The following is a 53386-nucleotide window of genomic DNA, read 5'->3' as shown; positions in this document are numbered from 1 at the left end:
CCGGCGCCGACGGTCGGCGCTCCGTCGCTCCTTCGTCGCTCCGTCGCTTCTCCCTTTCGGCACCGGCGCGGCCCTTCGGCTCGGGGCGGGTTCGGCGGGGGGCTGGGCTTACTACGGGCGGGACGGGGTTGGGGCCTCGGGGCAAGGTTCCGGCTCGGGGTGGGGGCGGGGGGCTTGCCCCTCGGGGGGTTCTGGTCCGGGGTCGGCCCCTGCTGTCCGCCGGTGGGCAGCAGGGGCCGTTCGGCTCCGGGGCGACCCTGGCCCTCGGGGCCGTATAGCGTGGTCGGGCAGCGACGAAAGGACCTCCCACCACCATGACCCGCGTCATCGCCGGGGCGGCCGGCGGCCGCCGGCTGGCCGTACCGCCCGGCCGGGGCACCCGACCGACCTCCGACAAGGCCCGCGAGGCGATGTTCTCCACCCTGGAGGCGTTGCGCGGCACCCTGCACGGGGCCCGGATGCTGGACCTGTTCGGCGGATCGGGCGCGGTCGGCCTGGAGGCGCTGTCCCGCGGCGCCGAGCACGTCCTGCTGGTCGAGGCCGACGGCCAGGCGGCCCGGGTGATCCGGGAGAACGTCCGGACGGTCGCTCTGCCGGGCGCGGTGGTGGCGGCCTCCCGGGCCGAGAAGGTGATCGCCGGCCCGCCCCCGGAGACCCCGTACGACCTGGTCTTCCTCGACCCGCCGTACGTCGTCACCGACGACGAGGTGCGCGAGATGCTGATCACACTCCTGGCCGGGGGCTGGCTCGCGGCCGACGCACTCGTCACCGTGGAGCGCAGCACGCGAGGCGGCGAGTTCGGCTGGCCCGAGGGCTTCGACGTGCTGCGCTCCCGCCGCTACGGCGAGGGCACGCTCTGGTACGGTCGCGCCGCCGCCGAGGCCCGCCCACACTCGTAGCGGGCCGAGGCCCGCAGGACCCGTCACCCCACGAGGGAGCATCCACGCCATGCGCCGCGCCGTCTGCCCCGGATCGTTCGACCCGATCACCAACGGTCATCTCGACATCATCGAGCGGGCCTCGAAGCTGTACGACGTGGTTCATGTCGCGGTCGCGATCAATCGGAACAAGCAGGGCATGTTCACCATCGAGGAGCGGATCGCGCTGATCGAGGAGACCACCGCCAAGTACGGGAACATCGTGGTCGAGTCGCACCTCGGCCTGCTGGTGGACTTCTGCCGGGAGCGCGGCATCCCGGCGATCGTCAAGGGCCTGCGTGCCGTCAGCGACTTCGACTACGAGCTGCAGATGGCCCAGATGAACCACGGGCTGACCGGCGTCGAGACGCTCTTCCTGCCGACCTCGCCGACGTACAGCTTCCTGTCGTCCACGCTGGTCAAGGAGGTCGCCTCGTACGGGGGCGACGTCTCGCACCTGTTGCCGGAGACGGTGCACCGCCGGCTGGTCGAGCGGATCGAGCAGCGGAAGGCCCAGTAGCGGTCCGGCCGGCGCCCGGCCGGTCCGTTTCTGCCGATTCGTCACCACTTGTCCCCGGCCCGGTCCGGCGGGCCGGTCCGGGCGTTGTGACCTCGCCCCGCAGTGGCCGTAAAGTCTGTCTTCCTGCCCTGCGGTGAGGTCCACCGCGCCGGGCCTGCCTCCGCCGGACCGTCGGCGGCACACGGAAAGACGAAGCCCCGTGGACGTGCAGAACAAGGTCGACAAGATCGTCGCGGCCGTCGAGAACGCCCGCTCGATGCCGATGTCGGCCTCCTGCGTGGTGAACCGAGCCGAGCTGGTCGGGCTGCTCCAGGACCTCAGGGCTGCGCTGCCCGCCGAGCTGGCCCAGGCCCAGTCGGTGATGGCCGACCACGAGCAGGTGGTCGCCGGCGCCGAGGCCGAGGCCGAGCGGATCATCCAGGGCGCACACGCCGAGCGCGGCTCGCTGATCTCCGACACCGAGGTGGTCCGGCGGGCCCAGGCCGAGGCGGACCGCATCCTCGCGGAGGCGCGGGCCGAGGTCGAGACCAAGCGCGCCGAGGCCGACGACTACGTGGACAGCAAGCTCGCCAACTTCGAGGTCGTGCTGACCAAGACGCTCGGCGCGGTCGGCCGTGGCCGGACCAAGCTGCGCGGCGACTCCAGCGTCTTCGAGACCGCGTACGAGGGCGAGGGCGACGGCGAGGAGTTCCGGCCGCAGCCGCGGATCACCCCGAGCCCCGAGGTCGACGAGTACGTCGATGTGAAGCTCGCCACCCTGGAGAACGTCCTCAGCGCCACCCTGGAGGCGGTCGGCAAGGGCCGCGACAAGCTGCTCGGCAAGGCCCCGATCGACGAGCTGGGCGCCTACCTGGCCGCCGCCGACCAGGCCCAGCAGGCCAAGAACCGCGCCGAGGCGGTCGCGGCGGGCTTCGCCGCCGACCCCGACGGCGAGGAGGTGCCGTGGTACCGCGAGGAGGTGCCGCAGCAGCAGACCTGGCCGGAGCAGACGCCGGCCGCGGCCGGCTGGCAGGCCCCGGGCACGGACCAGTACGCCGCCGCGCAGCAGCCCGGCGGGCAGTACGCCGAGGTGTACGGCGGCGGCTTCGACCCGGCGGGCCAGGGCGATCCGTACGGCGGCCAGTACGGGTACGGGCAGGAGCAGCCGCAGGCGTACCCGGTCGCGCAGGAGCAGGGCGGCTACGGCTATCCGCAGTCGCAGCAGGGCTACCCGGCGCAGCAGTACGACGCCTGGGGGCAGCCCCGCCCGGAGGCCGGGGGAGGCTACCCGCAGCCGCCCGCCAACCCGCCGGCCGTCCCGCAGCAGCAGCAACAGCAGTCGGGGCTGGACGAGACCAGCTTCTTCGACACCAGCATGATCGACATGACCAGGCTCCGGGAGCTCGGCGGCCGCTGAGGCCTCCCACCGGCCGGGACCGAAGTTGGGCCTGGCGGGAGACTCCGGTAGTCTGACCACTCCGGCCTCTCCGTGTCGGGCCGTCGGTCTGCCCACGCATCGTCCGGTGAGCAGCGCCGAACATCAGTTTTCTCAGGAAGTCAGGACACCTTGAACCGCCTCGACCACCGCGACCCCCTCGTGTTCGACACGCACGAGCTCGGCCGTCGCCCGGGCTCGCTGCGCAAGGTGTCCCGCACCCTGGAGGCCCCCGAGGGCCTCGGCATCATCGATGTGATCGGCGTCCCGGAGAAGAGCGAGCTGCGGCTGGAGCTCCGCCTGGAGTCGGTGGTCGAGGGTGTGCTGGTGACCGGCACCGCCGAGGCCCTGATCGAGGGCGAATGCGTACGGTGCCTCGAACCCGTCGAGGACGACATCGACGTGGACTTCCAGGAGCTGTACTACTACCCGGAGTCCGACGAGCGCCACCGCGCCCGGACCGCCGGTGCCGAGGACCTCGACGAGGACTCGGAAGAAGAGACTTACCGTCTGGAGGGCGACTTCTTCGACCTCCGGCCGGTGCTGCGTGACGCGGTGGTGCTCGCACTGCCGCTGCAGCCGGTGTGCCAGGAAGACTGCCTGGGCCTGTGTTCCGAGTGCGGAGCGCGCCTGAGCGACGACCCGACGCACCACCACGACGCCGCCGACCCCAGGTGGGCGGCTCTGCAGGGACTCTCCGCCGCCCCCGGCGACGAGGGTGACGGAATCAAGAACAGCGACACCCGTGAGGGTGCCGCCGAGAACCAGGAGAAGTAGCCGTGGCTGTTCCGAAGCGGAAGATGTCGCGCAGCAACACGCGCCACCGCCGTTCCAACTGGAAGGCCGTCGTTCCGGCCCTCGTGGCGTGCGACAGCTGCCACGAGCCGAAGCTCGGCCACATCGCGTGCCCGAGCTGCGGCACGTACAACCGTCGCCAGGTCCTCTCGGTCTGATCGGCGGGTGTACGGATCGATGTCGGACGGTAACTCTTCCCGCAAGGCGACCATCGCCCCGAAGGCTTCTTCGGGCGGCGGAAAGGCCGGCGGGCCGGCTTCGACCGAATACGACGTCCTGGAAGGGCGCCTCGGGTACACGCTCGAGCGCGCCCTTCTGGTGCGTGCCCTGACCCACCGCTCGTACGCGTACGAGAACGGCGGGCTGCCCACCAACGAGCGCCTGGAGTTCCTCGGCGACTCGGTGCTGGGCCTGGTGGTGACCGACACCCTCTACCGCGTCCACCCGGACGTCCCGGAGGGCACGCTCGCCAAGCTGCGCGCCGCGGTGGTCAACTCCCGCGCGCTCGCGGACGTCGGCCGGGGCCTGGAGCTCGGGACCTTCATCCGCCTCGGCAAGGGTGAGGAGGGCACCGGCGGCCGCGACAAGTCGTCGATCCTCGCCGACACCGTCGAGGCCGTGATCGGCGCCGTCTACCTGGACCAGGGCCTGGACGCGGCCACCGTGTTCGTCCACCGCCTGTTCGACCCGCTGATCGAGGAGTCCTCTCAGCTGGGCGCCGGCCTGGACTGGAAGACCAGCCTCCAGGAGCTCACCGCCTCGGTGGGCATCGGGGTGCCGGAGTACGTGGTCGAGGAGTCCGGTCCGGACCACGAGAAGACCTTCACCGCCGCGGCCCGGGTGGCCGGCGAGGACTTCGGCAGCGGCGTCGGCCGCTCGAAGAAGGAAGCCGAGCAGAAGGCCGCGGAGAGCGCCTGGCGGGCGATCAAGGAGAAGTACGCCGACCGCCTGCCCGCCGGCACCTGAGGACGCAGTAGCCTTCCTCCTGCAGATCACCGTCGCAGGAGGCTTGTTGCCGTGCCCGAACTCCCCGAGGTCGAGGTCGTCCGCCGAGGTCTGGCGAACTGGGTCGCCGGGCGGACCGTCGCCGGTGTCGACGTGCTGCACCCGCGCGCGGTGCGCCGTCAGCCGGCCGGCGCGGCCGACTTCACCGCGCGGCTGACCGGCACCACGCTCGGCGCCGCGCAGCGCCGCGGCAAGTACCTCTGGGTGCCGCTCTCCGGCGCGGCCGGTGGGCCGTCGGCCGGGGGGTTCTCGCTGATCGGCCACCTCGGCATGAGCGGCCAACTGCTCGTCCAGGACCCGTCGGTGCCCGACGAGAAGCATCTGCGGGTGCGCCTGCGGTTCACCGACGGCGGGCGCGAGCTGCGCTTCGTCGACCAGCGGACCTTCGGCGGGCTGGCCGTGGAGGAGGCCGAGGAGGGCGACCCGGAGGCCACCCCGCTCTCCATCGCGCACATCGCCCGGGACCCGCTCGATCCGCGCTTCGACGACGCCGCCTTCGTGGCCGCGCTGCGGGCCAGGCGCACCACCGTCAAGCGGGCGCTGCTGGACCAGACCCTGATCAGCGGGGTCGGCAACATCTACGCGGACGAGGCGCTCTGGCGCTCCAGGCTGCACTACGACCGCCCGACCGGCTCGCTCACCCGCCCGCAGGCCGCCGTCCTGCTGGCCCACGCGCGGGACGTGATGACGGCCGCCCTGGCCGTCGGCGGCACCAGCTTCGACAGCCTCTACGTCAACGTGAACGGCGAGAGCGGCTACTTCTCCCGCGACCTCGACGCCTACGGCCGCGAGGACGAGCCCTGCCGTCGCTGCGGCACCCCGATCCGCCGCGCCGCCTGGATGAACCGCTCCAGCTACTTCTGCCCCCGCTGCCAGCGCGTCCCCCGGGCGCGCAACGGGGGCTGAGAGCCGCTACCGCTTGCTGAGTTCGGGCTGCGGGTGGTCCGACTCGGCCTGGCCGTGGGTGTCCTGGCCGAAGTAGGCGACGCCGACCGCCGAGACCACGGCGAGCACGAAGCCGGCCACCCCGAGCCAGGCCAGGCCGTCCTTGGAGGAGTCACCGAGCCAGATCACGCCGACCGCCCCGGGCAGCACCGTCTCACCGACCACCAGCGCGGCGGTCGCGCCGTTCACCGAGCCGATCTGCAGTGCCACGGTGTGCACGTACATGCCGCCGATGCCGCCGACCAGGATCGCGTACAGGGCCGGGTCGGAGAGCAACTCGCCGAGTTGGAACGGCTGGACGCCGTTGAGGATCCGCACGCCGACGCCGAGCGCGCCGAAGCCGAGCCCGGAGAGCAGACCGGCGACGATCGCGCCGTTGGCGCCCATCCGCCGCACCAGCAGCCCGCCGCCGACCAGCAGCACGGTGGTGATCAGCAGCAGCCACCAGTGGAAGGACATCTCAGCGTGGTGGCCGCCCTCCGGCCCGGCGGAGACGGCCAGCAGTACCAGCGCCGAGCAGAGCACGCCGATCGACGCCCACTCCAACTGCTTGAGCCGGATGCCGAGCAGCTTGATGCTCAGCACCGCGGTGATCACCAGGTTGGCGCTGATGATGGTCTGGGAGAGGAAGAGCGGCAACAGGCGGGCGGCCAGCGCGCCGAGCCCGAAGCCGATGAAGTCGAGGACCGTGCCCAGGATGAACTCCCAGGTGACGGCGGCCTTCGCGGTGGAGGCGAGGCTGGGCCCGCCGTGTGCGGTGACCCCGGCGGAGCTGTCCCCGGCGGCGGCCTCCTCCCGGGCGGAGCGGCGTGATCCGACGGCCTGCAGGACCGAACCGGTGCCGTAACAGGCGGAGGCCGCCACGGCGGTGACGAGGCCGATGAACACCCAGTTGCTCCGATCGGGAGAAGCGGTACGAGAAGGCGAGGGGACCCAGGTCCGGCCCCCACTATGCCTGGTTGCGGGGTACGGTCCGATCGCCCCTGCGACTGCCGTGTGCCCCCCGGGACGGACGACCGGGCCGGCGGCGGGGTTCCCGTCGGGGCCGGCCTCAGGGGCGGCCGGGGGGAACATCATCCCCGAGGAGGGGAGCGACCCCGGCGGTCGGTGGGGTGCACCGGGTCGCCGGTACGCGGAGGGGATGTCCTGCCGATGCGTGAGGAGGGGTAGCGTCGATGACATGAGAACCCTTGCTCGACGACGTTCCCGGAGCGCCGGGCCGGCGGCCCTGGTGGCGGTGCTGCTCGGGCTGCTGCTCCTGCTGGCCCCGGCGGCCTCTGCGGCCGGCGGGCTGGACGACGCGGCCGCCACGCTCAAGCAGGGCCAGGTGTACGTCGACCCGGCGATGACCGGCCGGTTCAGCCAGAGCCAGGCCGACGCCCTGACCGAGAAGATCCGCAAGACCGACAAGCCGATCTTCATCGCGGTGGTTCCGGCCGCCGACCCGTACGGCGCGAACACGGTGTTCCCGGACCTGCGCACCAAGGTCGGCATCACCGGTGTCTACGGCATCTGGCGCGGTGACCAGTTCCAGGCCCGCTCCGACAAGGGCGCGCTGCCGACCGCGAGCGCCGAGCGGATCGCGGGCGCCGCCGTGCGCTCGCACCCGGGCGACATCGACGCGACCCTGAACGACTTCGTCGACACCGCCGCACCCCAGGTCAAGGGTCACGGGGTGAACAGCGGCGCCGGCGGCGTCTCCACGGCGGCGGTCATCGTCCCGCTGGCCCTGCTGGCGCTGGCCGGTACCGGCGTCTTCCTTCTCTTCCGCCGCTCGAAGAAGCGCAAGGAGGAGCAGCGCCGGGCCGAACTGGAGCAGCTGCGCCGGGTGGTGGACGAGGACATCACCGCCTTCGGTGAGGAGCTGGACCGGCTCGACTTCAACCCGGGCGCCCCGGACGCCGACGACGTCCAGCGCGCCGACTACGCCCACGCCCTCGACTCCTACGAGCGGGCCAAGCGCAGCATGGACGAGGCCAAGGGGCCGGGGGACGTCAAGCCGGTCACCGAGGCGCTGGAGGACGGCCGGTTCGCCCTGGCCACCCTGGACGCCCGGCGCGAGCAGCGGCCGCTGCCGGAGCGGCGTCCGCCGTGCTTCTTCGACCCGCGGCACGGTCCGTCGGTGCAGGACGCCGACTGGGCCCCGGCCGGCGGTGCGGCGCGCACCGTCCCGGTCTGCCGGGCGGACGCCGACCGGCTGGCCACCGGCCAGGACCCGGAGATCCGGACCGTGCCGACCGAGCACGGCCCGCAGCCGTACTGGAACGCCGGCCCGGCGTACGGCCCCTGGGCGGGCGGGTACTTCGGCGGCTTCGGCGGCGGCGGACTGCTGCCCGGCCTGCTGGTCGGCACCATGCTCGGCTCGATGATGAGCTCCCCGGCCTACGGGGCGCCGCTCGACGGCTCCGGGTACGACGGCGGCTCCGGGTACGACGGTGGCGACTACTCCGGCGGCGACTTCAACTCCGGTGACTTCGGTGGCGGCTTCGACGGCGGCGGCGGCGGGGGCGACTTCGGGGGCGGCGGCGACTTCGGCGGCGGCTTCTGATCCCGTCGCCGGCCGCTGATCCCGTCGTCGCGACCACCCGGGCCCGCGGCCCCGCCGGAGGACGGCGGGGCCGCGGGCCCGGTCGTACCGGTCGGGGGGTCCCGATCGGGTTTGAGAACGCAACCCTGTGTGGCAGGCTGGCTGTGTGACCTCCCACACGCCTTCGGCCCCGCCCGCGCTCCCCGGCCGGCCCTGCTCGATCGCCGCCGCGCTCCACGTGGTCGGCGAGAAGTGGGCTCTCCTCGCCGTCCGCGAGCTGTTCTACGGCAACCACCGCTTCGACCGGATCGCCCGCAACACCGGCGCCCCGCGGGACCGGCTCACCGCCCGGCTGCGCGCGCTGGAGGAGGCCGGCGTGGTCGAGCGGCGCGCGTACAGCGAGCGGCCGCCGCGCTACGAGTACCACCTGACCGAGGCCGGCCGCGATCTCGCCCCGCTCACCCAGGCGCTGCTCGGCTGGGGCGACCGCTGGCTGCTCCCGGAGCCGCCGGTGAGCCTCGAACACACCCCCGAGGGGCACGAGCCGCACCCGTACGACCCGGCCTGGGTCTGCCGCACCTGCGGCGAGCAGGGCCGGCGCGCGGACCTCCGGATGGAGATCCACAGCCCGGGCTGGACCACGGCCGGCCCCACGGCGCCGTAGCGCGGGCCGTGACCCGGCCGGATAGGGTCGGAGCCATGCACGGTCGCGACGCACACAGTGACGAACCGGTCCGGGTGACCGCCTGGGTGCGGGGCAAGGTCCAGCAGGTCGGCTTCCGCTGGTGGACCAGGGCGCGGGCGTTGGAGATCGGCCTGACCGGTTACGCGAGCAACCTCGGCGACGGCCGGGTCCAGGTGGTGGCCGAGGGGCTCGCCGCCGACTGCGAGGAGCTGCTTGCCCTGCTGCGCGGCCCGGACACGCCCGGTGGCGTCACCGGTGTGACCGAGATCTGGACGGCCGTCGGTACCGGCTACCCGGGCTTCGAGATCCGCTGAGCGGGGTGCCGAAGGCCGTGGCGGGCCCGCCGGAGGACGTTCCCGTGAAATGATCGGCGGCCGTCGGTGTCATACGGTTGCCATCTGGGCAGACTCGTGGTTGACTCCGCATCGAACGATGATCCACGAGCACATGGTGGACCGGCCCGACATCACCTGGTGTGACCACACCGCCAGGCAGGTGACAGGGGCGCGGTAGCGTGCGGTGATCGTGTTGACCCTTTCCGTCTTTGGTGAGACGCTGGAAGCCCGCGCACACGACCGCGTTTACCCGGTAGGCGCACACCTTCGTGGGCCCAGCTCACGGTGGTTGTGCCGTAGTGCCCAGCCAGCACTGCCGGTGGCGCGCCGCGCGTGCGTCCCCCTTCCCCCTAGACCTGTACCGTTCCGGTTCGGTCACTCAGCGTGGAGGACCATTCATCATGGCAAAGGCGCTTCTCGGGTACGTCGGCGGCCCCGACCCGCGAATGCTCTCCGAGATGCGACGGCTTCAGCAGCGCGTCCAGGACCTGGAGTCCGAGCTCCTTCGGATGCAGGCTGAGAACGACGCGCTCACCGCTGTCGCTGACGAGCACTCGCTGCTCAACAGCATCGACCTGGATCAGCGGGAGCCGGCTCTCACCTGAGTCCCGCCCGGTCCTCGCAGATCGACGCCGTTGTGCACTGAGCCGCCCCGATAAGGGACGCAGCTTGCAAGGGACGCCCTGTGTGGCGTCCCTTCGTCGTGTCCGGACACCGTTGCCGCCGGTCCGGCCGGATACAGTCGCCGCTGGGGCCCTGGCGAGCGACGAGGAGACCGGCGCGTGCACCTGAAGAGTCTGACGCTGCGCGGGTTCAAGTCCTTCGCCTCCGCCACCACCCTGCGGTTCGAGCCCGGGATCACCTGCGTGGTCGGCCCCAACGGCTCCGGCAAGTCCAACGTCGTCGACGCGCTCTCCTGGGTGATGGGGGAGCAGGGCGCCAAGTCGCTGCGCGGCGGCAAGATGGAGGACGTCATCTTCGCCGGGACCAGCGGGCGCGCCCCGCTCGGCCGCGCGGAGGTCAGCCTCACCATCGACAACTCCGACGGCGCGCTGCCGATCGAGTACGCCGAGGTGACCATCACCCGGACGATGTTCCGCAACGGTGGCAGCGAGTACGCGCTCAACGGCGACACCTGCCGGCTGCTGGACATCCAGGAACTGCTCTCCGACTCCGGCATCGGCCGCGAGATGCACGTCATCGTCGGTCAGGGACAGCTCGACTCCGTACTGCACGCCGACCCGATGGGCCGCCGCGCCTTCATCGAGGAGGCGGCCGGCGTGCTCAAGCACCGCAAGCGCAAGGAGAAGGCGCTGCGGAAGCTGGACGCGATGCAGGTCAACCTCAACCGGGTGCAGGACCTGGTCGCCGAACTGCGCCGCCAGCTCGGACCGCTCGGCCGGCAGGCGAAGATCGCCCGCCGCGCCGCCGGCATCCAGGCCGAGCTGCGCGACGCCCGGCTCCGGCTGCTCGCCGACGACCTGCTCGCCCTGCGCCGGGCCGTCGAGGCCGAGGTCGCCGACGAGTCGGCACTGAGGCTGCGCCGCTCCACCGTCGAAGAGGAGCTGGGCCGGGCGATCCGGCGGGAGGCCGTCCTGGAGGCACAGGTCCAGCAGCTCGGCCCGAGCCTGGAGGCGGCCCGGCAGACCTGGTACCGACTCTCCGCCCTCGCCGAGCGGACCCGCGGCACCGTCGGGCTGGCCGAGGCCAGGGCCCGGCACGCGGTCGCCGGGGGAGCGGTCGAGGAACGGCGCGGCCGGGACCCGGAGGAGCTGGAGCGGGAGGCCGAGCACGTCCGGGAGGAGGAGGCGGCGCTGGCCGAGGCCCTGGAGGAGGCCCGCTACGCGCTCGCCGAGGCGGTCGAGTCCAGGGGCCGGCTGGAGCGTGAACTCGCCGCCGAGGAACGGCGGCTGAAGGACGCGGCCCGGGCCATCGCGGACCGCCGCGAGGGGCTGGCCCGGCTGCAGGGGCAGGCCGCGGCCGCCCGGTCCAAGGCGGCGGCCGCCGAGGCGGAGATCGGCCGGCTCACCGAGGCCCGGGACGAGGCGCTGCTGCGCGCCGAGGCCGCCCTGGCCGCCTACGAGGAGCTGCGGGAACAGGTCGACGCGCTGGCCGGGGACGACGAACGGGCCGACGCCGCCCACGAGGCCGCCCGGGCGCGGCTCGCCGCCGTCGAACGCGATCTGGCCGCCGCCCGCGAGAGCGCCGGTGCCGCCGAGCGCGAGCGCGCCGGGCTGACCGCGCGGCACGAGGCACTGGCGCTCGGACTGCGCCGCAAGGACGGCAGCGGCGCGCTGCTGGCGGCCGGTGACCGGCTGGCCGGGCTGCTCGGCCCGGCGGCCGCGCTGCTGCGGATCGAACCCGGACACGAGAGCGCCGTCGCGGCGGCGCTCGGCGCCGCCGCGGACGCGGTGGCGGTCGACTCGCCCGCCACGGCCGCCGAGGCCCTGCGCCTGCTGCGCGCGCAGGACGCCGGCCGGGCCGCGCTGCTCATCGCGGGCGCGCCAGAAGCGTCCGCGCCGACGCCGGAATTGCCACCCGGTGCCCGCTGGGCCGCCGAACTGGTCGACGGCCCCGCCCCGTTGCTGCCGGCCGTGCGGGCACTGCTGGCGGCGGTCGTGGTGGTCGGCTCGCTCGACGAGGCGGTCCGACTGGTGGCGGAGCACCCCTCGCTGAGCGCCGTCACCGCCGAGGGGGACCGGCTCGGCGTGGGCTTCGCGTACGGGGGCGCGGGCGGTGCGCCGAGCCTGCTGGAGACCCAGGCGGCGGTGGACGAGACGGCCCGGGCGATCGGTGAACTGGACGTCCGCTGCGCCGAGTCCGCCGAACGGCTGGCCGAACTCGCCGGACTGCGAGGGGAGTCCGCCGCCGAACTGGAGCAACTGGCCGTCACCCGACGCAAGGCGGAGCGGGAGCGGGCCGAGGTGGCGGGCGCGCTCGGCCGGCTCGGCGGGCAGTCCCGGGCCGCGGCCGGCGAGGCCGAACGGCTCACGGCCGCCGCCGCCCGTGCCCAACAGGGGCTGGCCGACCTGCTCGCCACCGCCGAGGAGCTGGCCGAACGGCTCGCGGCCGCCGAGGAGTCCGCCGACGCGAGGGAGGACGAACCCGACGCGGCCGAGCAGCAGCGGCTGACCGAGGCCGCCGTCGGCGCCCGGCAGGCCGAGCTGGAGACCCGGCTCGCCGTGCGTACGCACGAGGAGCGGGCGCGCGCGCTCACCGGGCGGGCGGACCAGCTGGACCGGGCCGCCCGGACCGAGCGCGAGGCGCGCGCCCGGGCCGCCGAGCGCCGGTTGCGCGCCGAGCACGACGCCCGGGTGGCGAACGCCGTCACGGCCGGCGCCCGGCAGCTGCTGGCCTGTCTGGAGGTGTCGCTGGCCCGCGCGGACGCCGGGCGGGCGGCCGTCGAGCAGGCCCGTGCCGAGCGTGAGGCACAGCTCCGGGAGCACCGCGAGCACGGCCGGGAACTCAAGGCCGAGCTGGACAAGCTGGTCGACGCCGGCCACCGGGACGAGGTGCTGCGCGCCGAGAAGCGGCTGCGGATCGAGCAGTTGGAGGCCCGGGCGCTGGAGGAGTTCGGCATCGAGGGCGGCGAGCTGCTCGCTTCCTACGGGCCGGACCGGCTCGTGCCCTCGCCGGCACCCGAGGAGGGCGAGGAGCCCGGCGAGCCGCGCCCCTACGTCCGGGCCGAGCAGGAGAAGCGGCTCCGCGCGGCGGAGAAGGCCTACCAGCAGCTGGGCAAGGTCAACCCGCTGGCGCTGGAGGAGTTCGCGGCGCTGGAGGAGCGGCACACCTTCCTCGGCGAGCAGCTGGACGACCTCAAGCGGAGCCGGCGCGACCTGCTCGACATCGTCAAGGACGTGGACGAGCGGGTCGAGCAACTGTTCACCTCGGCCTACCACGACACCGCCGCCCAGTTCGAGGGCGTCTTCTCGCGGCTCTTCCCCGGCGGGGAGGGGCGGCTGGTGCTGACCGATCCGGACCACATGCTGACCACCGGGGTCGAGGTGGAGGCCCGACCGCCGGGCAAGAAGGTCAAGCGGCTCTCGCTGCTCTCCGGCGGGGAGCGCTCGCTGACCGCGGTGGCGCTGCTGGTGTCGATCTTCAAGGCCCGGCCCAGCCCGTTCTACGTGATGGACGAGGTGGAGGCGGCGCTGGACGAGACCAACCTGCGCCGGCTGGTCGGGATCATGGAGGAGCTGAGGGAGAGCTCCCAGCTGATCGTGATCACCCACCAGAAGCTGACCATGGAGTCCGCCGACGCCCTCTACGGCGTGACTATGAAGGGCGACGGCATCTCCCAGGTGATCAGTCAGCGGCTGCGCGAGGCGGCACCCGCCGCTCGTCGGGCCGGCGGGGAGCACCGGGAGCGCGCCCTGGCGAGCCGTACCGTTTCTGCCTAGTCCGCCTGCGGTCCGTCCGCGCCGCCGTCACGGATACTGGACGGGTTATGGAATACGTGATCCTTGCCGTAGTCATCGCCGTGGTCGCCGTCGGCGCGATCGCGGGCCTCGTCGTTTCCGGCAGACGACGCCAGCAGCTCCCCCCGAAGTCGCAGGCGCCGGTCATCACGGCGCCCGGGACCCCACAAGAGCCCCAGGTCGGCGAGGAGGCCGCGCCGCCGACCCAGGAGCCCCGTCGCACCATCGAGGAGGTCGAACTCCCCGAGGCCGAGGCCGTCCCCGAGACGGTCGAGGCGATCGAGGCCGAGCAGGTCCCGGCCCTCGAAGTCCCCGAGCCCACCGCCGGCCGGCTGGTCCGGCTCCGCTCCCGGCTCTCCCGCTCGCAGAACACGCTCGGGAAGGGGCTGCTCTCGCTGCTCTCCCGCGAGCACCTCGACGAGGACACCTGGGAGGAGATCGAGGACACCCTGCTCACCGCCGACGTCGGCGTGGCTCCCACCCAGGAGCTGGTCGAGCGGCTGCGCACCCGGGTGAAGGTGCTCGGCACCCGCACCCCGGACGAGCTGCGCGCCCTGCTGCGCGAGGAGCTCGTCGAGCTGATCGGCACGGACGCCGACCGCACGGTGCACTCCACCAAGCACGAGGACGGCCCGGCCGTCGTCCTGGTGGTCGGCGTCAACGGCGTCGGCAAGACCACCACCACCGGCAAGCTGGCCCGGGTGCTGGTCGCCGACGGCCGCACGGTGGTGCTCGGCGCGGCCGACACCTTCCGGGCCGCCGCCGCCGACCAGCTGCAGACCTGGGGCGAGCGGGTCGGCGCGCGGACCGTCCGCGGCCCCGAGGGCGGCGACCCGGCCTCGGTCGCGTTCGACGCGGTCAAGGAGGGCATCGCCGAGGGCGCCGACACCGTGCTGGTGGACACCGCCGGTCGGCTGCACACCAAGACCGGCCTGATGGACGAGCTGGGCAAGGTCAAGCGGGTCGTGGAGAAGCACGGTCCGGTGGACGAGGTGCTGCTGGTGCTGGACGCCACCACCGGCCAGAACGGTCTGATCCAGGCCCGGGTGTTCGCCGAGGTGGTCGACATCACCGGCATCGTGCTGACCAAGCTGGACGGCACCGCCAAGGGCGGCATCGTGGTCGCGGTGCAGCGGGAGCTGGGCGTCCCGGTCAAGCTGATCGGGCTCGGCGAGGGTGCCGACGACCTGGCGCCGTTCGAGCCGGGTGCGTTCGTGGACGCGCTGATCGGGGACTGAACCCCGCCGTCCCGATGAAGGGTCCGCTCCGTGAGGGGCGGGCCCTTCGGCATTCCGCCCGAGTGGCCGAGCGCCGCTCGCACGAAGTCCCACCCGCGCCGCCCCCACCCGTACCCGCCCCGCCCCGAACCCGCGCCGAGCGGGCCCGGAGGCGAGCGGGCGAACTACGAAGCGAGCCAGGCGGGCTCGGCGCTGCGCTCGCGACCGCGGTGGCAGGCGTAGGCGAGGGTGCCGAGCAGCAGCCGGGCCTCGGGCGGGCAACCGGCGTTGTCGCGGGTGGGCCGACGCAGCCAGCGGACCGGGCCCAGGCCACCGAGCACGGTGGGCGGTGCGGCGACGTAGCTGCCCTCGCCGTGGCAGGTGAGGTCGAGCGCGGCGTCGTCCCAGCCCATCCGGTACAGCAGGTCGGGCAGCCGGAGGGCGGTGCCGGCGGCGACCAGGAACTGCAAACGGCCGGTGGGCGAGGCCAGCACCGGGCCGACCTGGGTGCCCATGCGCTCCAACCGGACGAGGGCCTGGAGGCCGGCCTGCTCGGGGACGTCCAGGACGTCGAAGGCGCGGCCGGTGGGGAACAGGACGGAGACGTCCGTCGCGGTGCGGGCCGCCGGCGGGCCGCCGGGGGCGGGGTGCAGACCAGGGGCGGCGCAACGGGCGGCGCCGCAGTGGCAGCGGGCCGCGGTCGCGGCCGGGCCGGCCGGGTTGCCGACGGTGACCGCCCAGCCCCAGCGACCGGTGTACTCCGCGGCCGCCCGGGACGCGGTCACCCGGGTGCGGCGGCGCGCGCCCAGCGGGGCCAACCGCAGGTGCCCCAGTCGAAGTTCGCCGAACAGGTTGTCCATGCCTCCCCCAACAGGATCTCGTAGCCGATGGTTACGGGATGGTGACTTTGTGTTGATTGTCCGTTGCGTGGTGCGTGGTGCGGTGGCGGCGCGCAGCGCGTGGCGTGCGCCTGTTGCGGTGCTGCGCCTCGGGCGCCGCCTTGTGGGGGGCGGTGCCGATGCCGGATCGTCGTCTGCGCGAGGTGGCCGCGGACCGGAGTGAGCGGCAAACTCGCCTGGGGCTGCTGTGGGTTGCAGGTCGTGGACGGTGGTACCGGTGGGGACTTGGCGGCCCGCATATGCCGGACCGCCGGGGCTATCCAGTGAAGCGTCTGCGGACTTGGATCGGTTCACTCCTGGGGGTGGCGAAAGGTGGCGTTTCGCCAGGGTCGCTCCCCCGGACCCTGTGCGGGGCATTACGTTCAGTGCGCAGACATCGTCGTGGAGTCCGCTTCCGGCCCTATGGGGGCGGGAGTTGGGGAATCTGACGCCTCGTCCGCGAGGATGGCACACCAGTGCGACGAGTGGTCCGGCAGGCGGTCTCGACAGCACCTCGGAAGCAGCACGTCTGGCAAGAGCCCGCAACCGTCGGGCGGTCACGATCGGGGCCCCGCAGCAGGGGCCGGGCGGGATGGGGACGTTCCCATGGCAGAGAAGCAACCCAATGAGAAGCTGACCACGTGGTTCGCCCGCAGCGGCTGGTCCAAGGGCGAACTGGCCCGCCAGGTCAACCGCCGGGCCCGCCAGATCGGCGCCCATCACGTGTCCACCGACACCTCGCGGGTGCGGCGCTGGCTCGACGGGGAGCAGCCCCGCGAGCCGATCCCCAAGATCATGTCGGAGTTGTTCTCCGAACGCTTCGGCTCCGTGGTCTCCATCGAGGACCTCGGGCTGCGGGCCGCCATCCCGGTCTCCACCGTGGGCGGCGGCGTCGACCTGCCGTGGAGCGCACCGCAGACCGTCCAGCTGATCAGCGACTACTCGCGCAGCGATCTGATGCTCAACCGGCGCGGCTTCCTCGGCACTTCGCTCGCCCTCGCGGCCGGCGCCGCGCTGATCGAGCCGATGCAGCGCTGGCTCGCCCCCGGCCCGAACGGCACCCCCACCCCGATCCTGACGGCGGCCAACGGCGGCGAGCCGTTCACCGGCCGGCTCTCCGAGCCCGAGCTGGAACTGCTGGAGCAGACCACCGTCATGTTCCGGCAGTGGGACGCGCAGAACGGCGGCGGGCTGCGCCGCAAGGCCGTCGTCGGCCAGCTCCACGAGGTCACCGACCTGCTCCAGGAGACGTACCCCGAGCAGACCACCAGGCGGCTGTTCCGGCTCACCGCCGAGCTCGCCCACCTGGCCGGCTGGATGTCCTACGACGTGGGCATGCACCCCAGCGCGCAGAAGTACTACGTGCTGGCGCTGCACGCCGCCAAGGAGGCCGGCGACCGCCCGTTCGGTGCGCTGATCCTCACCGACATGAGCCGCCAGATGATCCACCTCAACCGCGGCGAGGACGCCCTGGAGCTGATCCACCTCGCCCAGTACGGCAGCCGCGACACCGCCACCCCGCGCCAGCAGTCCCTGCTGTACGCGATGGAGGCGCGCGCCTACGCCACCATCGGCGAGGTGAACCGCTGCGCCCGGGCGGTCCGGCTGGCCGAGGACACCTTCACCGACATCCGCGACGGTGACGGCGACCCGGACTGGCTGAAGTTCTTCTCGCCGGCCGAGCTGAACGCCGAGAACGCCCACTCCTTCCGCGACCTCGCCTACCACTCCGACCGGGCCGAGCTGTACGCCTCGATGTCCGCGCCGGTCATGGAGCGGGCGGTCGACCTCTTCCGCCAGGACGGCGACCACGTCCGCTCGTACGCCTTCAACCTGATCGGCATGGCCAGCGTGCACCTGTTGCAGCGGGAGCCGGAGCAGGCCGTGGTGATGGCCGAGCAGGCGGTGGACATCGCCACCAAGGTGCGCTCGGAGCGGCTCAACTCCCGGGTGCGCAAGACCACCGAGGCCGCCGCCGCCCGGTACAGCGGGGTGGACGCGATCAGCCGGCTCAAGGAGCGGGTGGTCCAGGACATCCCGGAGTACGTCTCGGTCGTCTGACCCGCCCCGACGTACCTCCCCAGCCCCCACCGACCGGGACGGCCGCCGCCGCCACGGTCGGTGGTGTGTCCGGCACTCCTCGTACCGCGCGGCGGCACGGTAACCCATCGCACCCGGCGGCACGGCCGTGGTTCACGTAGGCGTAACCCGCGCGTCGCCGTCGTCACGGTCGCGAAACACCGGGCCGCATCGGCCGAAACCCGCCTTCGGCACGCTCCTTCCCATCGCCGACACCCCGGGTGGCACGGGACAGGTATCCCGGGTGTGGAGCGGCTTCCAGTCATGAGGAGACGCCGATGCCGGACGGCTTCAGCGCGGGAGATACCGCCTTCGTGCTCATTTGCGCGGCCCTGGTCATGGTGATGACCCCTGGCCTGGCCTTCTTCTACGGGGGCATGGTCAGGGCCAAGAGCACCCTCAACATGCTGGCGATGAGCTTCCTCTCGCTGGGCATCGTCAGCGTGCTCTGGGTCCTCTACGGGTACTCGCTCAGCTTCGGCCCCGACGCGGGTGCCGGGCTGATCGGGAACCTGGACTTCCTCGGGATGCACGGCATCGGGCTGAACGACCTGACCGGGACGATCCCGGTCACCGCGTTCTCCGCCTTCCAGCTGATGTTCGCGATCATCACCCCGGCGCTGATCAGCGGCGCCGTCGCGGACCGTGCCAAGTTCACCGCCTGGGGCCTGTTCATCGCACTCTGGGTGACCGTCGTCTACTTCCCGGTCGCGCACTGGGTCTTCTTCTTCGACGGTGGCAACGGCGGCTGGCTCGGCGACCGCAACGGCGTGATCGACTTCGCCGGCGGCACCGCGGTGCACATCAACGCCGGTGTCGCGGGCCTGGCGCTCTGCCTGGTGCTGGGCAAGCGGGTCGGCTTCCGGAAGGACCCGATGCGCCCGCACAGCCTGCCGCTGGTGATGCTCGGCTCCGGGCTGCTCTGGTTCGGCTGGTTCGGCTTCAACGCCGGCTCGGCCCTGGCCGCCAACGGCGTCGCCGCGATGGCCCTGATCAACACCCAGGTGGCCACGGCGGCCGCGCTGCTCGGCTGGCTGATCTACGAGAAGCTGCGGCACGGCGCGTTCACCACGCTGGGCGCCGCCTCCGGCGCGGTGGCCGGTCTGGTCGCCATCACCCCCGCCTGCGGCTCGGTCAGCCCGCTCGGCGCGGTCGCGATCGGCCTGATCGCCGGCGCCGTCTGCGCCGCGGCGATCAGCCTCAAGTACCGCTTCGGCTTCGACGACTCGCTCGACGTGGTCGGCGTGCACGCGGTCGGCGGCGCCATCGGGTCGCTGCTGGTCGGGCTCTTCGCCACCGGCACCGTCGGCCAGAGCGCCAAGGGCCTGTTCTACGGCGGTGGCCTGGAGCAGCTCGGCAAGCAGGCGATGGGCGTGGCCGTGGTCGGCGCCTACTCCTTCGTCCTCTCCTGGCTGCTGGCCAAGGCGATCGACAGCACGGTCGGGTTCCGGGTCGCCGAGGACGTCGAGGTCGCCGGTATCGACCAGGCCGAGCACGCCGAGTCCGCCTACGACTTCAGCGCACTGGGCGCCGGTCCGGCCAGGATCACCCTGGCCCCGGCGGTGGCCGTGGTCGCCGAGTCCGCACCCGGCACCGCCTCCAGGACCGCTGACAAGAACGCCGAGAAGACCGAGGTGGACGTCTGATGAAGCTCATCACCGCAGTCATCAAGCCGCACCGCCTGGACGATGTGAAGGCCGCCCTGCAGGCCTTCGGCGTGCACGGCCTGACCGTCACCGAGGCCAGTGGTTACGGCCGGCAGCGCGGCCACACCGAGGTCTACCGGGGCGCGGAGTACACCGTGGACCTGGTGCCCAAGGTCAGAATCGAGGTCCTGGTCGAGGACGACGACGCCGACCAGCTGATCGACGTCCTGGTGAAGGCCGCCCGGACCGGCAAGATCGGCGACGGCAAGGTCTGGAGCGTTCCGGTCGAGACCGCTGTCCGGGTCCGGACCGGTGAGCGCGGCCCCGACGCCCTCTGACCGGGACCCCCTCTCCCCAGGGCAGGGCCTAGCATTCAGCACGATCCCGCAGGCGGGCCCGCGACCACCCCGTGGTCGCGGGTCCGCTGACGGCGTATCAGCGCTCTTCGTTCGAATCGGTGTTCCTCGCTCGAATCAGCGCTCACGCTCAACCGGACGACGACGGACGGGGACCCCGTATGACCACGCAGCCCGACCCGCCCTCCCGGCCCGCCGCCGGGCCCGGGACCTCCTCCGGTCCCGGGACCGCCCCGGGTGACCCGGCCGGGGGCGACGGCCCGCCCGGCTACGCCACCGCCCGTGCCCGGCTGCTGGACACGCCCGGTCTCGTCGGCGCCGCCCGCCGCACCGCGCTGGCCGCGCTCGCCGACGAGTGGCTGACCGGCCTGCTCACGGCGGCCGGTGCCCCCGCCGGCGTCGCCCTGGTCGCGGTCGGCGGCTACGGGCGGGGCGAACTCTCCCCGCGGAGCGACCTCGACGTCCTGTTGCTGCACGACGGCCCGCTCGACCCGGAGCTGCCCGAGCGCATCTGGTACCCGGTCTGGGACGCCGGCGCCTCCCTCGACCACTCCGTCCGCACCCCCGCCGAGGCCCGGACCGTCGCCGCCGCCGACCTCAAGGCCCAGCTCGGCCTGCTCGACGCCCGGCACATCGCCGGCGACCGGGCCCTCACCGCGGGGCTGCGCTCCGCCGTCCTCGCGGACTGGCGCACCGGCGCCCCGAACCGCCTGCCCGAGCTGCGCGAACTCGGCCGCGAGCGGGCCGAGCGCCACGGCGAGCTCTCCTTCCTGCTGGAGCCGGACCTCAAGGAGGCCCGGGGCGGCCTGCGCGACGTGGTCGCGCTGAACGCGATCGCCGCCACCTGGCTGGCCGACGCCCCGCGCGACGGCCTGGACGCCGCCGCGCTGCGGTTGTCCGACGTCCGGGACGCGCTGCACCTGGTCACCGGCCGGGCCACCGAGCGGCTCAGCCTGCAGGACCAGGACCAGGTCGCCGAACGGCTCGGCGTGCTGGACGCCGACACCCTGCTGCGCCAGGTGTACGAGGCCGCGCGGACCGTCGCCTACGCGAGTGACGTCACCTGGCGGGCGGTGGACCGGGTGCTGGCCGCCCGCACCTCCCGGGGCCGGCGCTCCTCCCGGCTCTCCTTCCCGTTCACCGGCACCGGGCGGGGCGCCGGCGCGGTGGCCCGCGGCGCCGTCCAGCGCCGCCCGCTCGCCGAGGGCGTGGTCGAGCAGGACGGCGAGGCGGTGCTCGCCCAGGGCGCCCGCCCGGCCGCCGACCCCGTGCTGCCGCTGCGCGCCGCGGCCGCGGCGGCCCAGAACGGGCTCACCATCTCCCACGCGACGGTGCGCAGGCTGGCCGCCGAGTGCCGCCCGCTGCCGGTGCCCTGGCCGGACGAGGCGCGCGAGCAACTGGTCACCCTGCTCGGCGCGGGCGAGGCCTGCCTGCCGGTCTGGGAGGCGCTGGAGGCGGAGGGGCTGATCACCCGGTTGCTGCCGGACTGGGAGCGCGTCCGCTGCCGCCCCCAGCGCAACGCCGTGCACCGCTGGACGGTCGACCGGCACCTGGTGGAGACGGCCGTGCGGGCCGCCGCGATGACCCGGCGGGTGGCCCGGCCGGACCTCCTGCTGGTCGCGGCCCTGCTGCACGACATCGGCAAGGGCTGGCCCGGCGACCACAGCGAGGCGGGCGAGGTGATCGTCCGCGACGTGGCCGTCCGGATGGGCTTCGACCAGGAGTCCGTCGAGACCCTGGCCGTGCTGGTCCGCCACCACCTGACCCTGGTGGACACCGCGACCCGGCGGGATCCGGACGACCCCGCCACCGTGGAGGCGATCACCAAGGTGGTCGCCACCCTGCCGCAGCTGGAGCTGCTGCACGCGCTGACCGAGGCCGACGCGACCGCCACCGGCCCGGCCGCCTGGAGCCGCTGGCGGGCCTCGCTGGTGGACGGGCTGGCGGCCCGGGCCGCCGCTCAGCTGGCCGGCGCGTACCCGTCGCCGGCCCCGGGCCGGTGGGGCTCCCCCGCGGGGGAGGCGGCGCCGACCGCGGAACAGGAGCGGCTCGCCGTCGAGGCGGCCCGGACGGCCGGTCCGGCGCTCTCCCTGCTGGCCCAGGCCGAGGTCGACGAGCCGGGCACCGAACCGATGGGCGTGCGGCTGACCCTCGCCGTACCCGACCGGCCGGGCCTGCTCGGCACGGTCGCCGGGGTACTGGCCCTGCACCGGCTGACCGTCCGCTCGGCGGGCCTGCGCGAGCTGGACCCGATCGGCGCCGGCCCGGTGCTGCTGCTCTCCTGGACGGTGGCCGCCGAGTTCGGCGAGCTGCCGGAGGCGGCCCGACTCCGGGCCGACCTGCGCCGGGCGCTGGACGGTTCGCTGGACGTCTCGCGTCGGCTCGCCGAGCGCGACGCGGCCGCCCCGCGCCGGCGCGGCATCCCCACCCCGCCGCCGCTGGTCGCGGTGGCGCCCGCGGTGGCCTCGGCGACGGCGACCGTGCTGGAGGTGCGCGCCCACGACGCCCCCGGCCTGCTGCACCGGATCGGGCGGGCGCTGGACGGCGCCGGCGTCCGGGTGCGGACGGCGTACGTCAGCACGCTCGGCGCGGAGGCCGTGGACTCCTTCTACCTGACCGACCAGGCGGGCCGGCCGCTCTCCGCCCAGCGGGCCGGGGAGGTGGCGGCGGCCGTCCGGGCGGCGCTGGGCTGAGCACGCCCTGCCGGGGCGGGCCGACCCTTCCGTTCCGGGAGGCGCCGGCCCGGAACGGCCCGCCGGAGCGGCCCCGTCGGAGCGCCCCCGGGGCCGGTTCGCCCGGGGGTGGAGACCGTTGCCAGGGCGGCCGGATACGCTTGGGGGCGACGACCGTACTGATACCGATGCCGCAAGGGACCCGCGACGACGTGTTCGACACCCTTTCCGATCGCCTCGCAGCGACGTTCAAGAACCTCCGGGGCAAGGGCCGCCTCAGCGAGGCGGACATCGACGCCACCACCCGCGAGATCCGCATCGCGCTGCTGGAGGCGGACGTCGCGCTGCCGGTCGTGCGGGCCTTCATCAAGCAGGTCAAGGAGCGGGCCCTCGGCGCGGAGGTCTCCGGCGCGCTGAACCCCGCCCAGCAGATCATCAAGATCGTCAACGAGGAGCTCATCGCCATCCTCGGTGGCGAGACCCGCCGGGTGAAGTTCGCCAAGAGCGGCCCGACGGTGATCATGCTCGCCGGCCTCCAGGGTGCCGGTAAGACCACCCTCGCGGGCAAGCTCGGCCACTGGCTGAAGCAGCAGAAGCACACCCCGCTGCTGGTCGCCTGCGACCTCCAGCGCCCCAACGCCGTCAACCAGCTCCAGGTGGTCGCGGAGCGCGCCGGGGTGGCCTTCTACGGCCCGCAGCCGGGCAACGGCGTCGGCGACCCGGTGCAGGTCGCCCGCGACTCGATCGAGTACGCCAAGCAGAAGCAGTACGACGTCGTCGTCGTCGACACCGCCGGCCGTCTGGGCATCGACGCCGAGCTGATGCAGCAGGCCGCCGACATCCGGGCCGCGGTCGACCCGGACGAGGTCCTGTTCGTCGTCGACGCCATGATCGGCCAGGACGCGGTCACCACCGCGCAGGCCTTCCTCGACGGCGTCGACTTCACCGGCGTGGTGCTCTCCAAGCTCGACGGCGACGCCCGCGGCGGTGCCGCCCTGTCGGTCGCGCACGTCACCGGCCGGCAGATCATGTTCGCCTCCAACGGCGAGAAGGTCGACGACTTCGACGCCTTCCACCCGGACCGGATGGCCTCGCGCATCCTCGGCATGGGCGACATGCTGTCGCTGATCGAGAAGGCCGAGCAGACCTTCTCGCAGGCCGAGGCCGAGAAGATCGCCTCCAAGCTGCAGGGCGGCGGCAAGGACTTCACGCTCGACGACTTCCTGGACCAGCTGGAGCAGGTCCGGAAGATGGGCTCGATCTCCAAGCTGCTGGGCATGCTGCCCGGCATGGGCCAGATCCGCGAGCAGATCAACAACATCGACGACAAGGACGTCGACCGCGTCGGCGCCATCATCAAGTCGATGACCCCGGCCGAGCGGACCGACCCGAAGCTCATCAACGGCTCGCGCCGGCTGCGCATCGCCAAGGGTTCGGGCGTCCAGGTCGGCGAGGTCAACAACCTGGTCGAGCGGTTCTTCGAGGCCCGCAAGATGATGTCCGCGATGGCCTCCGGCAAGGGCATCCCCGGCATGCCGGGTATCCCGGGGATGGGCGGCGGCTCGAAGAAGTCCGCCAAGAAGGCTCCGGCGGCCAAGGGGAAGCGCAAGAGCGGCAACCCGCTGAAGCGGGCCCAGGAGGAGGCCGCGGCCGCCGAGCGGCGCGCGCTCGGCCCGGGCGCCGGCCAGGCTCCGGCCCAGGGCGGGGCGTTCGGCCTGGGCGCGGGCAAGGGCCCGTCCGACTTCGAGCTGCCCAAGGAGTTCAAGGACCTGCTGTAGGTCCGCCCGCCCAGTGCGTCCGGCCTCACGGCCGGTGCGTCCGTCGGGCACGTGTACGGCCCGCCGCTCCGGTACATCCCGGGCGGCGGGCCGTTCGCATGTCCGATGATGGCGGGGTGAGAGTGACGATCAGGGCCCCGCGGGCCGAGGACGAGGTTGTGTACGCCGAAGCGGTCCGCCGGTCCGCCGAGCACATCGGGCGGTGGAACCCGGTCGAGCCGAACGGGCTTCCGGACCTCCTGGAGCGCCAGGGTGCCGGTCTGCGCACCTTCCTGATCATCGATCAGGCGACCGGCGGGCTGGTCGGCAAGGTGAACGTCGCCAACATCGTGATGGGCCGGTTCTGCAACGCCGCGCTCGGCTACGACTCGTACCTGCCGTTCGCCGGGACGGGCCGGATGACCGAGGGCATGCGGCTGGTGGTGGACCGCTGCTTCGCCCCGCAGGCGGCCGGCGGCCTCGGCCTGCACCGGCTTGAGATCAACGTGCAGCCGGACAACGCGCGTTCGATCGGGCTCGCCAAGCGGCTGGGGTTCCGGCACGAGGGGTACACGCCCCGGATGCTGTTCCTGAGTGGTGCCTGGCGGGACCACGAGCGGTTCGCGCTGACCTCCGAGGAGTGGCCCGGGCCGGGGGAGTAGCGGGCGCCAGGGGGCACTCCGGGTGCGGGGGCGAGCAGACGCTCGCCCCCGTCGGGTGTCTCCGACGTGCGGTGGCCGGGTGTCTTCGACGTTCGGTGCCTCTTCGACGTGCCGGGTGTCTTCGACGTGTGGTGCCTCTTCGGAGTGCGGTGCGTTTGGTGTTTCTTCGACGTGCCGGGGATGCCAGGAGCAGGTGGGCCAGGTGGGTCACCGGGGCCGGGTCAACGGGGCTGGTCGGCGATCAGGTACCGGAAGACGTTCTCCATCCGGACCGAGCCGTCCGGGCGCAGGTACGGATGCAGTGCCTCCTCCAGCTCCTTCGCCACCAGCGAGAGCCCGGAGAACTCCGCCGCCGCGTCGTACAGGCCGGTGGAGAGCAGCCCGCGCACCGCGCTGTCCAGGTCCGGATAGGCGAACGGGCAGCTCACCCGGCCGCTGCCGGCCGGGCGCAGGCGGGCCGGTGCGAGCAGGTGCTCCAGGGCGCCGGGCGTGCTCAGCCCGAACGGGTCGCGCGCGGTGGTGCGCCCGGCCATCCGCCGGGCCACGTCCAGGACGGAGGCGCTCTCGCAGCGCTCCGGTGGCCCCCAGGCGGCCAGCACCACGTGCCCGCCCCGAAGCGTCAGCCGGGCCGCCTCGGTCACCACCCGCTGCGGATCGGCGGCCCCCGGCAGCTGCTCGAAAACGGTGACCAGCGAATAGGCCGAGCGGGGGACGGCCGCAGCCGACCGGGCGCCCGCGCCGACCTGCAGCCGACGGCCTCTCGCCAGCTCGCGCAGCTCGTCGTGCGGCTCCAGGCCGGCGACCTGGGCACCCCGTCCGGCGGCGAGCAGCAGAGCCAGGCCGGAGCGGCAGCCCAGGCCCAGCACGCTGGTCGCCGGGCCGACCTCCAGCCGGTCGTACACCGCCTCGTAGAGCGGTACCAGCATGCGTTCCTGGATCTCCGCCCAGTCGCGCGCCCGCGCGTGCCAGGCGTTCGCGGACTGCCGGTCGTGCGGTTGTGCGCCTGCGGGTCGTACGGTCGTGCCGGTCGATCGAGCTGAAGCCATCGCGGCCTCCCATCCGGTCCTTCGGTGACTGCTACGGCCCCCCCGAGGTCCCGCCCCACTCCAGCGAACAGCGGCTCGGGCGCGGCGTCCAGAGGGGTGCAGGGTGGTGCGCGCGTGTCGTGGGCGTGCGCCCCCTGGCGGAGCCGGGGCGCCCTTCGGCCGGCGCGCCGGCCGGGCGCCGTCGCGGCCCGGGCGGAGCGGCGACGGCTCGCGGGCGAACGGGTTCCGCGGAACGGATTCGAAGTCAGGCCCCTTGGCCCCGTACCATTCGCCCCATGGCAAAGGCACCCGTTCTCACCCCCCAGGCGGACGACTTCCCGCGCTGGTACCAGGACCTCATCAACAAGGCCGAGCTGGCCGACAACGGTCCGGTGCGCGGCACCATGGTCATCCGACCGTACGGCTACGGCCTGTGGGAGCGGATGCAGCAGGAGATGGACGCCCGCATCAAGAAGGCAGGCGCGCAGAACGCCTACTTCCCGATGTTCATCCCGCAGTCGTACCTGACCAAGGAAGCGGAGCACGTCGAGGGCTTCGCCCCCGAACTCGCCGTGGTCACCCACGGTGGCGGCAAGCAGCTGGACGAGCCCGTCGTCGTCCGGCCCACCTCCGAGACCATCATCAACGAGTACTTCTCGAAGTGGGTGCAGAGCCACCGCGACCTGCCCCTGCTGATCAACCAGTGGGCCAACGTGGTTCGCTGGGAGCTGCGCCCGCGGGTCTTCCTGCGCACCACCGAGTTCCTCTGGCAGGAGGGCCACACCGCCCACGCCACGTACGAGGACGCCCGCGAGTACGCCTCGATGATCCACACCCAGGTCTACGGCGACTTCATGACCAACGTGCTCGGCATCGACGTCGTGCTCGGCCGCAAGACCGCCAAGGAGCGCTTCGCCGGCGCGATCAACACCCTCACCCTCGAGGGCATGATGGGCGACGGCAAGGCGCTGCAGATGGGCACCAGCCACGAGCTGGGCCAGAACTTCGCCAAGGCGTTCAACACCACCTACCAGCTCCAGGGTGCCGAGCGCGAGTACGTCTGGCAGACCTCCTGGGGCGTCTCGACCCGGATGGTCGGCGGGCTGATCATGTCCCACGGCGACGACAACGGCCTGCGGGTGCCCCCGCGCCTGGCCGCCGTCCAGGCCGTCGTCCTCGCCATCAAGGGCGACGACGCGGTCATCGCCAAGGTGCGCGAGATCGGCGCCCGGCTGGAGGCCGTCGGCATCCGGGTGGTCGTCGACGACCGCACCGACACCCCGTTCGGCCGCCGCGCCGTGGACTGGGAGCTCAAGGGCGTGCCGCTGCGCATCGAGGTCGGCCCGCGCGACCTGGAGAACGGAACCGCGATGCTGGCCCGCCGGATCCCCGGGGGCAAGGAGCCGGTCTCGATCGACGCGCTCGCCGAGCTGCTTCCGGGTGTCCTGGAGGAGGACCAGGCGCTGCTGCTGCGCCAGTCCCGCGAGCGCCGTGAGGCCCGCACGGTCGACGTGACGAACCTCGACGAGGCCGTCGAGGCCGCCGCCACCGGCTGGGGCCGGATCTCCTGGGCCGAGCTGGGCCCGGAGGGTGAGGCCAAGCTGGCCGAGCAGGGCGTCTCGGTGCGCTGCATCGTCGCCGCCGACGGCTCGGTGCCGCAGACGGACGACCAGGCCGGCAACATCGCGATCGTCGCACGCGCCTACTGACCGGCGCGTACCTCCGCCGGCGCGCCGACAGTGGTGCGCCGGCGGAGGTATGTCGAGGGACGTCCGGCACGTCGGACGCATCGACGGGTGCCGGTGGTCGGCGGTGTCGGAAACCGACAGGTACTGGCGATTGCTGGCGATTACTGGCGGCCGGCGGCAATGATCCGGCGGCTGCCCGACAACCGTCAGACATCCGTCGGACATCCGGCCGACAACCGCCGTCGGGAATTCCGGCGGTAACCGTCCGGGGTCCGTCTCACCAGTCGACATCCCTACTGGCCGGTCAACTGCCGGTATTAACGGAATAGCGGTACGGTGTACGGCCCGTGGCCCTGTCAACTCGGCAGGACCGCGGGCCGTACGTCCTGGGGGCGACAGCCCGTCCCCCGGACCGAAAATGACGAGGCCCGCCGAGCTGCGACGGGCCCAAACCGGCAGGGGGTTGGTCTTGCGTCAGATCCGGAACGCGCATTTCGCGCGGGCTCGTACATTCCTGAGAGTTTCCTGGGAATTCCAGGCGAACGGGAACACGCGGAACATCGGCTCGAACTCCATCGTTGGTCTAGCGTGAGCACGACACAGCCCCTCGTTCTCGCGGCCGAACTGGCCGCCGCCTGGAGTGACATCCAGGCCTTCCATCAGGATCTCCCCGACCTCGCCTCGCCCGAGGCGTTGATCGGCGAGTCCTCCTCGGCCTGTGGTACGCGGCTCGGTTTCGAGCGGCTCCTCCACGAGGCTGCCCACGGTCTGGCCGCGGCCCGGGACATCCGGGACACCTCGCGGGCCGGCCGCTACCACAACCGGCGCTTCCTGCTCCTGGCTTCCGAGCTGGGCCTGGCGCACCCGGTCGAGCCGCACGCGAGCAGCGGCTTCTCCCAGGTGACCATGCTCAAGGAGACGCAGGAGCGGTACGCCGAGACCATCGAACGCCTGGACCGCGCCCTCGGCGCCCACCAGGAGGCGGTGGCCGGCGACGGCGTGTCGCGCGCCTTCCGCGGCCCGGCCGCCCGACACGGCTCCTCCGGGGGCGGCGTCCGGGTCAAGGCGGTCTGCGGATGCGGGCGGAACGTCCGGGTCGTGCCGTCGGTACTCGCGCAGGCGTCCATCGTCTGCGGTGCCTGCCAGCAGCCGTTCAAGATCGCGTAGCGTGGGGAGCCGGCCGGCGACTGTGCGGGCAGTGCGTCCGGCCGGAGTGATCGACGGCCCTCGTCGGCAGGGCTGATCGGCAGGACCGATCGGCGGCCCTGATCGACATCTGCGGTGTGTTGGGCTGACCGGGAGCGGGGGCTCCCGGTCGGACCGGTTCCCTCCGGGGCGCCTCGGGCTCTCCGACGCTCGGCGGCCCTGCTTCGGCGCTTCGCTCCCTGCATCGCCCTCCTCGGCGCCATCGCCTTCTTCGCCTCCGCCGCCTTCTTCGGCCTCTTCGGCTTCCTTCGGCGTCGGCCGGTTTCGCGTGGTCCGTACGTGGCCCTCGGTGGTCCGTTCGTGGCCCGTTCGGGGTCCGTACGCGGGTCGGCGCGTGGTCCGTCGGCGGTTGGGCGCGTGGTCTGCGGGTGGTCTGCGCGCGGTCGGTCGGGGTCGGTCCCTGCAGGCGGCGTCAAGGCGGTTCGCGCCGGTATGGCAGAATGGACAGCTGAGTACTCGGCAGCCGAGCAGGACCCCTCTCTCCTACGGCTGGCGTGTCCCTTGAACGGCCAGCCTCGCAACCCCACGCGACGGTGCGGCCGCTCACCCACGTCAACACCAGGAGAATCCACTCCCGTGGCAGTCAAGATCAAGCTCAAGCGTCTCGGCAAGATTCGCTCCCCGCACTACCGCATCGTCGTCGCCGACGCCCGCACCAAGCGTGACGGTCGCGCGATCGAGGAGATCGGCATCTACCAGCCGACCTACAACCCCTCGAAGATCGAGGTCGACGGCGAGCGCGCCCAGTACTGGCTGTCCGTCGGCGCCCAGCCGACCGAGCCGGTGCTCGCCATCCTCAAGCTGACCGGCGACTGGCAGAAGTTCAAGGGTCTGCCGGCTCCGGCGCCCCTGCTCGTTGCCGAGCCCAAGGTCGAGGACTTCTCGCACCTGTTCGCGAAGGCCGTTGCCGGCTTCGAGGACGCCACCACCGGTGTTGCCATCACCCCGAAGGCCAAGAAGTCGGACAAGGCCGAGGCTGACGCCGACGCCGCCGCCGAGGCCTGATCGTGATCGAGGACGCCCTCGACCACCTGGTGAAGGGCATCGTCGAGCACCCCGACGAGGTGCAGGTGCGTTCGCGCAACCTGCGTCGGGGTAACACCATCGAGGTGCGTGTGCACCCCGATGACCTCGGCAAGGTGATCGGCCGGGGCGGCCGCACGGCGCGCGCACTGCGCACCGTGGTCGGCGCCCTCGGCGGTCGCAACGTCCGGGTCGACCTGGTCGACGTGGACAGCATTCGCTGACGCTGCTGCTCGTTCAGCCGTCAGGCTTGAGGCCGGCCGGGACGCATGTCGTCCCGGCCGGCCTCTCGCTTTTCCCGGCCAGCTCGCTCGCAGCGCCCTCGCCTTCCCGGCCTGCATTCCCGGCAGCAGCACCTAGCGCCGGCACCCAGTACCCAGTACCCAGCACCCATCCAGGAGAACGATCACCGTGCAGCTCGTCGTCGGCAAGATCGGCCGCGCCCACGGCATCAGGGGGGACGTCAGCGTCGAGGTCCGCACCGACGAGCCGGAGCTCCGGCTCGGCCCCGGTGCCGTCCTGCTCACCGACCCCGCGTCGGCCGGACCGCTGACCGTCGAGTCCGGCAAGGTGCACAGCGGCCGGCTGCTGCTGCGTTTCGCCGGTGTCAAGGACCGCAACGACGCGGAGGCGCTGCGCGGCACCATCCTGATCGCCGAGGTCGATCCGGAGGAGAGCCCCGAGGATCCGGAGGAGTACTACGACCACCAGCTGATCGGCCTGGACGTGGTCCTGCTCGACGGCACCCCGGTCGGTGAACTCACCGAGATCGTCCACCTCCCCTACCAGGACCTGCTCACGGTGGAGAAGCCCGACGGGACGGAGGTGCTGGTGCCGTTCGTCACCCGCATCGTGCCGACCATCGACCTGGAGAACCAGCGCATCGTGATCGACCCGCCGGGCGGCCTGATCGACCCTGAGCAGGCCGAGGTCGTGCGGGACGAGTCGGACGGGTCGGATGAGTCGGACGGGTCGGGTCGGTCGGCGGATCCGGAGGAGTCGGAGTGAGCGCCGAGGAGCTCTCCCCGAAGGAGTCGCCCGCCGTGACGGAGCCGCCCGCCGCGCAGGAGCCGTCCGTGGGGCAGGGGCAGCCTGCGACGCAGGGTGTCCAGGACGGGATGCGGATCGACGTCGTCACGATCTTCCCCGAGTACCTCGAGCCGCTGAACATCTCCCTGGTCGGCAAGGCCCGCGCCCGAGGCCAGCTCGATGTGCACGTCCACGACCTGCGCGAGTGGACGTACGACATCCACCGAACGGTCGACGACAGCCCGTACGGTGGCGGCCCCGGCATGGTGATGAAGCCCGAGCCGTGGGGCGAGGCGCTGGACGGCGTACTGAGCCGGGGCCCCGAGGGAGAGGTGCCCACGCTGGTGGTGCCCACCCCGAGCGGGCGCCCGTTCACCCAGGAACTCGCGCAGGAACTCGCCGGGCGTCCGTGGCTGACCTTCACCCCCGCCCGGTACGAGGGCATCGACCGGCGGGTGATCGAGGAAGCGGCCACCCGGATGCCGGTGGTCGAGGTGTCGATCGGCGACTACGTCCTGGCCGGCGGCGAGGTCGCCGTCCTGGTGATGGTCGAGGCGATCGCCCGGCTGCTGCCCGGGGTGCTCGGCAACGCCGAGTCCCACCGGGACGACTCCTTCGCGCCCGGTGCCATGGCCGACCTGCTGGAGGGCCCGGTCTACACCAAGCCCGCCGAGTGGCGCGGTCGGACCGTCCCGGACGTGCTGCTCAGCGGTAACCACGGGCGGATCGCCCGCTGGCGCCGTGAGCAGGCCTTCGCCCGGACCCTGGCGAACCGGCCCGATCTGGTCGAGCGCTGGCAGTACGGCAGCTTCGACAAGAAGGAGCGCGAGGCGCTGAGCATCCTCGGCCTGGCGTGGGACGAGCGACTCGGCCGATTTCGGTCTGTGGCCGATGGTGTGGAACAATAGGTCGCTGCTGTCTGTCGCTGGGCCCCTCTCGTAGGGGTCACGTGGTCCGGTGCCCCCGCCACGGGGGGATCATCGCCAGCCGATGCGGCCCGCAGCCAACCCCATTGTGACGAACTTCCGTGGGCGGCCCGTGGCGCCTGCGATGGAGAGCAACATGAGCAACAAGCTCGCTGCTGTCGACGCGGCCTCGCTGCGTAGCGACATTCCGGCCTTCCGCGCCGGTGACACCCTGAAGGTCCACGTCCGGGTCATCGAGGGCAACCGCTCTCGTGTCCAGGTCTTCCAGGGCGTCGTCATCCGTCGCCACGGCGCCGGTGTCGGCGAGACCTTCACCGTTCGCAAGGTCAGCTTCAACGTCGGCGTGGAGCGCACCTTCCCGGTGCACACCCCGGTCGTCGAGAAGATCGAGGTCGTGACCCGCGGTGCGGTTCGCCGCGCCAAGCTGTACTACCTGCGTGACCTCCGCGGCAAGGCCGCGAAGATCAAGGAGAAGCGCGACCGCTGATCCACCGGCCCCCGGTACTGCCGGGGGATCGGAGCACTCTAGGGGGCGCGGCTGCCGCACGGTAAGCTCAGCCCCCGATGAGCACGCATGAACCATCCGCGGACCGCGACGGCTGTCCCGCACCCACCGGTGCGGACTCGCCGTCGCGGTCCGCGGCCGTTTCCGCAGTCGTACCTGCTGTAGCTGCCGGGGAGCAGCTGGTCGAGCCGGGCACTCGGCCGGCCACCGAGGCGCCTCCCGAGGCTGCCCGGGAGACCGGGCGGGATGCGACCGACGACTCGGTGGACGAGCCCGGGGCGTCGCCCCGTTCGCGTTCGCGTGAACTCCTTCTGCTGGCGGGTACCTGCCTGCTCGCCCTGCTCCTGGTGAACGCCTTCGTGGCACGACCGTTCGCGGTCCCGTCCGGCTCGATGGAGAACGGCCTGCGTCCGGGCGACCGCCTGATCGCGAACCAACTGGCCTACTCCTTCGGGGGCCATCCGCAGCGCGGCGATGTCGTGGTCTTCGACGGGACGGGTTCCTTTCGGCGTGGGTCGGCCGAGCCGACCGGGTTCGGGGGTGCGCTGCGCGCGCTCGGCCGGGACCTCGGACTGGCACCGGCCGGCGACTCGGTCTACGTCAAGCGCGTCATCGGCGTCGGTGGGGACCGGGTGACCAGCACCGGCTCCGGCGAGCGGATCACCGTCAACGGTGTGCCGATCGACGAGTCCTCCTACCTCGCACCGGGGGACGAGCCGTCGAACGTGGCCTTCGACGTGAGGGTTCCGGCCGGCAAGCTGTGGGTCATGGGGGACCACCGCAGCGCCTCCCGTGACTCCCGGGACCACCTGGGCGAGCCCGGGGGCGGCTTCGTTCCCGAGGGCAAGGTGATCGGACGGGCGGAGTGGGTGGTCTACCCGGTCGGCCACTGGGCCGGCCTGGACCGGTCGGCGGCGTTCGCCGCAGCAGGGGGGACCGGTGGCCATGGGGACCAGAGGTAGAGGCCGACTGGCCGACCGACCGGCTGCCGCGCCCTTGGACCGACCGGCGAGAGCAGCGGGGCCGGAGGCGTCGGCGCCCGTACGCGGCCGGGCCGATCGTCGTCGCACCGCGCGTCGGGCCGCCCGCCGTCGCAAACGCTCTCTCCTGCGCGAGATCCCATTGATCGTTCTGGTGGCGCTGCTGGTGGCACTGGTGATGAAGACCTTCATGGTGCAGGTCTTCGTCATTCCGTCCGGTTCGATGGAGCAGACCATCCAGATCGGTGACCGGGTGCTGGTGGACAAGCTCACTCCCTGGTTCGGCGCCGAACCGGAGCGCGGCGACGTGGTGGTGTTCAAGGATCCGGGTGGTTGGCTGGAGGCCGACCACAAGCCGTCCACGGACGGCCCGGTGCTTCGCGGTGCCAAGCAGGTCCTCACCTTCGTCGGGCTGCTGCCGTCCGACAGCGAGCAGGATCTGATCAAGCGGGTGATCGGCGTCGGCGGTGACACCGTCGAGTGTTGCGACGAGCAGGGTCGTCTCAGCGTCAACGGCAAGGCGGTGGACGAGCCGTACCTGGCGTCGGGGAACCCGCCGTCCCGCCAGCCCTTCAAGGTGAAGGTGCCGCAGGGGCGACTCTGGGTCATGGGCGACCACCGGGACGTGTCCGCCGACTCCCGCTTCCACATGGGGAATCCGGGGCAGGGCACCATCCCGCTGAGCGGTGTGGTGGGTCGGGCGTTCGTCATCGCCTGGCCGGTCGGCCGGGTTCATCAACTTGATGCGCCAGGTTCACTCTCCTCGCTGGCGCGGTCCCGGAACGCCCCAGGAACTGGACCGGATCCGATGAGTGTTGGGCCGCTTCCGAAGGAACCTCCGCTCGTTATGGGTGTGTTGGGCATCCTTCCGCTCGTCGGCCGAAGGCCGGGGCGGCCTCCGGAGTAGTCCCGGCCGCCCCCGCGGCCTGCTGGGCAGCGCGCGTGGGAGCGCGAGCCGGATGCCTGGGAGTGATAGAGAAGTGCTGGTGCGGCCGGTACGCGACAACGGCCGCGTCCGGAGGCTGTGCCGGTCTCAGGTGTCCCCCGGAAGGGCGGCCCTGGAGCCGCATCACGGCCGATGGTGGAGGTAGTGCCCGCTGTGCGGCACTGTGAGCGCGGACGTGCAGGCGTCCGCACAGCTGGGAGGAGACGTTGTGGGGGATTTGGTGATCGGTGCCCGCTCAGGCGCCGGAGAGCCCGAGGGCTCCGGTCATCGGGCGGAACGGTCGACGGAGTCCGCAGTGTCTTCGAGTTCCGCGGAGGATGCGGCGGCGCAGTCCGCCGACGAACAGGGCGGCGGCGCGGACGACACCTCCGACGGCTTTCGGGACGAGGTGGGTTCTGAGGGCGAGTCGGACGACAAGGCCGCCGGCAAGGAGCACAAGCAGCGCTCGTTCTGGAAAGAGCTGCCGATCCTGATCGGTATCGCACTGGTCCTGGCTCTGGTGATCAAGACTTTCTTCGTCCAGGCGTTCTCCATTCCGTCGGAGTCGATGCAGAACACGCTTCAGGTCGGCGACCGTGTCCTCGTGGACAAGCTGACCCCGTGGTTCGGGGCCGAGCCCGAGCGTGGCGAGGTCGTGGTGTTCCACGACCCGGGCGGCTGGCTGGCGGACGAGCCGACCAAGCAGAGCAGCAACTCCTTCGTCCGGGGCGTTCAGGACGTGCTCAGCTTCGTTGGCCTGATGCCCTCCGAGAACGAGAAGGATCTGATCAAGCGGGTCATCGCGGTCGGCGGGGACACCGTCGAGTGCGAGGGTGAGGGACCGGTCAAGGTCAACGGGATTGCCCTCGACGAGCCCTACGTCTTCCCCGGCAACACGCCTTGCGGGACGAAGCCCTTCGGCCCGGTGAAGGTGCCGGACGGTCGGATCTGGGTGATGGGCGACCACCGGGCGGACTCGCTGGACTCCCGGTTCCACATGGACCAGCCGGGTGGGGGCACCGTTCCCGTGGACGAGGTCATCGGCCGAGCCTTCGTGGTGGCCTGGCCGATCAACCACTGGGCGACGCTTCCGGTGCCGGAGACCTTCGACCAGAAGGGGCTGGCGGCGGCCGTGCCGTTCGTGCCGCCGGCGGCCGGAGCGGTCGGAGCGGTCGGCCTGCTTCCGCTGGTGCGCCGGCTGAGGGAGCGGTCGGAGCGCGAGAAGCACTCCTGACCACCACCGGGTCGCCCCCGGGTCTTGCGCGGGCCGTGGTACCGACGAGTAATCTGCTCGGACGTGCCACGGCCCGCCGGGTTTTCTGCCTGTGGCCCCGGCGTGCCATGAGCGTTTCCGGGCCGGGCAAGGGTGGATGGTTTCGATGAGCAGTGTCATGACAGAGGCGCCAGGCCGCTCGCCCGCGCCCGCGCGGTCCCGGCGTGGGCCTTCGGCCGTGCTGCAGGGCGTGTTGATCGGGCTCGGCCTGGCTCTGCTGGTCGGTGGCTTCGTGGTCATGGCGCTGGACTACCGGCCGTACGGCATTCCGACCGGCTCGATGACCCCGACGCTCAAGGTCGGGGACACCGTCGTGGCGCGGCAGATCGACGGCCAGGCCGTCGGCCGGGGCGACGTGGTGGTCTTCCGTGACCGGGCCTGGGGCGGGGAGCTCATGGTCAAGCGGGTGGTCGCGGTCGGCGGCGACACCGTGGCGACCAGCGGGGACGACCAGCGGCTGACCGTCAACGGCAAGCCGGTGGACGAGCCGTACCTGGCGGCGCAGGGCCCGCAGGGGAGCGCGTTCAGCGTGGAGGTGCCGCCCGGTCGGCTCTTCCTGCTGGGGGACAACCGGCAGGGGTCGCTCGACTCCCGTCTCCACCTGGAGATCGACGGCGGCACGATCCCCGCGACCGAGGTCGAGGCTCGGGTGGAGGCCATCGTCCTGCCCTTCGGCCGGACGGGTCTGTTCGCCCGCACCACGGCCTTCGACGCACTCGGCGGGCCGAAGGCCGGCGAACCGGGACCATTGGAGCCGGCCTTCTACGCCACCGTTGTAGGCGCGGCGCTGATCGTCGTGACCTGCGCAGTGGGTGGCGTGGCCGGCGCGGCGCGCCGGTTGGGCCGACGCCGCGCCGCTTGACCGCTGCTGGTGCTCCCGCGCCGGGCGCTGGCGTAGCCGACGTCGCAGCCTCAGCTCGCGTCGAAGCCGGCGCGACCGCCGCCGGCCGTGGCCCGATTGCTCTGCCGAACATCGCCCCGGACGGTCCTGCCGGGTGGCAGGATCGGGGGAGCCGGCCGGACGGACGAGGGGAGGGGAGAGAGCAGCGATGACGACCAAGCACCGAAAGGCCTCCCGGATCCTGCTGCTGGACGAGCGGGATCGCCTGCTTCTCTTCCGGGGTTCGGACCCGGCGGTGCCGGACGTCACGTGGTGGTTCACTCCCGGAGGAGGCCTGGAGCCGGGGGAGGGCACTCGCGAGGCTGCGGTGCGTGAGCTCGGCGAGGAGACCGGGCTGCGGGGAGTGGAGCTGGGGCCCGTGGTGGCGTACGGCACGGCTTCGTTCTCCTTTCGAGAGCAGTACTACGAGCAGGAGCAGTGGTTCCACCTGGCCCGGACCGTGGAGACGGTCCTCGATCATTCGGGAATGGGCAGGGACGAACACGCGCAATTGCTCGCGGCGCGCTGGTGGACGGTCGAGGAGCTGAAGGAGACCGCCGAAACGATCTATCCGGTCGGGCTGGCGGACTTCCTGGGGCGACTGTTGGCCGAGGGGCCGCCGGCCACGCCGGTAAGGCTCTGAGGGTGAGTGCGGTGGTCCACAATGGGTGGACGTGACAAGTTGAGGGGACGCCTGGATGAGTGCCGAAGATCTCGAGAAGTACGAGACCGAGATGGAGCTCAAGCTCTACCGGGAGTACCGGGACGTCGTCGGCCTGTTCAAGTACGTGATTGAAACCGAGCGGCGCTTCTACCTCACCAACGACTACGAGCTGCAGGTGCACTCGGTCCAGGGCGAGGTCTTCTTCGAGGTGTCGATGGCGGATGCGTGGGTCTGGGACATGTACCGGCCGGCCCGGTTCGTCCGCAAGGTCCGGGTGCTGACCTTCAAGGACGTGAACATCGAGGAGCTCGCGAAGAGCGATCTGGAGCTGCCCTCGGACGATTCCGGGTTCGGGAACTGACGTTGGACCGCTCGGTCCTGTGGTGTCCAGGGGAATTTCGACTTTCCCCGGATTCCCACCCCTGCGGGTGACAGAAGTTATCCACAGGCCCGGGTTATCCACAGGAAATAGCAACTCCCTGGCCCCGCTCCGGGCCGCACGGCAACCTCCGCAGCGGAGGTGGTCACCGTGCAGGACACCAAGCGCACCACGCGCAAGCAGAGCGGCGCAGCGAAGGCCAGGCCGGGTGGGCAGGCCCGGCGCGAGGCGGCGCGCCCGCCGGAGGAGCACCCGGCCGAGCTGCCCGGGCTCGACGAGGGGCCGGCTCCGCCGCGCTCGGAGCGGGCCGCTCCGAAGCAGGCCGCGCCGGGGCGCGGCACGAACAACGGCCTCGGCCGATATGGCGAGCGGGTCGCCGCCCGTCGGCTCGCCGAGAGCGGGCTCAGGATCCTGGACCGCAACTGGCGCTGCGTCGAGGGCGAGCTGGACATCGTCGCCCTCGACGGGGACACGCTGGCGGTCTGTGAGGTGAAGACCCGCTCCGAGCGGGGTTTCCAGCAGCCGAGCGAGGCCATCGACCGGGCCAAGGCCGCCCGGCTCCAGCGGCTGGCGCAACGCTGGGTGACCGAGCGCTGGCCCGACCACTTCGCGCGGCTGGCGGGCCCCGGGTACCGGCCCGCGCCGGCGGATCCGCAGTGGCCGCCCATTCCGCCCGGTGGCGTTCGGATCGACCTCGTGGCCGTCATCAACCGGGCCCGGGGCGCCGCATCGGTGGACCACCTGCGGGGGGTGGTTTGAGATGGCCTTCGCCCGTACCTGCTCCGTCGCCCTGGTCGGCGTCGACGGCGTGATCGTCGAGGTCCAGGCGGACCTGGAGCCGGGAGTCGCCGCGTTCACCCTGGTCGGCCTGCCCGACAAGGCGCTCTCCGAGGCCCGTGACCGGGTGCGCGCGGCCCTGGTGAACAGCGGCGAGGTCTGGCCCCAGCGAAAGCTCACCGTCGGGCTCAGTCCCGCCTCGGTGCCCAAGAGCGGAAGCGGCTTCGACCTCGCGGTGGCCTGCGCCGTCCTCGCCGCCGCCGAGCGGCTGGATCCGTCGTCCATCGCCGATCTGCTGATCATCGGCGAGCTGGGGCTCGACGGGCGGGTGCGCCCGGTGCGGGGCATCCTGCCGTCGGTGCTCGCCGCCGCCGACGCCGGCTACCTGCGGGTCGTGGTGGCCGAACAGACTGCTGCCGAGGCCTCGCTGGTCCCGGGCGTCACCGTCATCGGCGTGCGAAGCCTGCGCCAGCTCATCGCCGTCCTCACCGGCGCCCCCGAGCCGGACGAGCCACCCGACCCGATCAGCGGCCGCCCGGATCCGCTGATGGCCGGGCTGATGCTGCCCACCGCGGGCGTGCGCGGACTGCCCGACGACAGAGCCGCCCGGCTCGACCTGGCCGACGTGGCGGGCCAGTACGAGGCCCGGCGCGCTCTGGAGATCGCCGCAGCAGGCGGTCACCACCTGTATCTGAAGGGCCCACCGGGTGCGGGCAAGACGATGCTGGCGGAGCGATTGCCGGCACTGCTGCCGCCGCTCACCCAGAAGGAGGCCCTGGAGGTCACCGCGGTGCACTCGGTGGCGGGGCTGCTCCCGGCCGGTCGGCCGCTGATCGGCTGCGCGCCGTACTGCGCCCCGCACCACTCCACCACCATGCCGGCGATCGTCGGCGGCGGTAGCGGCCTGCCCAGACCGGGTGCGGTCTCCCTGGCCCACCGGGGCGTGCTGTTCCTGGACTTTACCGACCGTGGTGGAGATGCTCGGATCACTCGTTGGAGCGGTCTGTAACCCCATCACGTTCTCGTTTACCTGACTTGGAAAGCCTCTACGCCGCGTGAGTGACATGCGGGGAGAAGAGGCTGGATGCGAAGCGGGATGGTGCTGGACGACCTTCGGGTGCAGCCCATGAAGCGGGCCGGCGGAGGGTGGTCGTACACGGTTGTGTGGCCGGACGGAACCGTGGATGAGGAGTCCGACGCCTTTCTGCGTACGTACGAAGGCAGCGGGACGCAGAAGACGTACGCCTACTACCTAGTGGATCACCTGCGGTGGCGGGTCCGGGAGCAACTGGCCACCGAGTCGGTGCGGCTGCTGGATCTGCATCGGTACATGGGGGCGGTGGGCGCCCAGGTGCCGATGCCGTGGGGGCAGCCGTGGCGGGTCCCGCCGAAGCGCCCTTACGGGTCGTCCGCCCTGCAGGTCCTGGCCGCGTGCTTGAAGGGCTTCTACCTGCATCAGTGCGCGTCCGGGGTGAACCCGGAGCTGCGGACCGCGTTGGAGGTGCGGCGGCTGCCCACCACGGCCGACCGGAACCGGGCCCTGCTGGGCCACGTGAAGACCTCGGTGCCGGCGAATCCGCTGGCGCCGCGCCGCGCGCGGCGGCGCCACCCGAAGATGCTCCCCGACGGGGCCCGGCCCGAGCTGTTGCAGGTGGTCAACACGGCACGCGACAAGCTGGTGGTCACCTGGCTGTCCGACACGAGCCTGCGCGTTGGCGGCCTGACCGGCCTGCACCTGGTCGACCTGCACCTTCGGGCCGACGCGGACTGCGGAGAGTGCCGCAGTCCGCACCTGCACGTCTGCCACCGTTGGGGGAACCCGAACCGGGCGGCCGCGAAGCGAAAGGCCGACTGGTGGCTGCGGGACGGCGTGATCACCGGCGGCGAGATCGTCCGGGTGAGTCCAGCGATGACCAGCGCCTACTTCGAGTACATGACGACCGAGTACGCCGAGCACGCCGCAGGCCACGGCATGCTGCTGATCCAGCTGGCGGGGCCGCGACGGGGAGAACCGTGGAGCGCCGACGGGGCGCGCGGAATGCTCCGCCGGGCCGGCCGCCGCGCCAACCTGCCGGGCCGGATCAAGCCCCACCAGTTCCGGCACAGCTTCACCTCCGGCATTCTCGATGCCTCCGGCAACGACCTGCTGGTGGCGAAGGAGGCCGGGAACTGGGCCTCCGCCCAGACGGTCGATGAGGTCTATGGGCATCCCGACCAGCACTCGCCGGAGTTCATCGCGGCCCTGCACGCGGTCTGGGGTGAGCCGCAGTGACCATGCTCCCGCTGCTGACCGTCGGTCACGCCACAGCGACCCGCACGGGCTCCGACCGGCTGGAGATGCTTCACGCGCTGATCGCGGCGCCGGCCTTCGACCCTCTGTTTCGGCCCGACAGCATCACCATCCCGGGCGACCACGACGTCTACGGCTGGAACTGCCGGGTCGCCGCATGCGAGCGGTCGCAGACTCCGACGAAGACGTTCTGCGCGACGCACGCCGACGAGTGGTACGCCTGGCGCGACGGGGGCGGCAACATCGCCGAGTTCCTGGGGCAGGCCGAGCCGCTGACCTCGCACATCCAGCGCACTTTCCGGCCCTGCCTGCTCTGCCCGCGGACACCGGCCAGGAGCCGGGAGGGGCTGTGCTTCCTGCACTCGCGGCGCTTCGTCAGCTACCGCAAGATGCGGCGGCAGTCGGGACGACCGGTTGATTTGGCCGCCTGGCTGGCCACCCAGCAGGAGCTGCCCGCGTTCGGCAAGTGCCAGGTGATCGCCTGCGCCGACCTCGCCGACCACCCGCTGAGGCTGTGTGGTCGCCACCGCTACCGCTACCAGCAGCAGGGCGGTCCGGGCGGCGCCCGACTCCCGGCGGGCTGGACCCCGCGGATTTTGGAGCGGGGCGGGACGATCCCGATCACCTACCAGGACGAAGCCGCGTTCCGGCAGTGGTGCACCAGCAGCAGCCCGGTCACCCGGATGAACGGACGGCTGACCCTGCTCGGGCTGCGGCCTCTGGTCAAGGCCGAGATCAAATGGGCGCTGTTCCACCACTCCCAGCGGCAGTTCGAGGGAGGGCGCTGGCCGCTGCCCTGGATTCAGTACCTGATCAACGCCTGCCGCGACCAGGCGGTGGACTCGCTGATCGACTTCGACCACCGGGCGGCGGCCCAGCACCCCGGCCAGGTCGCCAGGGTGATGCTCGACTACCTGCGGCAGATCTACTTCACCCGCTCGGACACCAAGGACGCCGGGTTCATCGAGACCGAGCACTACGGCGTCCACTTCAACCACCGCAGCACGGTTGTCGACCTCTCGGCGGTCAGCCAGCGCTGGCTCCGTGATCTTCTCTGGGATTTCCTGGACTCCCGGCTGACCGTCGACCCGCCGCGAGGGTTCAGCACAGTCTCGGCCCCGCGGCGCGGATGCGTGGAGCTCAGCGCGTTCCTGGAGGCCCACGCGCCGGGCGGCGGACACGATCCCGCGCTGCTGACCGAGGCCCACGCGGTCAACTTCGTCGCCGACCAGCGCCACCGCGCCAAGCACGGCCTCCGCTCCCTCGGCTTCTACATCGTCGGCAGCCGGACCGAGCAGACCGTCGTCACCAACGGCACCATGGCCACGACGTTCTCGAACGTCCGCCGGGTGCTGCGGGCCGCGCTGGATATCGGCGAGGCCGAGCGGATCGGCCTCGGCCGCGCGTTCATCGTCACCTTCCCGATCTACACCGCGAAGGCGGGCCGCCGCCGGCCCTTCCCCGACGACGTCGCGCGGGCGCTGGCCAACGAGGCGAACCTGGCCCGCTTGGAGACCTTCGACTTCGACGACCGGGGCCTGCGGGACATCTGGGAGGCCCTGGTCCTGACCGGCCGCCGAGGCACTGAGGTCTCCAAGGTTCGCCTGGACTGCATTGGGCGGCTCAACCGGATTCCGATGTTCTGGCACGACCAGACGAAGGTCGGCAACTACGACGAGGCGATCCGCATCCCCGAACGTCTCTACGAGCGGATCGAGAAGCGCCAGGTCAAGACGATCGCCCGCTTCGTCCAGAACCACGGACGACCGCCGACCAGGGAGGAACGGCCCCGGCTCGCGCTGTTCCCCCGCCGGTCGACCAACCGCGACGGCACGCACAGCGTGTCGCACAACTGGTTCAACGGCGCGTTCCGCAGCTGGGTCGACACGCTCGACATCGCGCACTGCGTCCCGCACCAGGCCCGGCACACACTGGCCACCAACCTCCTGCGCAACGGGGCGAACCTCTCCCACGTCAAGCGCTACCTGGGGCAGGTCTCCGAGCGCATGGCCGAGCACTACACCCACCTGGCTAACACCGACCCGCGGCTCAACGACGCGCTGAACGCGGTCTGGGTCTCCGGGCCGGGCTCGGCCGAGCCCGGTGTCCTGCTCTCCAGCGGCGAGCCGATGAGCCGAGAGGAGGCCGAAGCGCTGGCCATCGACCTCACCCGCCGTTCCACGCCGGCCGAGGGCGGGTTCTGCACGTTCCAGCCCGTCGTCAACGGCGACGCCTGCCCCTGGAACATGGACTGCCACAACTGCGACAAGTTCGTCCTGTCCGGCGCCGATCTCGTCTACTGGCACCGCAAGCGCGAGCAGTGGCGAACACTGGCCGAGCGCGCACCCGACAGCGTGACTGCCGACTTCCTGCATGAGGTGTTCGAACCGACCGCCCGCGCGATCGCTGGCCTGGAGAAGGCTCTGGACGCCGTTGGCCTGCTGGACGAGGCACTCACACTCGACCTTCGCCGACCACAGGACTACTTCGGCCGAATCTGGAGCACTGCCTTCCGCGCCCAGGAACTGGCCCGGCACGAAACGGAGGGCGAGGCCGCGTGAGACCGGAATCCACCGCAGCGGCTATCGCCGCGCGCCGTCGACAGACCGAGCAGAAGCTGGAGCAGATCAAGACCGCGATCGGCCAGCTCCGACGCGAACGCAGCCGCCTGACCGTCAGGGCCATCGCCCAGCGGGCAGACGTCTCGGTCACCTTCCTCTACGAGAACACCGACGCCCGCGCGCTCGTCCAGCATGGAGTCACCGACAGCCGAGCCCGTCAGGACCGCCAGGCTCAGCAACAGCATGACCACGTCGAGGCGACCTGGCGCGAACGTGCTCTGAACGCCGAGGCCGAGTTGACCCGCGTCCAGAAGGAGGTGCTGGCCCAGCGGCAACAGATTGGTGAACTGATGGGCCAGCTCCGCGACTTCGACCAGATGGTCCCCGGCGAGGCCGTCCAAGCACTCGTCACCGAGAACACCACCCTCAAGCATCGCGTCCACCAGCTGACCCAAGAGCACCGCACTCTGCAGGAACGCCTCCAGGGCGCCCGCTCCAACCTTCGGTTTGCCGACAAGCGCGTCGCAGACCTCGAAGCACAGATCCTCGACACCAAGGTTCCGCCGCCGTGATCCCCAGTGGCGGCCGCACACCGCCTGCTCAGAGCATGGTTTATGGACACGAACGAACCAGCGGCGTCGTTGCCGGACAACTTGCTGCATCACCTGAGCTACTCCACTGAGCTGCAGTCCTGGCCCGAGGCGGAGCCCCTGCGTCGCGCGTTCGGACTCATGAGCTGGGCGATCGGCGCAGTCGCGAAGGTTCAGTCCGACATCGCGATGCCGAACGACACCGCAGCTGCAGCCGCCTTCGGTCGCTGCTTCTGGCAGCTCAGAGCAGCCCTTGTTCTTGCGGAACAGGGGTTCAACAGTGAGGTCCGGAACATCATCCGGTCGGTCTATGAGTCCGCTGGTACTGGTCGCATGCTCGCGAAGGAGGCAGCCCAAGCCGAACAGTGGCTCAGGAAGGGCGAATGGTGGCCCGAGAGGAAGGTCCGAGACTGGTTGCGGACTGCACGCAACGAGTCGGAGGAGGGGGTGAAGATCTATACCAACTTCTACCGGTTGGCGAGTGCCTGGGCGCATCCGACGGCTGAGTCTTGCATGGGGCTCATGGTTGATGACGGCACCACGATCTCCCCCATGCCTGAGATCGCATACAACGCGGAAGCCAGCCGCCAGGCTGTCCGCGAGATCACGCTCGCCACGGTCTTCGCATGCTTCGCCTTGAAGAATGCCGTCGTTGACGAGAGTGTCCTTGATCCAAACTGGCGCCAAGAGCTCAGCCAGCTAGCGCGCGACCTGTCAGGGGAGCCGATGGAGCACCTAGACCGAGACTGGCAAGCAGAACAGGAGCGGTTCAAGGTTCTGCTGGCCAAAGTCCGATCAGCCGACACGCTCGACGAGGCTCTGAGGAACCACCCGCGCTCCTTCCACAACCTGAATGCCGAGATCAGGCCGGGCGACCCCGAAGAGGAGTGAGTCCAGGCAGCGGTCACGTCCGCCGCGGACGGGCTACGTGACGCATCGCCGCAGTTCAGCGGCCATACGGGCACTGTTGCACTCAGTAAAGCCGACGAGGCTCCGGAGTTTCCGGTCAGGGTGCTCGACGCGCTGCGTCAGCCGCTCGAATCGGGTGAGGTGGTGATCGCCCGATCGGCCGGATCGCTTCGGCTGCCGGCCAGGTTCCTGCTCTGCCTGGCCGCGAACCCCTGCCCCTGCGGGCGGTACTCGCGGCGCGGTGAGGGGTGCGAATGCACTCCGGCGATGGTCAGCCGCTACCAGGGGCGACTGTCCGGGCCGCTGCTCGACCGGGTCGACCTCCAGGTCCAGGTCGCGCCGGTGACGAGGGTCGAGCTGATGGAGCGGGACACCACGGCGGAGAGCACCACGACCGTCGCCGCCCGGGTGCTGGCCGCGCGGGAGCGCGCCGCGGCCCGGCTGGCGCACACACCGTGGCGGACCAACGCCGAGGTACCCGGCCATGAGCTGCGGACACGCTGGCAGCTCGGGCCCAACGCGCTGAACGACGCCGCGCGACAGCTGGAGCGAGGCCTGCTGACCGCCCGCGGCCTGGACCGGGTACTCAGGGTCGCCTGGACGGTCGCCGATCTCGCCGGCCGGGACCGTCCCGACCAGCGGGACGTGCGGACGGCGCTCGTGCTCCGCACCGGTGTCGAGCAGGGGCTGCCGCTGGTCGAGCGGTCCTTCGGCCGGCTCGGCGGCGGTCCGCCGCAGACCGGCGCGGGGAGCGATCAGCCGCTCCGGGCCGGCCCATCCGCCGCAACCCCCGACCAGTGATCGAGCGACAAGGAGATCTGAGCATGAACCAGACGATGAACCGCCCTCAGCACCCCTCCGAAGCCAGCCAGGAGGCCGGGCCCGAGCGTCGGGCCAGGGCGGTGCTCAGCAGACTCAGCGAACCCGGCGACGCGGTGCTGGGCCGGTGGCTCACCCAGCTCGCCGCCACCGATGTCGTCCGGGCGATCAGGGACGGCTCCGTCCCCGACCACCCGGGCCTGGACGCGGACCGGCTCGCCGCCTACCGGGCCAGGCTCGTCGACGTCGACCCCCTCGCCGATCTGGAACGAGTGCGAACCGCCGGTGGACGCTTCATCATTCCGGGCGACACGGAATGGCCGAGCCAACTGGACGACCTGGGGGACGGCAGACCGCTCGGACTCTGGGTGGCCGGGACGGGTTCACTGCGGCTGCTCGCCCTTCGTTCGGTCGCGGTCGTCGGCGCGCGGGCCTGCACGGCCTACGGCGCACACGTCGCGGGGGAGCTGTCGGCGCAGCTGGCCGAACGAGGGTGGGTCGTGGTTTCCGGGGCGGCGCACGTTCTGTATCCAGTGACTGTTGTTGCTCGGCCTCGTTGTACTGCTCGTGGGCGAACCCGACGTGGGGCGATGGCAGGTGCACCGGTACGACCTGGCCGGGTCTCTTGGTCTGTTGGAAGATCTCCTGCCCGGTCGCGGGGACATGGGTTCGTGGGCCCGGGAGCTGGGGGTCCGGGACGGCCAGAGGTTCATGATCGGCCCGGAGGGTCGGCCTGATCTGCGGGTGAACGCCTGTCTGGCGTCGGCGAAGTGGCGGAACCTGAGGGATCGTACGGGCCGGGACTACACGTACTCGGTCGGGGTGTGGCTGAACTACCTGGCCCAAGTGCAGGTCAGCTGGTGGGAGGCCGTCGAGGACGACGCCGAGGAGTTCTTGTTCTGGCGGGTGACCGACCCGGCGAACGACGAGCGGGTGCAGACGAACTCCTTCAGCCGCGACCTGGCCGCGCTGAAGAAGTTCTACAAGTGGATGAGCCGCTACGGCATCGCCAACCCGTTCGCGGACTTCGACTCGCCGAGGGCGGTTCGCTCGGCGGACGTCAAGTGGCTCGACCCGGGCGGCTATCGACGCTGGCGGGATCTGGGGATTCGCGGCATGGACCTGTCCGGGCGGCCGGACAGGTGGTGGCGGGGCCGCAACGAACAGCGGGACGTGGCCTTCTGCGACGGCCTCTACGGCACGGGCCTGCGGGTGTCGGAGTGGGCGAGCGTGGTCCTGCCCGAGCTTCCGGCCTACGACCGGCGCCGCGGCTACTACACCTGCCAGCTGGCCGACGCCTGCGCCAAGGGTGGGTACGGGCATCCGTACTGGGCGCCCCGGCAGGCGATGAGGACGGCGCTCAACTACGTCGAGGGCGCCCGGGCGGCGGCGGTGCGGCGGGCCCAGGCCGCCGGACGCTACGAGCGGGTCGAGGGCATGCGGCTGGTGCTGGCCACGCACGGGACCGGCGGGGTGACGCTGGAGGGCGTTCGCGGGGGCGCCGAGCGCAAGCAGTGGAACGACATCGGCCCCCGGACCCGGCTGCGGCTGTTCCGTCGGACGCCGGCCGGGCTGGAGCCGGTGGCGCTCTGGCTGAACGAGGATGGCCTGCCCCGCGACGGGCGGGGTTGGGAGCACACCTTCGACGTCGCCAACGAGCGGATCGTCGGCCTGGGGCTGGAGAACTTCACCTGCACCGCCCACATGCTGCGGCACTCGTGCGCGCTGAAGTGGTACGCGATCGGCAAGCTGGTGCAGGCCGCCCGGTTGGGGCACCTCACGGAGGACGAACGGCGGGACTTTCGCGAGCAGTTCGGCGACGTCTGGCATCTGGTCCAGACGATCCTCGGTCACCGGACGGTCGAGACGACGAAGGGCGTCTACCTGGAGCCGTTCCGGACCCTGGACGTCGAGATGCTGCTGGCCCACGCCGACGGTTTCCCCATCGAGGCGTTCATGGCCGAGGTGTTCACCGGCCACCCCCGGGTCCGCACCGATCCGCTGGCGGTGGTCCGGTGAGCCGCGGGCGGCGGGCGGCCCTGCCGACGGGCGGGCCGAGGACCAGGCGGGGCTCGCTGGAGGGCGACGACGGCCGCCTGGTGGTGCGGTGCTTCAGCCAGGACGGCGAGGAGTGGAAGGACTACGACTTCTCCCGGCTCGGCGTCGCCGAGACCTTGCGGGAGGCGCTGATGGGCGCCTTCGTCAAGCGGACCGCGCCCGGGGCCGGCCGGACGTCGCTGGAGTCGTTCGGCAAGATCTACAGCGCGGTGGTCGTCTTCGACCGCTACCTGGCCGCGCTGGCCTGGCCGCCCACGCAGGCGTCGCACCTGGCTCCCGAGCACTACGACGGGTTCTACGAGAGCCGTCGGCACATCAAGTCTTCCCCGACCGAGCTGCTGGAGCTGAGGAACCTGCTGGTCAGGGTGGAGGGCATCACCGATGCGATGGCTGGCCGGCTGGCCGGGCCGCTGCCCAAGCGGCCCCAGTACGAGGGGAAGAAGAGCTACAGCCGGGCCGAGCTCAAGCGCATCGGGGACCTTGCCCGCGCCGACCTGCGGGCGGCGGCGAAGCGGATCAGGGACAACCGCGAGGTGCTGCGGCGATTTCGTGAGGGCGAGCTGGAGGCGGGCGAGGACCGCCGGCTGGCCCGGCGGCTGCACCTGCTGGACTGGGTGGACCGCTTCGCCGACGTCCCCCGCAAGACCAGGACCACCGGGCAGACGGCCGGGATGGTGGAGAAGCAGGCGTGGATCAAGAAGTTCGGCAGCGTCCACGAGATCGTGTCCTGGCTCCATCTGACCGTCGCCGAGACGGCGGCCGGCGCGGTGCTGCTGGGCGTGATGACCGGCGAGAACCCGGACGTGATCCTCAAGACGCCGGCGGCCCACCACCGCGCCGACGGCCACACCGGGGCGCCGGGCACCGCGATCGTCGATCTGCGCAAGCTCCGCCGGGGACGGCGCGCCTACATGAACCTCGCGCTGGCGGAGGTCCCGGACTGGATTAGCGTCCCGGCGGCGCCCGAGGTGATCTCTGCGCGGGACGAGTTGCACACCCCGTTCGGTCTCTACGTGCTGCTGCACGAGCTGACCGCCCGGTCGCGGGCCATGTTCGGCGGCAGCCGGCTCCTGGTCGGTTACTCGGCGGCCGGCGGGCAGGGCACCGGCCGGGGAGTGCGGCCGATGTCGGAGAACAGCCTGCACGTCTCGCGCCTCGGCCAGGCATGGGGGCTCACAGCGGAGAAGCCGGACGAGAAAGGCAAGCCGGTGCCGTTGCCGCTGCGGCTGGACCTGATCCGGCTGACCTACATCGAGCTCCACCAGAAGCCCGTCGCCCACACGGAGACGACCGCCGCGACCTACATGCTCCGCAATCGGGGCAACATCACCGAGTACCGGAAGGTCGTCGCGGACGCCTTGACCACGGAGGTCGCCAAGGCGAGGGCCCGCGGGGCGGTCGCGGTGATGTCGGCGGACGACGTCGAGCGGGCCCGCACCGACCCCGAGGCGGTCGCCGCCGAGCAGGGCCTGGACGCGGCGACGCTGAAGCGCATGATCGCCGGTGAGCTGGACACCGTCCTGGCCTCCTGCAAGGACAACACCGCCGGCCCGCACAACCCTGGCGAGCCGTGTCGGGCCTCGTTCATGCAGTGCCTGGACTGCGAGTGCGCCAGGGCTCTGCCGCAGCATCTGCCCGTCCAGGTCCTGGTCCACGACCGGCTGGCCGAGCGGCACGAGCAGATGGACCCGTTGCAGTGGGCCACGCGCTTCGCCGGCCCGCAGGCCCAGCTCGCCGACCTGCTCGACCAGCACGACGAGGTGGCCGTCGCCGACGCCCGCCAGGGCGCCACCGCCGCCGACCAGGCCATGGTCGACCGCTTCTTGAACCGGGAGCTGGATCTGCGATGACGACCGCCGCACCACTTCCGGTCTGGGGAGAGATCCCGGACGGCACACAGTGGCCCGGCCCGGACACCCTCGTCCTGGTCAACCGCGACCTGCGACCCGACACCGACATCTCACGCCTGTCGCGCTTCCACGAGGACCGGTGGGACCTCAACCCGGCGATCTTCGAAGACCACCGGGCGTCCGTCACGATGAACTTCGCCACGGTCCCAGCCGCCCTGAAGGAGGCGACCAAGTACTACTTCTGGCAACTGCTGAACTGCACCGAGCACCGCAAGCTCCGCGGCTCGGGACGCATCGCGGTCCAGACCGTCAACCTGGTCCTCAGCAACGGGTTCCAGCACATGGTGAAGTGGCTGGCGGACCACGGCGTCACCGCGTTATGCGAGATCACGCCCACGGTGCTGGACGACTACCTCGACCACCTGGTCGACGGGATCGAGTCGGCCGGGGAGACCCTGGACTGGGCCTACCGCCAGATCACCGAGGTCCGCCGGCTCTGGGCCTACCGGGACATCCTGCCGCCGGTGATGAGGATGCCGGACGCCCCGCCCTGGGGAGGCGAGGACTGCCACGAACTGCTGGGCCGCAAAAGGAAGTTCAGGGACAACCGCACCCGGCGCATCGCCGAGCCCACCATGCAGATGCTGCTGCGGTGGGCGATCAGGTTCGTCGAGGACTTCTCCGACGACATCCTGGCCGCCTACGGCGAATACCAGATCATGCACGACAGGATGCCGGAGTGGCGCCGGGAACTGGGCACCCAGGCCAGCGCCGACCAGCCCCGGCACGCCATGGGCGAGCTGGCCCGGAAGGTCGCCGCTTACCTTGACGACCTGCGGGAACGTGGTGAGCCGCTGCCCGGCATCCGCCGACAGGACGGGCGGCTGGAGATCCGCTGGCGCCACCTGAACGCGATCCTGGACTCGACCAACTTGCCCCACAACGGGGGGACCGCGCGCATGGTGGTCGAGTCCGGCCTGCCGATCGGCGAGCGCACCTACCTCGGCGCCCTCACCGGCCGCCTCGACGGGCTGCCCTGGCGGAACGAGCGCATCCACTACGAGGAAGCACCCCGGCTCGCACGGCTGCTGGCCACGGCCTGTTTCATCATCGTCGCCTACCTGTCCGGCGCCCGTCCCGGGGAGGTACTCAACCTGCGTCGCGGCTGCATCACCCGCGACAGCGAGACGGGCCTGTGGCTGATGGAAGGGCTCTACTTCAAGGGCGCCGAGGACGAGGACGGCACCAAGATCCCCGAAGGCGAACTCCGGCAGGACCCCTGGGTGGTGATCGAGATCGTCGCCAAGGCCGTCACGCTGATGGAACGGCTCCACCCCCGGCCGCTGGTCTTCCCGAGGTCGATCAGCCCCCACACCCGCCAGTGGGCGAACCAGAAACGCCGGGGCGCCGCCCGCAGCGAGAAGGACATCATCAAGGACCTGACCCGCTTCGTGTCCTGGGTCAACACCCACTGCGAGACGCTGGGCCGCCCAGACGCGATCCCGGCCGACCAGCACGGGACGCTGGCACCCAGCCGGTTCCGCCGCGCGCTGGCCTGGTTCATCCGCCGCCGGCCACGCGGGCTGATCGCCGCCTCGATCCAGTACGGCCACGCGCACACCCGGATGCTCCAGGGCTATGCCGGGACCTTCGAGTCCGGCTTCCCGGACGAGTACGCCTTCGAGGACTGGCTGTTCCGCATGGAGGGCCTGGCCGAGGACGAGCAGAAGCTCGCCGACGGCGAGCACGTCAGCGGCCCGGCCGCCGACGCCTACCGCTTTCGAGTGACAGCGGCGAGCCGCGAGTTCGCCGGCCGCGTCCTGACCAGCGACCGCCAGGCCCGCGATCTCGTCGGCAACCCGCTCCTGCAGATCCACCACGGACAGGGCATGACCTGCGTCCTCAACCCGGCCACCGCCGCCTGCCAACTCCGCGGGACCGCCGACGACCCGATGGTCACCCCCGACCTGGACGACTGCCGGCCCAACTGCGTCAACCTCGCCCGCACCGACCGCGACATCGCGCACGTCCGCGACCAGGCCGCCGACCTCGCGGAGATCGTCGCCGACCCCCTCGCCCCGCCACTGCGGCACGACCGTGACCGGCACGAGCTCGACCGGCTGGAACGGCTCATCGACGCGCACGAGCAAGGAGCCGTCACCCGATGACGAAGATCCCGCTCGATGGTGAGAGCGACCCGACCCGCCGGTCGATCATCACCGCGATGAACCGGCTCCTCGCCGGCACCCCGCAACGGTCCAACGGCCGGCTCAACGTCACCCAGCTGGCCATCGAGGCCGACCTCAAGCGCTGGCACCTCACCCATCAGCACCCCGACCTCAAGGACCTCTTCCAGCAGCGGATCACCAAGGACGAGGCCAAACGGCGGACCCACCTCAAGTCCGCCGACGCCTTCGAGGAGCTCAAGACCAAGCACGCCGACCTCCAAGCCCACTGCCGAGAGCTCGAAGCGAGGGTCAGCACCTACGCGACTGCCCTCAACCTCCTCGCCTTGGAGAACGCCGCGCTCTCCGGCCGGGATGCCGACGCAGCCAAGGTCCGCGCTCTGCCGCGACGGCGGGATCACCTTCCTTGAGGCAGCACCGTCGAGCGTCGCGATGGTGCTTCTGCTTGGTCGGCCTATTCTGAATATGCGAGCAAATAGGCTGGAAATGCGCATCTCGTCTGCCCGATGCCACGTCGTCGCCGGACGTGAGGTGGGTCATGCGACTGACGTCTGCGAGGGACCTGAAGCAGCAGCTTCTGAAGGAGCTGCGAGTCGTTCCCGGCGTGATCAGCAGCTTCTCCGCGCAAGGAGAACGGCCAGCCCGGCCGCCGCTGGACGGTGTCGCCATCGGAATCACGGCAGTGAAGTCCGACAGGTTCTTGTTGGCCGTCCGCATCCAGAAGCCTGGTCCAGCGACGAAACAGGTAGTCCAGCATCTGCAGGATGAAGCAGTCGGAGAGGCCGATGTCAGGGTGCTTGGCGAGGTCCAGGCGCAGTGCGGCTGCGGTCCTCTCGCCTCGGGCAGCTCGGCAGCCCACCCGAACGTTACGGCGGGAACGGTTGGCCCGTTCGTCAAGGTGAGTGACGAACGGAGTCTCTGCGTTGTGTCGAACAACCACGTGTTCGCCGACTGCAACCGCGGGTCGGAGGGCGATGAAATCGTCCACCCAAGCCCCTACGACCTGAGCCAGCATGCCTGCGACCGGATCGGCACCCTGGCTGGCTTCGTCCGTCTTCTCGGCGCCCAGCCCAACGAGGTCGACGCCGCACTATGCCGGCTGGACGATGGTGTTGATGTTGATCCCCGAATAGGCGGCACCGTTCCCTTCCTGGGCGAGGGCATCGAGGTCGGGATGGCGGTCGAGAAGGTGGGCCGCACGACCGGACACACGCACGGCATCGTCACTGCCTTTGAGGTGGACAACGTCACGGTCGGTTACCAGGGGATCGGAACGTTCACCTTTGACGGGCAGATTGAAGTGCACACCGAAGGGGCAGAAGCACGATTCAGCGAAGGAGGGGACAGCGGCTCGTTGGTGTTCGAGAGTCTGTCCGGACAGGCGGTTGGACTCCTGTTCGCCGGAGCTACTTCCCCTGGGAGTGATGGCTATGCGACATTCGTTAACCCACTCCCGGCGGTGCTCGACTACTTGCACGCAAGTCTCGCTGGCTGACGGACGGAGGACGCATGCCTGATCTCGAAGTCGTCCGAGCGGCTAAGCGTGATCTTGCCCGCTCCCTCCGGGATGACGCACGGGTCAATGGTGTCGGCATCGGTGGACGTCGACCCGACTACGTCTTGCGGGTGAACCTCGTCGACGCGGACCATTCGCCGAGACTCCCTCGCGAGGTTCGGGGGGTTCCGGTCGAGATCGTGGTCGTTGGGAAGATCGCCTCTCAGCCCGTTTGACGCCGCTGGCCGGGCTCGGAAGGGTTATGCGCGTGAGCAACACATCTGTTGCAGGTGACGCCCTTCCTCTTGGCCTTCTGACCTGGATGGATGTCGCGGAAGCGCGGCCATCGAAGCCGACAGAGCTGGCGGGATAACGTACGGGATCGATGCCTCCGCCCATCGGGGCGCTCTGGCCGTCGGAGGGATGAGCTGAGCTTGCTCCGCTTTGACGGACACCCTCGGTGTGGTGGTCAGGCCGCCAGGACGTTCTCGTAGCCGGCTGGACTGCGGTAGCCGAGGCT

At 71.6% G+C, this 53386-nt stretch carries 45 protein-coding genes and 3 pseudogenes; 45 read left to right on the top strand and 3 right to left on the bottom strand.

The features are described from left to right. Positions 1–314 precede the first annotated feature (314 nt). The 7 genes from rsmD to mutM all read left to right on the top strand — a co-directional run bounded on the left by rsmD (position 315) and on the right by mutM (position 5557). Positions 315–899, top strand: a complete 585-nt coding sequence (gene rsmD, locus AB0J08_RS31415) for a 16S rRNA (guanine(966)-N(2))-methyltransferase RsmD (protein WP_360641242.1) — start codon at positions 315–317, stop codon at positions 897–899. A 49-nt stretch (positions 900–948) separates the two neighbouring features. Beyond that, positions 949–1437: a pantetheine-phosphate adenylyltransferase gene (gene coaD / locus AB0J08_RS31410; RefSeq protein WP_360641241.1), complete on the top strand. Its 489-nt coding sequence runs from the start codon at positions 949–951 to the stop codon at positions 1435–1437. Positions 1438–1636: 199 nt separating this feature from the next. Further along, positions 1637–2833, top strand: a complete 1197-nt coding sequence (locus AB0J08_RS31405; protein ID WP_360641240.1) for a cell division initiation protein — start codon at positions 1637–1639, stop codon at positions 2831–2833. Positions 2834–2983: 150 nt separating this feature from the next. Then, positions 2984–3628 carry a DUF177 domain-containing protein gene (locus AB0J08_RS31400; protein WP_360641239.1) on the top strand — a complete coding sequence of 215 codons (645 nt, stop codon included), beginning with the start codon at positions 2984–2986 and terminating at the stop codon, positions 3626–3628. 2 nt (positions 3629–3630) lie between these two features. Beyond that, positions 3631–3804 carry a 50S ribosomal protein L32 gene (rpmF, locus tag AB0J08_RS31395; RefSeq protein ID WP_188303282.1) on the top strand — a complete coding sequence of 58 codons (174 nt, stop codon included), beginning with the start codon at positions 3631–3633 and terminating at the stop codon, positions 3802–3804. Positions 3805–3823: 19 nt separating this feature from the next. After that, positions 3824–4612 (top strand): ribonuclease III, encoded by a 789-nt coding sequence (gene rnc / locus AB0J08_RS31390; protein ID WP_360641238.1) that lies wholly within the window; start codon positions 3824–3826, stop codon positions 4610–4612. Between the two features lie 51 nt (positions 4613–4663). Further along, the gene (mutM, locus tag AB0J08_RS31385; protein WP_360641237.1) at positions 4664–5557 is read left to right on the top strand and encodes a bifunctional DNA-formamidopyrimidine glycosylase/DNA-(apurinic or apyrimidinic site) lyase; all 894 of its coding nucleotides are present in this window, start codon (positions 4664–4666) and stop codon (positions 5555–5557) included. 6 nt (positions 5558–5563) lie between these two features. Here mutM and AB0J08_RS31380 read toward each other — a convergent pair whose 3' ends face one another. Then, entirely contained in the window at positions 5564–6484 is a 921-nt protein-coding gene (locus AB0J08_RS31380) for a hypothetical protein (protein ID WP_360641236.1), read from the bottom strand. Between the two features lie 292 nt (positions 6485–6776). Between AB0J08_RS31380 and AB0J08_RS31375 the strand changes: the two genes are divergently transcribed. The 6 genes from AB0J08_RS31375 to ftsY all read left to right on the top strand — a co-directional run bounded on the left by AB0J08_RS31375 (position 6777) and on the right by ftsY (position 14799). Continuing rightward, positions 6777–8144: a hypothetical protein gene (locus AB0J08_RS31375; protein ID WP_360641235.1), complete on the top strand. Its 1368-nt coding sequence runs from the start codon at positions 6777–6779 to the stop codon at positions 8142–8144. A 145-nt stretch (positions 8145–8289) separates the two neighbouring features. After that, a complete protein-coding gene (locus AB0J08_RS31370) occupies positions 8290–8787 on the top strand; it encodes a helix-turn-helix domain-containing protein (RefSeq protein ID WP_360641234.1) in 498 nt (165 codons plus the stop codon). Positions 8788–8822: 35 nt separating this feature from the next. Beyond that, positions 8823–9122 (top strand): acylphosphatase, encoded by a 300-nt coding sequence (locus AB0J08_RS31365; protein ID WP_360641233.1) that lies wholly within the window; start codon positions 8823–8825, stop codon positions 9120–9122. 422 nt (positions 9123–9544) lie between these two features. After that, positions 9545–9748, top strand: coding sequence for a hypothetical protein (locus AB0J08_RS31360; protein WP_030243474.1), 204 nt, complete (start codon positions 9545–9547; stop codon positions 9746–9748). Positions 9749–9925: 177 nt separating this feature from the next. Beyond that, positions 9926–13543, top strand: coding sequence for a chromosome segregation protein SMC (gene smc, locus AB0J08_RS31355; RefSeq protein WP_360641232.1), 3618 nt, complete (start codon positions 9926–9928; stop codon positions 13541–13543). 47 nt (positions 13544–13590) lie between these two features. Beyond that, positions 13591–14799: a signal recognition particle-docking protein FtsY gene (gene ftsY, locus AB0J08_RS31350; RefSeq protein ID WP_360641231.1), complete on the top strand. Its 1209-nt coding sequence runs from the start codon at positions 13591–13593 to the stop codon at positions 14797–14799. A gap of 164 nt (positions 14800–14963) precedes the next feature. Here ftsY and AB0J08_RS31345 read toward each other — a convergent pair whose 3' ends face one another. Further along, a complete protein-coding gene (locus AB0J08_RS31345) occupies positions 14964–15638 on the bottom strand; it encodes a bifunctional DNA primase/polymerase (RefSeq protein ID WP_360641230.1) in 675 nt (224 codons plus the stop codon). Between the two features lie 624 nt (positions 15639–16262). On the opposite strand from AB0J08_RS31345, the gene AB0J08_RS31340 reads away from it, so the two are divergent. The 6 genes from AB0J08_RS31340 (at position 16263) to AB0J08_RS31315 (ending at position 24828) form a co-directional block, all read left to right on the top strand. Further along, positions 16263–17717, top strand: coding sequence for a hypothetical protein (locus AB0J08_RS31340; protein ID WP_360641229.1), 1455 nt, complete (start codon positions 16263–16265; stop codon positions 17715–17717). 296 nt (positions 17718–18013) lie between these two features. Further along, positions 18014–19381 carry an ammonium transporter gene (locus AB0J08_RS31335; protein ID WP_360641228.1) on the top strand — a complete coding sequence of 456 codons (1368 nt, stop codon included), beginning with the start codon at positions 18014–18016 and terminating at the stop codon, positions 19379–19381. After that, positions 19381–19719: a P-II family nitrogen regulator gene (locus AB0J08_RS31330; RefSeq protein WP_329489763.1), complete on the top strand. Its 339-nt coding sequence runs from the start codon at positions 19381–19383 to the stop codon at positions 19717–19719. Before AB0J08_RS31335 ends, AB0J08_RS31330 begins: the two co-directional genes overlap by 1 nt. A 179-nt stretch (positions 19720–19898) precedes the next feature. Next, positions 19899–22430: a [protein-PII] uridylyltransferase gene (locus tag AB0J08_RS31325; protein ID WP_360641227.1), complete on the top strand. Its 2532-nt coding sequence runs from the start codon at positions 19899–19901 to the stop codon at positions 22428–22430. A gap of 191 nt (positions 22431–22621) precedes the next feature. Further along, positions 22622–24187 carry a signal recognition particle protein gene (gene ffh, locus AB0J08_RS31320; protein WP_360641245.1) on the top strand — a complete coding sequence of 522 codons (1566 nt, stop codon included), beginning with the start codon at positions 22622–22624 and terminating at the stop codon, positions 24185–24187. Positions 24188–24285: 98 nt separating this feature from the next. Next, on the top strand, positions 24286–24828 hold the full coding sequence (locus AB0J08_RS31315) for a GNAT family protein (protein ID WP_360641226.1): 543 nt from the start codon (positions 24286–24288) through the stop codon (positions 24826–24828). A 221-nt stretch (positions 24829–25049) separates the two neighbouring features. Here the strand turns inward: AB0J08_RS31315 and AB0J08_RS31310 are convergent, their stop codons facing one another. Then, entirely contained in the window at positions 25050–25874 is an 825-nt protein-coding gene (locus AB0J08_RS31310) for a methyltransferase domain-containing protein (RefSeq protein WP_360641225.1), read from the bottom strand. Between the two features lie 275 nt (positions 25875–26149). Between AB0J08_RS31310 and proS the strand changes: the two genes are divergently transcribed. From proS to AB0J08_RS31180, 26 genes and pseudogenes are all read left to right on the top strand, one after another. Next, positions 26150–27562: a proline--tRNA ligase gene (gene proS / locus AB0J08_RS31305; RefSeq protein ID WP_360641224.1), complete on the top strand. Its 1413-nt coding sequence runs from the start codon at positions 26150–26152 to the stop codon at positions 27560–27562. A gap of 567 nt (positions 27563–28129) precedes the next feature. Beyond that, a complete protein-coding gene (locus tag AB0J08_RS31300; RefSeq protein WP_329489769.1) occupies positions 28130–28708 on the top strand; it encodes a hypothetical protein in 579 nt (192 codons plus the stop codon). A 615-nt stretch (positions 28709–29323) separates the two neighbouring features. Continuing rightward, positions 29324–29752, top strand: a complete 429-nt coding sequence (gene rpsP / locus AB0J08_RS31295; protein WP_360641223.1) for a 30S ribosomal protein S16 — start codon at positions 29324–29326, stop codon at positions 29750–29752. 2 nt (positions 29753–29754) lie between these two features. After that, the gene (locus tag AB0J08_RS31290; RefSeq protein WP_030306741.1) at positions 29755–29994 is read left to right on the top strand and encodes an RNA-binding protein; all 240 of its coding nucleotides are present in this window, start codon (positions 29755–29757) and stop codon (positions 29992–29994) included. A 187-nt stretch (positions 29995–30181) separates the two neighbouring features. After that, entirely contained in the window at positions 30182–30778 is a 597-nt protein-coding gene (gene rimM / locus AB0J08_RS31285) for a ribosome maturation factor RimM (RefSeq protein WP_360641222.1), read from the top strand. Between the two features lie 110 nt (positions 30779–30888). Further along, on the top strand, positions 30889–31707 hold the full coding sequence (trmD, locus tag AB0J08_RS31280; protein ID WP_360641244.1) for a tRNA (guanosine(37)-N1)-methyltransferase TrmD: 819 nt from the start codon (positions 30889–30891) through the stop codon (positions 31705–31707). Between the two features lie 154 nt (positions 31708–31861). Further along, complete coding sequence (gene rplS, locus AB0J08_RS31275; protein ID WP_063347674.1) at positions 31862–32212, top strand: 50S ribosomal protein L19; 351 nt, start codon at positions 31862–31864, stop codon at positions 32210–32212. Between the two features lie 281 nt (positions 32213–32493). After that, a complete protein-coding gene (gene lepB, locus AB0J08_RS31270) occupies positions 32494–33192 on the top strand; it encodes a signal peptidase I (protein WP_360641221.1) in 699 nt (232 codons plus the stop codon). Positions 33193–33352: 160 nt separating this feature from the next. After that, positions 33353–34117, top strand: a complete 765-nt coding sequence (gene lepB, locus AB0J08_RS31265) for a signal peptidase I (protein ID WP_360641220.1) — start codon at positions 33353–33355, stop codon at positions 34115–34117. Positions 34118–34364: 247 nt separating this feature from the next. Next, positions 34365–35369 carry a signal peptidase I gene (gene lepB / locus AB0J08_RS31260; protein ID WP_360641219.1) on the top strand — a complete coding sequence of 335 codons (1005 nt, stop codon included), beginning with the start codon at positions 34365–34367 and terminating at the stop codon, positions 35367–35369. Between the two features lie 157 nt (positions 35370–35526). Next, complete coding sequence (gene lepB, locus AB0J08_RS31255) at positions 35527–36270, top strand: signal peptidase I (protein ID WP_360641218.1); 744 nt, start codon at positions 35527–35529, stop codon at positions 36268–36270. Positions 36271–36457: 187 nt separating this feature from the next. Next, complete coding sequence (locus tag AB0J08_RS31250) at positions 36458–36931, top strand: NUDIX domain-containing protein (protein ID WP_360641217.1); 474 nt, start codon at positions 36458–36460, stop codon at positions 36929–36931. Positions 36932–36986: 55 nt separating this feature from the next. Further along, positions 36987–37313: a DUF2469 domain-containing protein gene (locus AB0J08_RS31245; protein WP_148642766.1), complete on the top strand. Its 327-nt coding sequence runs from the start codon at positions 36987–36989 to the stop codon at positions 37311–37313. A 369-nt stretch (positions 37314–37682) separates the two neighbouring features. Then, a pseudogene (locus tag AB0J08_RS31240) lies at positions 37683–38090 on the top strand (YraN family protein); the annotation flags it as partial. A 1-nt stretch (position 38091) separates the two neighbouring features. Continuing rightward, a pseudogene (locus AB0J08_RS31235) lies at positions 38092–39066 on the top strand (ATP-binding protein); the annotation flags it as partial. Between the two features lie 222 nt (positions 39067–39288). Continuing rightward, entirely contained in the window at positions 39289–40380 is a 1092-nt protein-coding gene (locus AB0J08_RS31230; RefSeq protein ID WP_360641216.1) for a tyrosine-type recombinase/integrase, read from the top strand. A 2-nt stretch (positions 40381–40382) separates the two neighbouring features. After that, positions 40383–42959: a tyrosine-type recombinase/integrase gene (locus AB0J08_RS31225; protein WP_360641243.1), complete on the top strand. Its 2577-nt coding sequence runs from the start codon at positions 40383–40385 to the stop codon at positions 42957–42959. Beyond that, on the top strand, positions 42956–43531 hold the full coding sequence (locus AB0J08_RS31220; protein WP_360641215.1) for a DUF6262 family protein: 576 nt from the start codon (positions 42956–42958) through the stop codon (positions 43529–43531). Before AB0J08_RS31225 ends, AB0J08_RS31220 begins: the two co-directional genes overlap by 4 nt. A 42-nt stretch (positions 43532–43573) precedes the next feature. Next, positions 43574–44440: a hypothetical protein gene (locus tag AB0J08_RS31215; protein WP_360641214.1), complete on the top strand. Its 867-nt coding sequence runs from the start codon at positions 43574–43576 to the stop codon at positions 44438–44440. A gap of 93 nt (positions 44441–44533) precedes the next feature. Continuing rightward, a pseudogene (locus AB0J08_RS31210) lies at positions 44534–45259 on the top strand (ATP-binding protein); the annotation flags it as partial. A gap of 23 nt (positions 45260–45282) precedes the next feature. Further along, positions 45283–46014, top strand: a complete 732-nt coding sequence (locus tag AB0J08_RS31205) for a DNA-processing protein DprA (RefSeq protein WP_360641213.1) — start codon at positions 45283–45285, stop codon at positions 46012–46014. Further along, positions 45911–47296 carry a site-specific integrase gene (locus AB0J08_RS31200; RefSeq protein WP_360641212.1) on the top strand — a complete coding sequence of 462 codons (1386 nt, stop codon included), beginning with the start codon at positions 45911–45913 and terminating at the stop codon, positions 47294–47296. Before AB0J08_RS31205 ends, AB0J08_RS31200 begins: the two co-directional genes overlap by 104 nt. Next, a complete protein-coding gene (locus AB0J08_RS31195) occupies positions 47293–49185 on the top strand; it encodes a hypothetical protein (protein WP_360641211.1) in 1893 nt (630 codons plus the stop codon). Before AB0J08_RS31200 ends, AB0J08_RS31195 begins: the two co-directional genes overlap by 4 nt. After that, entirely contained in the window at positions 49182–51353 is a 2172-nt protein-coding gene (locus tag AB0J08_RS31190) for a hypothetical protein (RefSeq protein WP_360641210.1), read from the top strand. The genes AB0J08_RS31195 and AB0J08_RS31190 overlap by 4 nt, the downstream gene beginning before the upstream one ends. Further along, positions 51350–51781 (top strand): hypothetical protein, encoded by a 432-nt coding sequence (locus AB0J08_RS31185; protein WP_360641209.1) that lies wholly within the window; start codon positions 51350–51352, stop codon positions 51779–51781. The genes AB0J08_RS31190 and AB0J08_RS31185 overlap by 4 nt, the downstream gene beginning before the upstream one ends. A gap of 128 nt (positions 51782–51909) precedes the next feature. Then, entirely contained in the window at positions 51910–52866 is a 957-nt protein-coding gene (locus tag AB0J08_RS31180) for a hypothetical protein (RefSeq protein ID WP_360641208.1), read from the top strand. Positions 52867–53386 lie beyond the last annotated feature (520 nt).

Origin of the sequence: Kitasatospora sp. NPDC050463, assembly GCF_040655255.1 — a bacterium.
Lineage (GTDB): Bacteria > Actinomycetota > Actinomycetes > Streptomycetales > Streptomycetaceae > Kitasatospora.
Note: the sequence above shows the minus strand (reverse complement) of the source record. Positions and strands in the feature narration are given on the sequence as shown.

Bases quoted from the DNA above. Each gene is read 5' to 3' on its own strand.
- trmD (WP_360641244.1), top strand. From the start codon at position 30,889: ATGCGGATCGACGTCGTCACGATCTTCCCCGAGTACCTCGAGCCGCTG.
- ftsY (WP_360641231.1), top strand. From the start codon at position 13,591: ATGGAATACGTGATCCTTGCCGTAGTCATCGCCGTGGTCGCCGTCGGC.
- AB0J08_RS31215 (WP_360641214.1), top strand. From the start codon at position 43,574: ATGGACACGAACGAACCAGCGGCGTCGTTGCCGGACAACTTGCTGCAT.
- AB0J08_RS31190 (WP_360641210.1), top strand. From the start codon at position 49,182: ATGACGACCGCCGCACCACTTCCGGTCTGGGGAGAGATCCCGGACGGC.
- lepB (WP_360641218.1), top strand. From the start codon at position 35,527: ATGACAGAGGCGCCAGGCCGCTCGCCCGCGCCCGCGCGGTCCCGGCGT.
- AB0J08_RS31180 (WP_360641208.1), top strand. From the start codon at position 51,910: ATGCGACTGACGTCTGCGAGGGACCTGAAGCAGCAGCTTCTGAAGGAG.
- AB0J08_RS31205 (WP_360641213.1), top strand. From the start codon at position 45,283: ATGAACCAGACGATGAACCGCCCTCAGCACCCCTCCGAAGCCAGCCAG.
- AB0J08_RS31250 (WP_360641217.1), top strand. From the start codon at position 36,458: ATGACGACCAAGCACCGAAAGGCCTCCCGGATCCTGCTGCTGGACGAG.
- AB0J08_RS31360 (WP_030243474.1), top strand. From the start codon at position 9,545: ATGGCAAAGGCGCTTCTCGGGTACGTCGGCGGCCCCGACCCGCGAATG.
- AB0J08_RS31335 (WP_360641228.1), top strand. From the start codon at position 18,014: ATGCCGGACGGCTTCAGCGCGGGAGATACCGCCTTCGTGCTCATTTGC.
- AB0J08_RS31365 (WP_360641233.1), top strand. From the start codon at position 8,823: ATGCACGGTCGCGACGCACACAGTGACGAACCGGTCCGGGTGACCGCC.
- AB0J08_RS31340 (WP_360641229.1), top strand. From the start codon at position 16,263: ATGGCAGAGAAGCAACCCAATGAGAAGCTGACCACGTGGTTCGCCCGC.
- rsmD (WP_360641242.1), top strand. From the start codon at position 315: ATGACCCGCGTCATCGCCGGGGCGGCCGGCGGCCGCCGGCTGGCCGTA.
- AB0J08_RS31245 (WP_148642766.1), top strand. From the start codon at position 36,987: ATGAGTGCCGAAGATCTCGAGAAGTACGAGACCGAGATGGAGCTCAAG.
- proS (WP_360641224.1), top strand. From the start codon at position 26,150: ATGGCAAAGGCACCCGTTCTCACCCCCCAGGCGGACGACTTCCCGCGC.
- AB0J08_RS31375 (WP_360641235.1), top strand. From the start codon at position 6,777: ATGAGAACCCTTGCTCGACGACGTTCCCGGAGCGCCGGGCCGGCGGCC.
- AB0J08_RS31330 (WP_329489763.1), top strand. From the start codon at position 19,381: ATGAAGCTCATCACCGCAGTCATCAAGCCGCACCGCCTGGACGATGTG.
- AB0J08_RS31225 (WP_360641243.1), top strand. From the start codon at position 40,383: ATGCTCCCGCTGCTGACCGTCGGTCACGCCACAGCGACCCGCACGGGC.
- AB0J08_RS31345 (WP_360641230.1), bottom strand. From the start codon at position 15,638: ATGGACAACCTGTTCGGCGAACTTCGACTGGGGCACCTGCGGTTGGCC.
- AB0J08_RS31310 (WP_360641225.1), bottom strand. From the start codon at position 25,874: ATGGCTTCAGCTCGATCGACCGGCACGACCGTACGACCCGCAGGCGCA.
- rplS (WP_063347674.1), top strand. From the start codon at position 31,862: ATGAGCAACAAGCTCGCTGCTGTCGACGCGGCCTCGCTGCGTAGCGAC.
- AB0J08_RS31325 (WP_360641227.1), top strand. From the start codon at position 19,899: ATGACCACGCAGCCCGACCCGCCCTCCCGGCCCGCCGCCGGGCCCGGG.
- rnc (WP_360641238.1), top strand. From the start codon at position 3,824: ATGTCGGACGGTAACTCTTCCCGCAAGGCGACCATCGCCCCGAAGGCT.
- coaD (WP_360641241.1), top strand. From the start codon at position 949: ATGCGCCGCGCCGTCTGCCCCGGATCGTTCGACCCGATCACCAACGGT.
- AB0J08_RS31315 (WP_360641226.1), top strand. From the start codon at position 24,286: ATGTCCGATGATGGCGGGGTGAGAGTGACGATCAGGGCCCCGCGGGCC.
- AB0J08_RS31185 (WP_360641209.1), top strand. From the start codon at position 51,350: ATGACGAAGATCCCGCTCGATGGTGAGAGCGACCCGACCCGCCGGTCG.